Source organism: Bacteroides sp. RTP21281st1_H5_RTP21281_210402 (genome assembly GCF_040918965.1).
Classification (GTDB): Bacteria; Bacteroidota; Bacteroidia; order Bacteroidales; family Bacteroidaceae; genus Bacteroides; species Bacteroides congonensis.
The window spans coordinates 230685-288355 of the sequence record NZ_JBCOWR010000008.1; the positions used below are offsets into that span (position 1 = coordinate 230685).

The following is a 57671-nucleotide window of genomic DNA, read 5'->3' on the forward strand; positions in this document are numbered from 1 at the left end:
AGATGGACGGTTTCGGTTCCAACAGTGGTGTTATCATTCTGGCTGCTACCAACCGTGTAGACGTGTTGGACAAGGCGTTGCTTCGTGCCGGACGTTTTGACCGTCAGATACATGTAGACCTGCCCGACCTGAACGAACGTAAAGAAGTATTCGGCGTACATTTGCGCCCGATTAAGATAGATGATACAGTGGACGTAGATTTGCTGGCACGCCAGACTCCGGGATTCTCCGGTGCGGATATTGCCAATGTCTGCAATGAAGCGGCATTGATTGCAGCCCGCCATGGTAAGAAGTTCGTAGGCAAACAGGATTTCTTGGATGCTGTCGACCGTATCATCGGTGGTCTGGAAAAGAAAACCAAAATTACAACGGAAGCCGAAAGACGTTCTATTGCCCTGCATGAAGCGGGTCACGCTTCTATCTCCTGGTTGTTGGAATATGCCAATCCGCTGATTAAGGTAACGATTGTTCCTCGCGGACGCGCGTTGGGCGCTGCCTGGTATTTGCCGGAAGAGCGTCAGATTACGACTAAGGAACAGATGCTTGACGAAATGTGTGCAACCCTTGGCGGACGCGCGGCTGAAGATTTATTCATGGGTCGTATCTCAACAGGGGCCATGAACGACTTGGAGAGAGTGACAAAACAGGCATATGGCATGATTGCTTATCTAGGTATGAGCGACAAGTTGCCGAACCTGTGTTATTATAATAATGAAGAATATTCTTTCAACCGTCCATATAGCGAAAAGACCGCCGAACTCATTGACGAAGAAGTCAAGAAAATGGTGAACGAGCAGTATGAACGTGCCAAGCAAATTCTGTCCGAACATAAAGAAGGACACAACAAACTGACACAGTTACTGATTGACAAAGAAGTTATCTTTGCGGAAGACGTTGAACGTATCTTCGGAAAACGTCCATGGGCGTCCCGTTCGGAAGAAATCATGGCTGCGAAAGAAAGCCAGGATGCTGCGAAAGCTGAAAGGGAACTAGCTGAAAAGCTGAAAGGAGAAGAAAAAGAAATCAAAGAAGAGGAAGCTGAAAATACCGCAGAGGAAAAAGCTGCCGCTACGGGAACGAAAGTAACCGCGCAAGGAACGAAAGTGACTGTAGAGAGAAATACGTCTACGGGAGCAGAAACGAATGAGGAAAAATAAGCTGTCCAAATCCAACTAATTAAACACGCTGATTTTGATTAACAATTTTATAAAACGAGCTATTACGGGTGTACTCTTCGTTGCCATCCTGGTGGGGTGCATCCTTTACAACCCATTAAGTTTTGGCATCCTGTTCACTATCATCAGTGCGCTGACTATATATGAGTTTGGCCAGTTGGTTAATATGCGGGCTGAAGGAGTCAATATTAACAAGATGATTACGATGTTGGGCGGAGCCTATTTATTCCTTGCAATAATGGGATTCTGCACAAATGAAGGACAGGAAGGTTCGAAGATTTTCATTCCGTATGTACTTCTACTCCTCTATATGATGATTAGTGAATTGTACCTGAAGAAAGAGAATCCGATACTCAACTGGGCTTATTCCATGTTCAGCCAATTGTATATCGGTCTGCCTTTTGCCATGTTGAATATATTGGCATTCAATTATGACCCGACATACAGCAGTGTTTCTTACAATCCGATTTTACCGTTATCCATCTTCATTTTCCTTTGGTTGAATGACACAGGTGCATATTGCATCGGCTCACTTATCGGCAAACACAGACTGTTTGAACGTATTTCACCAAAGAAATCCTGGGAAGGCTCTATCGGCGGCGGAGTGGTAGCTATCGGAGTTTCTTTTGTACTGGCTCACTATTTCCCGTTCATGTCCATGTGGGAATGGGCAGGACTGGCATTGGTGGTTGTCGTATTCGGTACATGGGGTGACCTGACGGAATCATTGCTCAAACGCCAGTTGCACGTTAAGGATTCGGGAACAATTCTTCCGGGACATGGCGGAATGCTCGATCGGTTTGACAGTGCTTTGATGGCTATTCCAGCGGCAGTTGCTTATATATACGCATTGACGTGGTTTTAATCCGGACTTCTTTTAGAAGAATAGAATTGCAATAAAATAATAAAGGTCGGGAACTTCTTTGGAAGTATCCCGACCTTTTTCACACACAGCAAATCATAGTTAGAGGTTATCGGATTGAAGAAGTAGAATGTACATCCTTCGCTTTTTCCGGTACACCTACCGGATGATCCAAGTCAAGTACAATCACTCTGCCTTCTCCATTATCTTTTGAGTTTATTGTAACCTTAAAACCTTTTGGTGCCACCCAGGAATCTTTTGGTGTCGGATAGAATTTCTCCAAATTATAAGAAACTCGTCCCCATCCCCAATAACCGGTCTTGTCATCATACGTATTATAACGCAGTTCCAAGTGTACATAACCGTCTTCCGCCACTTTTAGAGGTGTCGGTTCTTCCGCACCAATCAGGTTTTGTACAAGGCTGATACGATGTTTTTCAGAACGGGGAATATCCTGACGGAAGATTACGTTCAGGAACTTTCCACCCAACCACATATCGCCTTGATAAATCAAGATAGGGTCATTCCCGAATTCTTCGGACTCTTCTTCAGTTTTCATTTCTTCCACTTCTTTAGTCAACACATCCTGAATCCCTTCCATCTTCACCTGGACTCCACCTTCCACATCATACAGAGGATTGAAGAAGGCAACTACACGTTCACCATCTACCGGCTTGTACCAGGGAATAGAAGTACTGACCGGATCAATCGTTCCCCAACGGTCACCTTTCAAATAATAACCACCGCCACCGGTTGCATGAACTGTCGCCCAGTCCCAACTGAAATCTCCTATCGAATAACCGTCATCATCACATGACTGTAACATCGGCACTAATGCCAGCAATAAAATACCTAAAAGCCACTTAATTTTTCTCATATTGTTTTTCCTTTCTTTTTTAACCTTCTGTACTATAAATAAAAAAGCCGTGCAAATATTGCATCGGCTTTACGTTTATTCAGAAAAAGAAAGTTATTTTTTCAACAGGGCTAGCATTTCACGCGCTGCATGACGGGGAGCACCGGCAGGGCCTAACCGTTCTGCCATATACTCATATTCTTTAAGCATCTGTTTTCTATACTTTTCATTTTCAAGTATATTCTTCAATTCCTGCTGTATATTCTTTATGGTCATCGTGTCCGCCACCAACTCTTTCACCACTTCACGGTCGGCAATCAGATTGACCAATGAAATAAATCTCACCGTCAGAATATGACGCCGCAAGAATGAAATGACTTTCCCGATAGGAGTATGATAACAAACGACCTGGGGAACGCGGAACAAAGCCGTCTCAAGAGTAGCTGTACCCGAAGTGACCAAAGCCGCATCCGCATGCTGCAAAAGCCGATATGTCTGATCGAAGATTATTTTCACTTTCGCATCGCCCATGTATCGCTTGTAGTATTCGGGAGCAATAGCAGGAGCTCCTGCCAAAACAAGTTGATAATCAGGAAAAGCGGATGCCGCCTTCAACATATCCGGCAGATTATCCTTAATCTCCTGTTTCCGGCTTCCCGCCAAAAGGGCAATTATCGGCTTATTCTCCAATTGGTTCTCCGCTATAAATGTTTCAAAGTCTTTCGGATGTGCTTCCTGATACGCAGTAACTTCATCTACCGTAGGATTGCCTACATAATGAATGGGGTACTGGTGTTTTCCTTCGAAAAATTCCACTTCGAAAGGAAGGATAGAGAAAAGCTCGTCCACATCACGCTTTATATTCTTGATACGGTACTCTTTCCATGCCCATATCTTCGGAGAAATATAATAGTAAACCGGAATCTGCGTCCTGGCATGCACGAATTTGGCAATATCGAGGTTGAACCCCGGATAGTCCACCAAGATTACTACATCAGGATTCCAAGAAACGATATCTTCCTTGCAACGTTTCATGTTCGCAAAAATGGTGCGCAGATGAAGCAATACAGGAATAAAACCCATATAAGCCAATTCCTTATAATGCTTTACCATTGTTCCGCCGACAGCAGCCATCAGGTCGCCCCCGAAAAAACGGAAATCAGCCTGCGGGTCTTCCGCTTTCAGGGCAGACATCAGATGGGATGCGTGCAAGTCGCCGGATGCTTCGCCGACAATCAGATAATACTTCATATTTAATAGATTACAGATAATGAAGAATAAAGAATGAGGAAAAGAATGTCATTCATTCCCCATTATCATTTGTCCGTTATCCATTTGTTCAATTCGTCGATAAAGTCATATGCCGTCACATCAACGGTAGTCGGAGTGATAGCCACATAGCCATTTGCCAGTGCCCAGTGGTCGTTCTTCTCGTTTTCGGGTTCATGGTCGGTAAATTCACCCGCCAACCAGAAATAATTCGGGTCGGTCAGACGGGGACAAGCAGTCCATTCGTTGCTCCAATGCCCTTTTGCTTGTTCACAGACCTTTATTCCTTTTATATCAGTTGTATCCGGGAAGTTCACATTAAGACAAGTCAGAGCGGGAAGTCCTTTTTCCAGTACCATCGAGGCAATACTGCGGATGTAAGGGCCGGCAGCGTCAAAATCGGCATCCTGCTCATGGTTGCACAAAGAGAAACCTATGGAAGGAATCCCATTCAGACACCCTTCAATCACCACTCCCATTGTACCGGAATAATGCACATTTGAAGCCGAATTATCTCCGTGGTTGATACCGCCGACTACCAGATCCGGCATTCTGTCGAGTACTGTATTTCGTGCCAGTTTGATACAGTCGGTCGGTGTACCCGTGCATTTATAGACCGTCAATCCTACTTCTTTCTTGACCAGTTGATAATGAACGGGCTGCGTCACCGTCAGCGCACAACCGCTGCCCGAACGTGGGGAATCAGGTGCCATTACTACAATTTCCCCCAAAGGGCGAAGAAACTTCACCAGTTCATTAATACCTTTAGCCATCACGCCATCGTCATTCGATACGAGTATCAACGGCTTTTCATTTTCCATATATTCAATCCTTTCCTTTTTAATATCCGCACAAAAGTAGCAAAAAGAAGCCGTACTGCCAAACCCTCTACTCATCAGATGAAAAGTATCTTCCCACCCCCACTCTTACCCGTTTACAAATCTTAATCTTCTGCAAGCGAGCAAAAAAAGAAATAAATATCCAATATAAATATGTATATTTGCAGGCTCACAAAGAGAAAAGTAGATGAGCAACCTGTCTTGGTTTTGTGGCTGTTTCGTCCGACAGTTATTAACAAAACAGGTGACTTATCAACAGAAATTGCAAAGTTTCTCTTTTTTCGTAGGCGCTCTAAGGATTTATCACTTATTTCGCTGCCAATAAATTTAGAGAATATGGGAAAAATTATTGCTTTGGCCAATCAAAAAGGCGGTGTAGGAAAGACTACGACTACGATTAACCTCGCAGCCTCACTTGCTACACTCGAAAAGAAGGTACTCGTGATAGATGCCGACCCGCAAGCGAATGCCTCTTCCGGACTGGGAGTAGACATCAAGCAGTCGGAATGCACTATCTATGAATGCATTATTGACAGAGCCAACGTACAGGACGCTATCCTCGACACTGAAATTGATTCTTTAAAAGTAATCTCTTCGCACATCAATCTTGTAGGAGCAGAGATTGAAATGCTGAACCTCCCAAACCGCGAAAAGATTCTGAAAGAAGTGCTCACACCCTTGAAGAAAGAATATGACTATATCCTGATAGACTGTTCGCCTTCATTAGGACTTATTACGATTAATGCCCTGACAGCGGCGGACTCGGTGATTATCCCCGTGCAAGCCGAATATTTCGCTCTCGAGGGTATCAGCAAACTGCTGAACACCATCAAAATCATCAAATCAAAACTGAATCCGGCTCTTGAAATCGAAGGTTTCCTGCTCACGATGTACGACTCACGTCTGCGCCAGGCGAACCAGATATACGATGAAGTGAAACGCCACTTCCAGGAACTGGTGTTCAACACCGTTGTCCAACGGAATGTCAAACTGAGCGAGGCTCCCAGCTACGGTATCCCGACCATCCTTTACGATGCGGACTCTACCGGCGCCAAGAACCACCTGGCTCTTGCTAAAGAGATTATCAACCGGAATAAATAAAAGAAGAAGATATGGCAACACCAAAAAGAAATGCATTAGGACGCGGACTCGACGCCTTGCTCTCGATGGATGACGTGAAAACCGAAGGTTCTTCTTCCATTAATGAAATAGAGTTGGCAAAGATTGCCGTCAATCCCAACCAGCCGCGCCGTGAGTTTGACGAAACGGCTTTGCAGGAACTGGCTGACTCGATTGCCGAAATCGGCATTATCCAACCTATTACTTTGCGTAAAGTCTCGGACGATGAATATCAGATTATCGCCGGAGAACGCCGTTACCGTGCTTCGCAAAAAGCGGGACTGAAAACAATCCCTGCTTACATCCGCACCGCCGACGACGAGAACATGATGGAAATGGCGCTGATTGAAAACATACAGCGTGAAGACCTGAATGCCGTAGAAATCGCACTTGCCTACCAGCATCTGCTCGACCAGTACGAACTGACACAGGAACGCTTGAGCGAACGTATCGGCAAAAACCGTACGACAATCGCCAACTACCTGCGCCTGCTGAAACTGCCGGCTCCCATACAGATGGCATTGCAAAACAAACAGTTGGACATGGGGCATGCACGTGCGCTCATTTCACTGGGCGACCCCAAACTACAAGTTAAAATATTCGAAGAGATACAAGAGCACGGATATTCTGTCCGTAAAGTAGAAGAAATTGTTAAATCATTAAGCGAAGGAGAAGCTGTGAAAAGCGGTACGCGGAAAATAACTCCGAAACGTGCCAAACTTCCGGAAGAGTTCAACTTATTGAAACAACAACTCTCGGGCTTTTTCAACACCAAGGTACAACTCACTTGCTCTGAAAAGGGGAAAGGAAAGATCAGTATTCCGTTCGGCAACGAAGAGGAACTGGAGCGTATCATGGAAATCTTCGATACGTTAAAGAAGTAAATGACTAGAATAAGTAAGAAATATCAGTTACCCGTCATCGCCCTGCTTCTCTGTTTTCTACAGGTGGCAGGGATTGATGTGTATGCACAATCCACTGTCACTCCGGTGCAGAAAGACACAACTATCATGCAGCGGGAAGCACCGAAAGCCCGTGCCAGAAGGCATCGTGAACCGGCGGCGCAGGACTCGCTGAAGAAAGATTCCATCCGGATTATACCGTCCAAGGAACTTCCTTCCATCGATAGCCTGTCGGCTGCCAGGATACAGATAGCGGACAGCCTGGACGCAGTGAACAAGAAGGAGTTGAAAAAGATAGAGCAACCCGCATCCATCGTTGTCAAGACAGACACAGTTCCGCCCACACAGGATATTAACAAGAAGATATTTGTCCCGAATCCGACCAAAGCGACCTGGCTGGCAGTCGTATTCCCCGGCGGCGGACAGATTTACAACCGTAAATACTGGAAGCTACCTATTATATATGGCGGATTTGCCGGCTGTGCGTATGCACTGAGCTGGAACGGCAAGATGTACAAGGACTACTCGCAAGCCTATCTGGACATCATGGACAGCAATCCGAACACCAAAAGTTACGAGGATTTGCTGCCACCCAACGCTACTTACAACGAGGAGCAGTTGAAAAATACATTAAAACGAAGAAAAGATATGTTCCGGCGTTACCGGGATCTTAGTATATTTGCATTTATCGGAGTTTATCTTATCTCTATCATCGACGCGTATGTGGATGCAGAGTTGTCCAACTTCGATATAACTCCCGACCTGAGTATGAAAGTAGAACCGGCTGTTATCGACAATAACAATCAGTTCCGCTCGAGTAGCCTGAAGAACAAGTCGGTTGGCTTGCAATGCGTATTACGATTTTAAAAAACACAATTTAGATTGATCTTATTATTGAAGCATGAAGAAATTAGTAAACTATTGTTCGATTATTTTCCTTTTACTGGTAGCAACGTCTCAAGTAAAGGCGCAAAGTGTAGATGTAGTGATTCGTGAAAATGGAACTGAACGCAAGGAAAGCATCGACTTGCCTATAAGTATGACATACCCTCTCGACAGTCTGCTGAATGACTGGAAAGCTAAAAACTATATTGATTTAGGTAAAGATTGCAGCACGGCGGAAATCAATCCCTTGTTCAGCGACTCTGTGTACATCGACCGTTTGTCACGCATCCCGGCTGTCATGGAGATGCCTTACAATGATATTGTACGCAAATTCATCGATATGTACGCAGGACGTTTGCGCAATCAGGTTTCGTTCATGCTGAGTGCCTGCAACTTCTATATGCCTATTTTTGAAGAAGCGCTGGATGCATACGGGCTTCCGTTGGAGCTGAGATACCTTCCGATTATCGAGTCTGCACTGAATCCTTCGGCCGTATCCCGTGCCGGAGCTTCCGGTTTATGGCAGTTTATGATAAATACAGGAAAAATCTACGGTCTGGAATCCAACAGCCTGGTAGACGACCGCCGCGACCCGATTAAAGCGACTTGGGCTGCTGCCCGTTACCTCAAAGAGATGTATGCCATTTACGGTGACTGGAATCTTGTGATTGCCGCTTACAACTGCGGCCCCGGTACTATCAACAAAGCCATCCGCCGTGCCAATGGTGAAACAGATTATTGGAAAATCTACAATTATCTGCCTAAAGAAACACGTGGATATGTACCTGCCTTTATCGCAGCCAACTACGTAATGACTTACTACTGCGACCATAACATCTGCCCGATGGAAACAAACATTCCGGCAAGTACGGATACAGTGCAAGTCAACAAGAACCTGCACTTCGAACAGATTGCCGACCTTTGCAATGTTCCGTTGGATCAAGTCAAGAGCTTGAATCCGCAATATAAGAAGTCAATGATTCCGGGTGACAGCAAGCCTTACACACTCCGCTTGCCTATCGAAGCCATCAGCACTTTCATCGACAGACAGGATACGATTTATGCGCATCGTGCCGACGAGTTGTTCCGTAACCGTAAGACTGTGGCTGTGAAAGACATTACGCCTGCAACACGCAAAGCGACAACAGCCGTTGCCGGTAAAGGCAAACCGACCTATCACACGATAAAAAGTGGTGACACTTTGTCATCTATTGCAGGAAGATATGGTGTTAAAGTTAAGGATATACAGCGGTGGAACGGACTGTCCAGTACAAAGATTGCCGCAGGAAAACGATTGAAAATATACAAATAAACGGTTTCCCGCTTGCACGGTTCGGAAATTTGCTTATTTTTGCAAAACCAAGCAAGTGAAAGGATAACAATTATGGATAATCTGCCCCCAAAAGAAATAGCTGACGAAGAGATGATCAATCAGGCGTTCCACGAACTACTGAATGATTATCTCAGCACAAAACATCGCAAGAAAGTCGAAATCATAACGAAGGCTTTCAACTTCGCCAATCAAGCGCATAAAGGTATCAAACGCCGTTCCGGCGAACCTTATATTATGCACCCGATTGCTGTCGCAAGTATCGTATGCAATGAAATTGGTCTTGGTTCGACCTCTATTTGTGCGGCTTTACTGCATGATGTAGTGGAAGATACTGATTATACGGTAGAAGACATCGAGAATATCTTTGGCCCGAAGATTGCCCAAATTGTAGACGGACTGACTAAAATATCCGGTGGTATCTTCGGTGACCGTGCCTCGGCACAGGCGGAGAACTTCAAGAAGTTACTGCTCACGATGTCCAACGACATCCGTGTAATCCTTATCAAGATAGCCGACCGACTGCACAACATGCGCACCCTTGGTTCCATGTTGCCCAACAAGCAATACAAGATTGCAGGAGAAACGCTTTATATCTATGCTCCATTGGCCAACCGCCTGGGTCTCTACAAGATCAAGACTGAACTCGAGAACCTGAGTTTCAAATATGAACATCCAGAAGAATATGCGGAAATAGAAGAAAAACTGAATGCCACAGCCGCCGAGCGCGACAAGGTTTTCAATGACTTCACAGCTCCTATCCGTACCCAGCTCGATAAAATGGGATTGAAATACCGGATACTTGCCCGCGTAAAATCAATCTATTCCATTTGGAACAAGATGCAGACCAAGCATGTTCCTTTCGAAGAAATCTTTGACTTGCTGGCTGTCCGAATCATCTTCGAACCACGTAACGAGGAAGAAGAGCTCAACGATTGTTTCGATATCTACGTTTCTATCTCCAAGATATACAAGCCACATCCCGACCGTCTGCGCGACTGGGTGAGCCACCCGAAAGCAAATGGTTATCAGGCGTTGCACGTCACTCTGATGGGTAACAACGGACAATGGATTGAAGTCCAAATCCGTAGCGAACGGATGAACGATGTTGCCGAACAAGGTTTTGCCGCCCACTGGAAATACAAAGAAGGCGGTGGTAGCGAAGACGAAGGCGAACTGGAAAAATGGCTGAAAACAATCAAGGAAATATTGGATGACCCGCAACCGGATGCCATCGACTTCCTGGATACCATCAAGCTGAATTTATTTGCATCCGAAATATTTGTATTCACACCGAAAGGGGAATTGAAAACTATGCCGCAGAACTCTACGGCACTCGACTTTGCTTTTTCCCTGCACACGGATATCGGCAGCCATTGTATTGGTGCCAAGGTGAATCATAAATTAGTGCCGCTAAGCCATAAGCTACAAAGTGGCGACCAAGTGGAAATATTAACCTCGAAATCGCAACGCGTGCAACCGCAATGGGAAGTATTCGCTACCACTGCCCGTGCCCGTGCCAAGATAGCGGCGATTCTCCGCAAAGAACGGAAGGCTAATCAGAAAATCGGAGAAGAGATACTTAGTGAGTTCCTGAAGAAGGAAGAAATCCGTCCGGATGATTCCGTTATTGAAAAGCTACGCAAGCTGCACAACGCCAAGAACGAAGAAGAATTGCTGGCTGCTATCGGCAGTAAAACTATCATCTTGGGAGAAGCGGACAAGAATGAACTGAAAGAAAAACAAACCAGTAACTGGAAGAAATACCTTACGTTCTCTTTCGGCAACAGCAAAGAGAAACAACAGGAAGAGAAAGAGCCGCAGGAAAAAGAAAAAATCAACCCGAAGCAAGTACTCAAGTTGACGGAAGAAAGCCTGCAAAAGAAATATATCATGGCAGAATGCTGTCATCCGATTCCGGGTGATGACGTGCTAGGTTACGTGGATGAAAACGACCGGATTATTATTCACAAACGCCAATGTCCCGTCGCTGCCAAACTGAAGAGCAGTTATGGCAACCGTATATTGGCTACGGAATGGGATACGCACAAAGAGCTTTCTTTCCTCGTATATATATATATAAAAGGTATAGACAGCATGGGACTTCTGAACGAAGTGACCCAAGTCATTTCAAGGCAACTCAATGTAAATATCCGCAAGTTGACCATCGAAACCGAGGATGGTATCTTTGAAGGAAAAATACAGTTATGGGTGCACGATGTGGAAGACGTGAAAACAATCTGCAATAATCTGAAGAAGATTCAGAATATCAAGCAGGTGAGTCGCGTGGAAGAATAAAGAGTTGAATATATACAATAAATGGCGGACAAATCATGCATAATATTGCATAATTGTCCGCCATTTATTATTCTAACAATTATAATATATTCACACTGACCGGAATAGAAAAGCCATTGGAAAATCGGACAAAAAAGACTCCCCGATAACCTTTCCCTTCTTCGGCTTTTGTATTAAAAGATATAGTAAAAGAAGAGTTTGAAACTACCTTACCCTGTTGAGCCACATCAAAAGTAAACCAATCCATATCTTTATTTTTAGTCAACGTATAACTCATGCCTGTTGGCAAATTTCCGACTTTTATATTAATCTCCCCTGTATCCTGGCATGACATTGTCAACAAGTATTTGTCAGCCTGCACATCTATAGGACGTTGCGGTATCAAAGAGGAAGCCCCATAAGACAATGCCCCCAAATCAACATCTTTTCCTTTATTTTCCGAAATATTCATTTGCATCTGCCCTTTTCCGATAGCAGGACTCTCCGGCAAAAGAGTAAAAACACCTGTCTCCGGACTGACAAATAGCGGATCTCCATATACAGCATTTTGTTCACAATCCATACTTTTCAAACGGGCTTCCCCTTTTTTATCTTTCTTGTTCGCATCAAAAAACAGGTCGTAATCAAAATGATTGTTGGTATGTGAATGAGATTCATAAATACCACATCCCCTGGCTTTAGGATTATTCTCTTTGCGATTGAAGAAAATATTATTCCTGCTATACCCCTGAAACATCCCCCTATCCACATCACTACCATACCCTACACTTGATATGCAATTTCCGGAAATATGAAAAGTATTGTTGATAAAGTAGTGTAAACCATGTGAATGCATCGTTCCTCCTCCATTTTTTATACCATAACTATACTCCCTGTTACTATCTCCCAAATTAAAGATTACATTCCTTATCAAATAAGAAGGTCCCCTCTTGTTCGGAGCCGTACTGATTCCAACCCGAGCCTGCTCAATTCTATTATTATAAAGTCGGACATTGCACTGCCCACCGTCCATTTCCAAGCCGTCATCTTGTGAAAAAGCCAGATAGTTTCCATAGACATCAGCATCCACATTCATTCCACCATCTATTTTTCCATTATTAAACCCACCCAGTAAATCATGCAAACGATAGTGATCTGCCCCCACTACATCATTATAACGGATTACTAAACCTCCCCTGCTTCTCATATATATTCCCTGCGGGCCTTGTGGATGCCAAAAACGATAAGGTATCCCTTTAGCTCTCCCAACCTCACGAACTCCATGCCAGGCATTAGAATGACCTTTAGGATCATGAATATAACATCGTTCTATTACGATATTTTTGGGTCCGGGTACTTTTCCTACCGTTCCCAAATATATACCGGCATCATTACGGATAACTACTCCTTCATCATCAATAAAACAAGCATTATCCCTTTTATATTTAGATGCAGGATAATTTATAGAATCTTCCAAATGTACCTGATCAACAGCAATACGCCCCCAAGCAGAGATATCAGCACCTATAATCCTGACATCCTCACAATTTTCACGAATTGCCACAGCATCTATCCGCCCACCTTTTACTACAAAGTTTTCTAAGATCAAATATTTGCAATCATCTATTTCCAATGCCTGGCGACAAGTAGAAGGAGCCTCAACAGCAACATCCCCTATTATCTTAATCCAGCCATTTGCGCGCCCTTTTATGCCTTTCAGCACTACTCCCGTACCAGCCTTGAATTCTTTCATCTCGCTTAACTTCAACATCTCCTTTACAGGTGGACAACTGCTCCAAGTAACAAATTTATCCTTCTTTATAGTAGTCCATTTATTTTTACGCATTTTCTCCAACCGAATCTCATACTCTGTATTCTCTTCCAAATTCATGATGGAGCCTCTCAATTGAAAACGTTGGGTATCATAATAAGGAGCAAAAGCTTCTTTCCACTGCAATTCATCTTTGGCCTTATACAAAAGCCGGAAAGTAGCGGATGTGTTCCATGCTTTATCAAATGCAACATCAAAGACCGAATCACAGTAATAACTGCAATTCTCAAATGTCGGAACCAACTGCATTTTCTTTTGTGCCGATATACTTATCCAACAGCATATCGACATCAGAACCACCAAGGAAATACGATGTAAATAACTCATAACTATCTTCTTTAATCACCTATCTTTTCAACACAAGATCTGCATCATGCAATTCCATCCCAGCCAAAATAAAAGGGGCGACACCTTTCGGATCATTCTCAACAATTTTCTCCGTCACGTAATAATGATAATCCCCTTCCCTATAAGGTTTCCCACCTAATCCACAACCTCCACATATCTGAGTCATTATCCAACCATTTGCTTTATCTGGTTTCATCAAGCAAGAGACCAGACTATCAAAAGCTTCATGAGCCACATCCAAATAGGAAATATCCAAATATCCTTTTCGAGCTCCCTTAGCAAAGCTGTATATAAACATGGAAGAGCCCGATGCTTCCAAGTAATTACCTTCCCTTCCACCACAATCAAGTACCTGAAACCAAAGTTTACTATCCGGATCCTGTACACTTAACAAAGCAGAGGCCACCTTACCATAAATAGATATTAATAAATTGCGTCCGGAATGATTCTCCGGCAAATAATCAAGCACATCCGCAATTGCCATCATATACCATCCAGTAGCCCGACTCCAAAAATGACGGGACTGTCCAGTCTCCGGGTTCGCCCAACGCTGAGTTTTACTCTCATCCCAAGCATGATAAAGCAGACCGGTCCGAGCATCCAATGTTCTATCGTAAATCAGTGTTATTTGCCGGACAGCTTCATCAAACCATTGAGGCTGTTCAAACATCTTTGCATATTCTGCCATAAAAGGTGATGCCATAAAGATGCCATCCAACCACATTTGATGAGGATATATCTTTTTATGCCAATATCCACCTTCTTTGGTACGCGGATGTGTCTCAAGCTGTTTTATTTCCTGATACAAAGCCCTTATATAACAAGAGTCACCAGTTCTTTCATAAAGTGAAAACAATGGAACAGCCGGCCGTATCTTATCCAAGTTGTACTCCTCCAACTTATAATAACGGATATTTCCCAGACTATCTACATAATAATCAAAAAAGTCTTTCATATACTTCCCATAAGCCGGATTACTGGTGTATTTTTCCAATTTACCTATAGCTTCGGCCAAAAGAGCATAATCATACTGCCAGGAAGCTCTTTTATCAAGGTGATCCATATGATGAACAATTGAATCATAGCGAGCCATCATGGCATCCGCCATTTCTATAGAATACTCCAATGGAACTTTTACAACCGGAGCAGTAGAGCATCCTGTCAGAACAGTCGAACCGACCAATGCCATAGAACAAATTATATTTTTTATTTCCATCTTATTTATTCCATTATAGTTATTGGTATAGAAAAGCCATTATCCAGACGGAACAAAATCATCCCGTTCTTCTTGTATTTTACATCTCCTGTAACTTTTAAAGTCAACGTTATAATATCACCGGATTTTATTTCACCGGTTGACGGAGATACATTCAACCATGGTTTCATATCTTCACTCATACGAACGAGAAAGCCGCATGGCTCTATGTTACCAATCTTCACTGTTATCGTTTCAGTCTTTTTCTCCGATAATCTCATTAAATATCTATCAGCCGTCATATCAACAGGACGACGAGGAAAAAGCCTTTCCGGATTTCCGTACTCAAACGCTCCCATATCGGGGGCTTTACCTCTATATCCATCCGTAAAATTAAATATTTTACTCCCTTTATCAATCCCTTTATCACCTTTTTTAAGAGTTAATAGCCCACGTTCCAAATCAACAAATTCAGGCGCTCCATATATAGCATGTCTTTCACTGCCATTCACTGCTACAATCTTACCTTTTTGTTGCGGTTCATACATATTTCCTAAAAAGTCATAGTCAAAATCACATAAAGGGTTGAGATGCGGATCATAGATATTATATCCCTTACGAACCGGATTATTGACCTCTATCAATGAGTAAATAATATTATTACGTAAATAGGCATTAAATAGTTCCCGATTAACATCTTTCCCATATCCGACACCTGCCATCCCACCACCGGCATGAATAATGGTGTTATTAATCAAATATTGCATGCCTTGAGTAAATGTATCTCCACCTCCATTTTTAATGGCGTTGCCGACAAACCCCATTGAATTTCCCTGATTCCAGATTACATTATTAAAAATATAAGAAGGACCTTTACGATTCGGAGCCGTACTTATCCCACAATAGGTCTGCTCCATGCGGTTATCAAAAATACGTATATTGCATTGTCCACCATCCAGTTCAATAGCATCATCCTGTCCGAATGCCATCACATTACCATATACATCTGCATCTTTAGCCAACCCTCCTATCTCACTCCGGTTCTCCCAACCTTCGACAGGGTCATTATAGCGATGAGTCTGACTACCGATAAAGTCATTGTATCGAAGCACCAATCCTCCTCCTGCCTGCATGACATACACAGCATTGGGTCCCTGAGGATGTGTAAACGTATATTTCCGTCCCTTGAACTCTCCCAATTCAATCACCCCATTCCACGGATTTGTATAGCCGACCGGATCATGGATATAACAACGTTCTATCACAACGTTTTTCGAACGATAAACAGTAATTCCCCCATCATTATTTATCATCTTACCATCCCTGTCCAAATAATGTCCGTCTTTATTCTGCCGGACCGACTTACGTCCCCACTGCGTCACCTCACAATTTACAAAACGAACGTTTTCCACGCGTTCATTCGTTTTGATGCCATGGCGGAAACCACCACTGACCAATAAATTCTCGAATATCAGATATTGGCAATCATTCAAATTAAGGGCAGCTTCTTTGGTATCCCCCCCACGCACCGGAACATCACCTACTATCTTTATCCAACCGTCAGCAGTTCCTTTTAATCCCGTAATGGAAAGTGTTCCATCCGCATCCGTCTTAAACTGACTGATGGGTATCGTTTTCTTAACCACAGGAGTAGAAGTCCAAGTTGTAAAAGTTTTATTCAATGTCTGTGTTTTCCTTCCTTTCCCCGACAATTGAATCTTAATGTCATAGGACGTGTTTTCCAAAAGCCGTACCAAACTTCCCCGGCATTCCTGCAAACTGTCATCATAATAAGGAGCAAAAGCTTCATTCCAATCCAACGCCCCACTCTTCCTATAACTTACCTTACACTCCGTATCCCGGCCACAAGGTACGTAATAACTACAAGATTCAAATGTGGGTTCAACCACACAGTCCAGTCTATCTTCTCCCCGTTCAATGCGGCATAGCTTTGTCATTTCAGCTTGCAATGTTACCGATAGACATAATAAAAGGAGTAACGTACAACCTGTTTGTAAAATATACTGTTTCATCATCTATTATTTAATTCTGAAAGCATTACTTTCAAAAAATATACTTAGAAATAAAATCGTAAGTATCAAAAAAGACACTCTCTTTCAAATCACATTTCTTTGAACTGATGTCATGGCCATACCCCGGATATAGTTTCAAGACAACCGCTTTACTTCCGGCATCTTGCAAAGCCTGTGCAAAACGTTCACTCTGTTCATGTTCCACAACAAAATCTCCTGTTCCATGCATCAATAATGCTGCCGGTTGATGCTTTTCAGGAATACGGTAGATTGCTGATGCCTTGCGTAACACTTCAGGAGCCAGATTCTTGAAATATCTCCGACGCTCTGCCTTAGCCTTAGTGATCGCCGGAGCAGCCTGTAAATCAAAAACTCCTGCATAACATACTACCAACCGCGTTCCCGGAATAGTCATCCCTGAGATTGCAGAAAGATGACCACCTGCCGAACCACCACAAAAGCCGAAACGTTCCGGATCAATATTTAGTTCCTTTGCATGTTCTTGTATAAAACGTACAGCATCACGGACATCTTCCAAAGCATTCAATATACTGCTTTCTTTCTCTCTAGAAAGAGAATAACTGATACGGACTCCTGCCACCCCGCCATTTACAGCCGTATACTGCGATATATCCCTACTTGATGACAAAGACCCATGTGACCACCCACCTCCATGTATATAAACCATAAAAGGAGCAGGCCTGTCACTTACCGCCATATCGACCTCAAGTTTCAATTCATAACCCGGATAACGTTTATACACATAGGAACGCGTTTTACAGGTATTATATTGAGCTGGCTGCAACCGGTCAGGAATATACGTATAAGGAACAAACATATCCGGAAAAGCAGCCAGATCAATTACTTTAGCAATCTTTGCACTATCTGCCAGATAATAACCTCCGGCAGTATTCGGTTTTAATACCATCGAATATTTATTAGTGATAACCTGAGAGTACAGAAAAGCACTATTCAGTATTAATCCGGCAAGCAGAAAGTTCAGCCTCATCATTTCAAATTCCGGATCAGTTCTTTCAAATTCAACTCACGCATTCCCTCAAGCACTAACGATGCCATCTTCATGGCTCCCTCCTCGGAGAAATGCGTATCATCACTCTTTCCATCCGGAACAATCGGATTTGTGCCTGCCGGAACATAATTAAACCATTTCTTCGATTTTTCGTCTCCTTGCTCTGCAATAGCAGTAGCACTCTTGGCCTGCAAATCTATCAGAAGAACATTTTCTGTCCGGGCTACTTCTTTTACAATATCCGGATATACTCCATGAGAATCACTGAAAACACCTTTTTTAAATTTACGACGGCTAACTGGAGTCACCAATACCGGAGTAGCTCCTTTACTCTTCACCTCATTCACGAACTTCGTCAGATACTTTCTATAGTCCTCGGGAGACGTATATCGGTCCGGCTTCTTCTGACTGGCATCATTATGCCCGAACTGGATAAAAATATAAGAACCTTCATCTGCTTTAGCCATCAACTTATCCCAACGACCTTCTTCTATGAATGTCCGGGAACTACGTCCACCTTTAGCAAAATTGAGAATTTCCACTTTCTCATTAAAGAAGCGAGGTAATACTTGTCCCCAGCCCCAATCTGTATTCTTCTCATGATTTACATCCTGCATAGTCGAATCACCGGCAAGAAGAACTTTGACTTTCTTTCCGCCTTGTTCACCACTATACAAATAACCGTGCCCTAACAAGAGAAAAACCTGTAAAAGCAACAAAAACTTAAATGATACATCTTTCATAACAATAAGTATTTTATCCTATCAAAACTGTTTATTTATTCATATTAGAAATTACCGGTAAGCCTTACAGCCTCTTTTCCGGCTCCCCTCTCAAACACCACTGATTTCTTATACACCGACAAATCATTGTTGTAAAGTAGGATACGGCTATTATCCGTCCCCTCAACCTGCAACAAGATATCATTATGCCCTATCGGGAGATTACCGCTAACCTGTATATTCCTGCATTGATTCAGAATTATAAGAGGAGCCTCTTCAGCCGGATTCCCGAATGTAAAACGGTGCAAGCTCATATCGGCTACATTTTCACAATAAAGGGCACTTCGCGGATCTTTATTCTGAACTTCAAAAAACATATTCTGCATCCTAAGTCCTTCCACATTACGAACAAAAAGTCCATAAGCCGGCACATCAGCAAAAATCAAGGTTTCAGGATACTCTTTATTACGGTCACCGATATTCCGGCGAAAAGCATCTTCTTTGGATCCCCCACCTTCACAAATAATGTGAATATTCTCCAGGCTCACATTTTGTACCGGATGACCTATCAAACCTGAAATAGAACTGGTCACAAGACCATGCATTCTTGCAGTCATATTTGAAATGCTCACATTCCGCAGTGTTCCTGCCGGTTGAGAGGGACCGCCATCGTAATAATTACGTCCCCGATCCGCCAAACGGATGAAAATAGGAGTCATGAATCCATTAGAGACAATATTATCTATATGTATTCCGTCAACCAAAGCTCCATCGACCGTTTCTAAAGCAATGGCTCCCAAAGTGCGCTCATTCCGAGGATAAATGGTAGAATAGTCCGACCGCCACAAAGAACAGTTACTGACCGTAAAATTCAAAAACGCCCCATTCGTTTCTGTCCCCCATTTCAAAGCATTACAGTTAGAAGCAATCACACAATTTGCCACTACCACATTTTCACATTTACCGGTAGCATTCGTCGTTTTAAAGCATATAGCATCATCATCCGTATCAAAATTGCTATTCACTATACGCACGTTTTTGCAATTGTCGATGTCGATACCGTCATTATTATAGTTACCATGATTAAAAACAGTAATACCGTCCACCAAGAGATTACTACAATTCTGATAATGTTGCATCCAAGCCGGTGAGTTCCGCAAAGTAACACCACTTATCTTTATCTGGTCACAACTAATGACACGAATAACATAAGGACGCCTGAGTATCGACTTAAGTTCATCCTTTTCATCCGCTTTAAAACTAGAATGAGTCCCTTGTCCGTCAATAATTCCCTCGCCGATTATTGATATATTCTTCACTCCTTCTGCATAAATAAGACTGGAACGCGTATATCTATTAATATGGGAGATATAATGAGAAGGTGTAGGCGGATAATCTTCCAGACGCGTGCTAGCCAACAAGACAGCTCCCCGTTCAAGATATAATGTAACATTATCCTTCAATACTAATGTTCCCGACAGATACGTTCCGGTAGAGAGACGAACCTCCCCTCCCCGTTCAGCCGCTTTATCAATAGCCTTTTGAATCGCAGCGGTATCCAATGTTTTTCCATCACCTTTCGCACCAAAGGACAAAACATCCACAGCCCCCATTGATAAAGAAGCTACGCATGAGAAATATCCCGCTATCAATATTTTAATTATTTTCATATAGCCAATTATAATCAAAGGTTCTTAATGTCCATAACTTTTCAAGAAATGCATATTAGGCAAGACTTCCGAATAAGGCGAGAACAATGGGGTCAATAGCATATTCCCCGCTTTTCCTACCAGCATTAGATTAAATTTGCCTTTTATGTTTTTTACTTTATCAGCTTTATTGTTTACAACAGGCTGCGAAAGCTTCGTCCCATAGGAGGAGACAATAGCATTATCTGTGATATAAATAGCATCCCCTATCTTCTCGACAGCCAAATCCGAAGAGGAACCTATATACCCAATCCCCTTATTTTCATTATCCAATAGAACTGCCGCATCCACCAAACCACGATTACCCATAAAATGCATATCATCTTTATGTAAAGCCCAAGTATCCCTTTCATTATAAGCAGTTTTACCGGGAGTGGAAGTATAAGGTCCGTTCCCCAACCAACGAAATGTCTCTATTGAGGGATGTAGGGCAAACGTAGGACCACATTCCCACAAAGTACCTGTTGTATGATACGGAACAAGATCATAGTCAACTGTCATTACTCCATTCTTAGTTACAGAAAAAATCACATCTCCTTCGATATATTCACCTGCCTTGTCAACCCTGGACCACCGGCAATGTAACCGGGCAGACACCTTCCCTTTTTCTTCCATACAGTCGAACTTCTTCACTTCCGGCGTCAAAAGATATGGCTCCCAACCAAATGTCTTTTTACGCATCAGAAAGTTCACAATATTAATGCTCGGTTTACGTCCTACTCTCAGGTACAAATAAGTATCCATCACTTTTCGCTTATCGGTATCCTGAATAGTGAGCTTACCGTTCTTGTCAACCGCAAACAGATAATCTTCTCCCTGAACAGAAAGCATCGCAGATGATTTCTGTATTCTAAAACGTTTCTGCTCCGGAAGATGCCCCACTAGCTTCAGATAATCAGGCCTCTGATTATCAACTAAAAGAGGAATTGATTTCTCGTACACAGGTGCTCCTCTATTATCCGTCACCTCCAAATAAAGCATGCAATCATTATTTTCAATATCAGCAGGCAATATACACTGCAATGAGATCTTTTCTTGCTGTCCGGCCAGAGCAGACAGTTGGACTGAACCATTACCCAATTCCTTTGACAGATTACGTATCTGCCAGTTACAACGATAACCAACAAGAGAAATAAAATTAAACCTGTTCTCTACCGTCAGTTCAATAATCTGTTTACCTTCATGAATACCAAATTCCTTATCCAATACTACTATCGGAGAATAAATTTTACGCAATTGCCAATAATCTTCCTGAGGATACCCGTCAGCATAAACAATTCCATCCGTTCCTTTATCATTATAACTATCAAGATATCGCAGAGAATCAAGCCATACTCCCATAGGTACCGAGTCACACATAAAATCATTCTTCGTCCGATTACGTAATAACGCCTGATCACTCCAACACCACACCGCACCTCCGGCAATATTCTTTCTACTTAGAATTGTATCGAACTGACTTTCCAAAGCATCAAAAGCCAATCCTAAAGCATGACTATACTCGGTGGTAATTACCGGCTTCTGTTTTAAATCTGCAATTCGAGCCACAGTCTGAGCCGACTGGTAATGAAACGCATAAATGTCAAGATTATCACTCAAGCGTTCCCTGTTCTCCAGAAAATAGTTTCCTGCCATCGGAAGGGCACGCGGACGTGTCGGATCTTTCTGTTTTACATATTGTACAACTTTTTCCACTACCTCCGTATAGGGATTCTCATTCCCAATTGTCCACATTATAATGGAAGGATGATTCTTATCTCTGGTCAATGTAGCTTCCGCCCTTGTACAAAGTTCCGTTGTATATTCCTCTTTATATAAGTTAGAATCACCATAACCAAATGGAACCTCACAACAAACATAAAATCCCATTTCATCACACATCTTATGAAATTCAGGATGGAACGGATAATGCGCCGTGCGGATAAAGTTGACGTTTGCAGCTTTCATCATTTGTAACTGCTTTAAGCGGTCTGCAGTAGTCAATGCCCGTCCGTGAACCGGATCGATCTCATTATGACACGTTCCACGCAAAAGCACCGGAGTATTATTCACCAGCAAAATACCATCTTTTACCAAGACTTCGCGCACACCTACATTCTCACTTATTTGTTGTACAACCGAATTCCGACTGTCCATGATCCTTACTTCCATCCGATAAAGATAAGGTGTCTCCGCAGTCCACAAATGAGGATTCTGCAATCTCCAGTCAAACTGCAGCAACTGACCATTTTCTTTTAACACTATCGGTTGTGACGAAGAAAATAAGTGCCGCCCGGTCTTATCATAAAACAACACTTGTGCACGATACTGTTCACTATCGTCCAATGTTTTAAAAGCAGCCACATCAACATTAAAAGTCAGGGCAGCCCGTTCATTACCCTCCAGCTTGCTCACAAACGTAACATCTTTCAGGTGTAGATTCGGAACAGAAAACAATTCGACATCTCTAAAAATTCCTGCAAGTGCCCAACAGTCATTTAAGTCAAACCGCCAACCTTTTGTCCGGGTGCTCACTTTAACAGCAAGCACATTCGGACGATCAAAATGTAAGAATGATGTAATATCAAACTGACATGGATTAAAAGAGCTTCCCCATCTCCCGGCATAATGTCCATTCACATACACTTCATAGCCGAACTGTACACCATCAAAACGAAGAATTACATGTCTGTTCTTCCACACCGGATTCGCTTTAAACGTTGTTCGATACAGCCCCCATGATTCTACAATATCTGCACCATATTGCGGAGTTTTAAAGCCTTCGGTTTCCCAATTGGATGGAACTGTTATGTAATCCCACGTCGAGTCATCAAAATTGGATTCGACAAAACCCGACAAAGATGATGGAATATCCTTATTCTCAATATATTTGAACTTCCACTTTCCATTCAAAGTTTGGAGTTCCATCTTATTCCGCACCTGATAGACCGATTGCTTGGGTATTTCCAATTCCTGAGCAATACTCAGTACCGGAAATATCAACAAAAGAAACAGAGCAAAGTACTGGTTCATTAAATTTAGCTTATACATATTACTTAATTAGGTTATATCAAATATGATTAATACCATCTCGGATCTCCGATATTACTGATTCCCGCATCCGGTGAAATTCTATAGTTATATCCATCTCTGTCAGGGAAAATGCTATCAGCAGTTCCACCGAGATCCAGCAAAGCTTTAACTGTAGAATCCCCGGATAATTTACCTTTAGAAGTAGTAAGCATATATGAATTATCAACAACAAGAGTCGCCCCCTGAACAAATTTATTTGATATTTTCTGTGTATACATTTCTCCGAACACACAATCATATATTTCCGGTTTTAGAGCTCCTCCTTTAAAATCCAGGAATGGTTTTGTCATACCATTATTATCACCAGTCCAACTACCTTCAATCATAGGTTGCATATTTCCTATTTCATCAAAAGTACAATTTTCGATGACAACAGTGGGAGTACTATAATTATCGATTGCACCAGTAACACGAGCCTCTATTAATCCTCTCATCAGATGATGGAATGTGCTGTTACGAATTACATATTTACGGCAAAGAACATTCCCTTTCACAGTCGTGCTGATGAAAGATGCATGGTCAGAATTATTACGCCCCAAATCAAATGCTTGTGTGTTATCAACTTCAAGTGATTCGATTCTAATCTTTTGCGAAGGAGCGGCATCAACAAAATCTATAAATGAGTTTACATAATTCCGTATTACACAATCTTTCACCAACAGATTAGCCATAGTAAGTTCTGACACATTTTTCATATCTGCACTTATCAACTGAGTAGCCGGTTTATCTGTAATGATTTCATTTTCTCCATCCCAAACCATTCCGGAAAATTCGATACGTTGCAAAGTCACATTCTCAATAGAAGTAGCGGCTTCATCTCCAGTCAACAAAATACCTTTAGCATAAAGTACCGGACGTTCTACTCCCGGTTCGCCTGCCAATACCAGACTTTTATCAATATAGATATACTCATCACTATAATCATACACCGCTTCACCGGTAAACATAATAGTCGTACCAGCCGGTGCTTCATCAATAAGCGCCTGTAGAGAAGCTGCATTGGAAGCATCTATCGTAATTGTCCCTTCCGGTTTGACAGGCATGGTGAACCGCATGATCCCAAGCGATTCTTCTCCGGCATACATCGTTACCTTGTAACTTTCTCCTTCGCTCAATCCGGTAATAAATACGCTACGGGAAGCAAGGTCTTCTTCTGTGAGCAGTTGTTCTCTTACCTCGGAAGTTCCCGAGGTATGTTCAATCGTTATTTTATCAGCCTCAACTGATTCACGCCATTCCAATTCCGCGGTTCTGAAAGAAAGCTTCTCTTCTGCTACCGGCAGGAAAATAGAATAAGCAATCCCCGTAGTAACCTCTGCATAAATATATTTGGAATTTAAAGTTTCGTCTTCCATCGTTCCACACAACCGAAGATAATAGAGATGCTCTTCTTGTAGCTTGGTCAGTTCTGCCGTACGGATCTGTCCATCCGTTTCAACTACCACATCAATTGTTGCAAAGTCCTCATTGGAAGAGACTTCCAGTTTATACCCATGAGCGCCTTCCGTACCGACCCAAGTAGCAACAAAGCCATCATAAACAGCCTCTGCCGTCAACTTCTTTGGTTTGAAAAGACGAGGAGCAGCCAACTCTTCTTCCTCATTACAACCTGTCATGACAAACGGCAATGCCATCAAACAAGTTACCAGCAACATCAAATATATAAAACCATTCTTCTTCATCTTGCTTCACTAATTAATGTCCGTAATAATTCTTCAAAGTTCCCCGGCTATCCGTCACCACATCCTTATGTAACGGAAGAATGTATACCATCGGAGTAGCATTGATAAAATCGTCTTTATAACTCTTCACAAAAGTAGTGTTCACTACTCCGTTGCCATCTGTAGTAGCACTCGCCCATGCTTTCTTAGTATATCCGGCAGGTGCACTTGCTACAGAATTATCGAAATTCAGAATATCCAGCGTACCATCATTATTGGTCTTTACATAAACAGATTGAGGATAGGCACTGTTATTTTTCATCTCTACCAGTTTGGCTTTCATACCCTGTATCTTTTTCTGAAGAAGATTCCAACGAATCAAATCATACTTCCTGATACTCTCACCACCAAACTCCCAAGCACGTTCATCAACCAAAGCGTCGAAGAAAGCGTCATGATCAGTCAAAGCATCCACATAATCATCCACCTTCCGTGCATGGTCTTCCGCTTTAAATGCCCGGCGACGCACCTCTTTCAAAGCCTCCCGCGCATCATCCGTCGGTCCATCGTGAAGTTCATTCTCCGTTTCTGCCAACATCAGAAGTACATCCGCATAACGTATCACAGGCCAGTTAATGCCCGAACTATACTGTACATTCGGCCCTTGAGGGGTTTTCATCCACATTCGAGACCACTTGCCGATGTAAATTGATCTCCATTCGGTAAAAACTTGTTCTATATACCCCTTTTCATCGTTCCAAGCCCATTTGTAAGGAGCGCAAGTCACGTCCCGACGAGTATCTTTATAATCAAACGAAGCATGATAAGGCAAAGTCGCATAATACCAGCCATCCGATTTTCCATAAGCAATATGAGAACTTCCCTCTATCTTATGGCCAATAACGACGCCTACACTTCCACTATAAGTCGTAGCATATGGAATCTCAAACAACATATCTTCGTTGGAAGGGTAAACCTCTTCACACTGGTTCTTAAACACTTGTAGGAAATCCGTATTTGCCAACGTATGCTTCCTGGAGTCGCGAAGCTTGCGGCAATAGGTATTCGCTATCTGATAATAATCCAAATAATTATCTACACGGGTAATTTGTCCGGGAGAGGACGGATCATTATAATCCGGCACCAACATGTATCCTCCCAAAGTCAGCGCCATACGGGCTATCAGTCCTTGCACCGCTCCACGATTCATCCTCTCCACGCTCTGAGTAATTTCGGAAGCATACTGCATGCCGGGCTCCACAGCAATAAGGTCTTCAATCAATGTTTCGAGAATTTCCGTACGTGGTGTCACCTCCAGATAAAAATTATCATCCGGCATTGTCGGCGTCAGTTTGAAAGGTACATCTCCCCAAGCTCGTACCAGATCAAGGTAGAGCATAGCACGAAGTCCTTTGGCTTCTCCATAAAGCTGTCGTAAGTTGGATGGAACGCCTGCCGGATTCTGCGCTAAAAGCAGTCCGTTCTCAATACCGGCAATACATTCGTTTGCCGCATTGATAGCCCGATAGATGTAATCCCAACTGACTAGCTCTTCATTATTGTCTGTAGTAGAATAATCCCAGATTCCACGTCTTGTATTATCTGTTGTCGCATTGCAAGTGCCGAACTCAATATCTGTATTAAAGGCAAATACCAAAGGAATAGTGCGACCATATAATTTTTCTTCAGAGATTTGGGCATAAATATTCAGAATAGCCCGATAAATATCTCCCTCGTTCTGGTAGATATCCTGTTCCGTCAACTGAGAACCGGATCTCGTATCTAAGAAATCACTGCATGAGAAAGCAGTAATTCCCACAAACAATAAAATGATATATGTTTTAATCGTTTTCATACTTTCAGGGTTTAAAATGTAAGATTAGCTCCAAGGGTAAAAGTTCTCGCTTTAGGGTAAGAAGAGAAATCAACTCCGGGAGTCAACGGAGTAGCCAGTCGGGTACTTACCTCCGGGTCGAAACCGGAATATTTGGTCCAAACAAAGACATTATTCACTGTGCAATAGATGCGGCATCTGCTTATTAAAGCCGGTTTCGTCCATCGTGATGGCAAAGTATAACCAATAGTAACATTGTTCAGACGCAGGAAAGAACCATCTTCAATAGCCCATGAATGCAATACAGGTATTTTCATCGCGGGACTCCAAATTTTTGCATGAGCATTCAGCGCACGAAGTTGTTCCATATCGGTAACTTTATTGCCCGCGTCATCATAATATCTGAAGCGGTTGGCACTGCTCATATCAGACAACATATTATAATAATCCTTTTTCCATTGCGTAGTGAATTGTATTTTATTGGCATTATAAACATCATTGCCGTATACCCAGTTAAAGAACAAAGAGACATCCAAATTCTTATATACTGCTGAAAGATTCAATCCACCGGTATGTTTCGGATTGGTATTACCGATTATCTGGCGGTCATTCGGAGTTATTATATAAGTATCCTTATTATTGGGGTCTACCGGAGTCGTCTTTTTCAGTTTCAAAGAACCCGGAGACGGAACACCCGGAGCCTGGTTGACTGTATTATGCGCCTGAGTGATACTTTGTGAATTGGCAACCCCTTCTTTTAAGCACCATTGTCCACCATCATTTATATAGAAATCATCTATCTGATAGAATCCATCCGTCACATAACCATATATCAGACCGGTAGGCTGTCCCACACGTAAAATAAAGTCATCACTTTCACGAAGCCCCTCGGCCCAGTCACTACGATAAAAAGTCTCATTGACACCTGCCAATTTATCAACCTTATTTCTATTAAGAGAAAAGTTCAAAGTAGCCGTCAAAGAAAAATCTCTCTTACGAATTAACTGTCCGGTAATAGAAAACTCAAATCCCCGGTTAGAAGTCTGCCCGATATTTTTCAGTTGGTCATTATATCCCGACGAGGCAGGTACAACAGATTTAAGCAACAAGTCCTTCGTTGTATTCCAATAAACATCGATGGTACCGGACAAACGATTGTTGAAGAATGAATAATCGATACCAAAGTTCCTTGTAACCGTTGTCTCCCATTTCAACGTCGGATTAATCAAAGTGGAAGAGGTATTTTCGTAATACAGATTCGGGACATTGCCGATTCCCGCCACCGGAGAAGTAATGGCACCCACATACGTACGCCGCCACATATCATTGTCGATACGGTTATTTCCCGCTTCACCATAGCTAAGACGTATCTTCATATCATCAATTTGCTCCACATCTTTCAGGAACGGTTCTCCGGAAATACGCCAGGCAAAGGCAGCAGACGGGAATACTCCCCACTGATTGCCCGGAGCGAACTTCGTAGATCCGTCCGCTCTCATGGTTGCCGTAAACAGATATCGGTCTTTCAACGTATAGTTTGCCCGTCCGAAGAAGGATGCCAAACGGGTATCCGCTCCATTGTTGGTTATCGTATATTCGGTAGAACCGGACTGCATTCTATCAAATGCCATTTGTGGCGTAAAGTCTGCGGGAAACATTCTGGAAGAGCTTATAATCGAACGGTCTTGCTCTGACATTGCTTCGAATCCGACAACAGCACTTAAAGAATGTATCTTCTTCAAATTACGCAACTTGAAACTCAATGTATGCGCCGTACGCCAGCGCGGCCTCTCCTGACTTTGAATTTCCGCCATCGGTTTTCCCGCATTCTTTCGTCCGTTGTATGTAATCGGACCGTAGTAACGTTCAGTTTTCCGGTCACTAGTCTGGATTCCGAACTCGCTTTTCCAGGTAAACATTTTATTAATGTTCCAGGAAACAGCCGTATTCACATTCAGTTCCTCTCTTACCTGCTTCTTATAATCCTGATTAATGAGAAGAACCGGATCATAAAGTTCACTCAACGCTTCAATATCATCATCCGCTGCCTCGTCGATATTGATATCGCCACGAGTATCGCGTCCGGTAACCGGACGGAAACTGACAGCGTTCTTAATCTGTGTGGAAGAAGTTGCAGACGTACCGGCTCCCATCGTTGTAGCGTTACTATAATAAGCAGAGAGGTCGAACTTCAATGCGCGGCTAATCTGATGGTTCAACTTAAAGTTTGCATTAAATCGTTCAAAAGAAGAGTTCAACAAAATGGCATCTTCATTCAGATAAGTAAAACTGGCTGTAAACTTTGTTTTATCCGACCCCCCACTAATACTAATATTGTGTGACTGTCCCCAGGCATCCCGTCCATACATTTCATCCTGCGTATCTCTCGCCCTGATATTTTTATAAATATCAAAGTCATCCACATCGCCATAAATATTCAGGAAGTTACTAATATCATTTCCATATTTGAGACTCAATAGTTCATGCTGCAATGTGACAAATTCGTATGAATCCAACACATCATATTTCTTTGCCACCTTTTTATATTGCGCATAACCGTTATAGCTGATAGATGTTTTTCCCGCCTGAGCAGACTTGGTCGTAATGATAACCACACCATTCGCACCTCTCGCTCCGTAAATAGCAGTAGAAGCTGCATCCTTCAGAATATCAATTGACTCGATATCATTGGGAGATATGTCCGAAATCCGATCCATCGGAAATCCGTCAACAATATACAGCGGACTATTATCTTGCGTAATAGAGCCACCACCACGAACTCTTATCTGAACTTCCGCATCGGGTGCTCCATCCGTCGTTGTGATATTAACTCCTGCCATACGTCCGGTAAGAGCGGAGACCGTATTCGATATCGGAATGTTCGCAATGGATTTCCCCGACAAAGTAGCGACCGAACCTGTCAAATCCTTTCTTGCAACAGTCCCGTAACCAATTACCACCACTTCTTCCATATCAATAGCGGCTTCTTTCATCACAACTTTATAAACAAGATTCTTACGATTGAAAGGAATCTCCACAGTCTCCATTCCGAGAAAAGAAAATACTAAAGTCTCTCCTCCTTTAGGCACTTTCAGACTAAAAGTACCATTTGCAGTCGTCAGTGTTCCACTCGCCGTACCTTTTACAGTAACAGTGGCCCCTACAACCGGTTCACCATACGAATCAATCACACTTCCGGTAATATCCCGCTGAGCGAAAGCCACCATCGGCAGACATAATACAGCGACTAAAATCAGATAGTGTCTGAACATCTTTTTTTCTTGCCTTGTTTTCATTGCATATTAATTTATTATAGGTTAATTTTCATCTTTCACATACATACTGCTATATTTCTTCGGAGTTACTCCAAACTGTTTCTTGAACGCTACACTAAAATATTTCACATCAGGAAAACCTGTAAGATAAGCCACCTCACTCACATAATAACGTTGTTCCCTTAATAACGCCGCAGCCTTTTTCAACCGGATAATCTTAATAAAATCATTCGGTGAAAGCCCGGTCAGCGCTTTCAACTTATTGTAAACAGATGTGCGGCTCATGCCTAATTCCGAACAAAACACATTAATTGAAAACGTAGTATCCGACAGATACTGCCCAATAATCTGTTCCGACTTTTGCATAAACTCATTATCCATGTTATTGGTATATCTCACCATATCTTCTTCGCCTGTACTGGCTGCAAAGGTTTCTTGCAGATGCAACCTATTCTTCAATATACTTTCAATTTTCACTTTCAATATACCAATATCAAACGGTTTCAGGATATAGTCTTCAGCACCGGCTTCATATCCGGCTATAATATTCGACTTCTCATCCAATGCTGTAATAAGAATAACAGGGATGTGGCAATAAGACATATCGGATTTCATCTGCCTGCACAATTCATCTCCACGCATCAACGGCATCATTACATCCGAAAGGACAATCTGAGGGGAATGCTCTTTCAACAATTCCATAGCCTCTACACCATTATGCGCAATAAAAATATGATATTGTGACGAAAGACTAGCTGACAGATATTCACACATTTCGACATTATCTTCTACCAACAACAATTCAGGCAATACATCCGCAGCCGCTTCCTCATTTTCCACATCAATGCCATCATACGTCTCACTTACTTTGTCATCTATCACTTCTTCCGAAAGGAAATGCCGGTTCCCATTTTTAAATCTCAGAATAAAGGTACTTCCTTTCCCTTCCTCACTTTTAAGGCTGATTTTACCCTGCATCAGAGAAACCAGACTACGGGTAATAAGTAACCCCAAACCACTTCCCGTTTCTGAAGTATTGATCGCATTATCAGCCCGGTAATACCGCTTAAAAAGATGTTTCTGAGCCTTAACCGGTATTCCTATCCCATTATCGGCAACAGTAAATCCCCATGAAGCCTCATCCACATAAGAATTGACACATATAGAGCTTCCATTCGGACTATATTTTATTGCATTAGACATCAGATTATCAAATATCGTATCCATTTTTGCCGTATCAAACCATACTTCCACTTTTCCGCTTGTCCCCTCAAAAGACAACAAGATATTTTTTTGGTTCGCAAGGGGCTTGAAGTTCTCCGTCTTACGTTTTAACCACATATTCAGTTCACATCGGGTTACCGTCAATTTCAATGCATTAGACTCGGCACGCTGCAGGTCAATCAATTGATTTATCAATGAGTTCAACTTCTCTACATTTCTCAAGGCTAAATCAAGAAAGTGCCGTCCTTGAGAACTCAAACCCTGCTCCTGTTCCAATTCGTTTAATGGTGCCTTGATCAAAGTTATCGGTGTACGGATATTATGTGCCGTGTCAATAAAAAAACGGGTACGTTCGCGTGAAGACCTTTCCGCCATTCTGTTAGTAAAATAACGATAAAGCATATAAGCTATATATAAAGACAGTAACACATAAAGAATATAAGCATAAATGCTACTCCAAAATGGCGGCTGCACAATTATGTTAATAGAACGTATTTCACTGACAGATGAATCATTTTCATTAAATACACGAACTTGCAAAGTATAATCCCCCGGTTCTATATTACTATATGCCGCAACAGACAAAGTGGAAGGAAGGCTCCATTCCCTGTCAAATCCTTCCAATTTCCAGCTAAACATCCATTTATCAGGATTACTGAAATTTATATTTACGAACGAAACTGAAAACGTATTTTGATCATAGTTCAAAACAACCTTCTCCGTCTCATCAATAGTATCCTGCAAGGGAGATCCTTTCATTCCCGGATAAACCACCTGATTAAACAGTGAGAACTGATCAAAATAAAGTTTCGGCTGCGACACTTTTGTAATTGCCGTCTCCGGAGAGAATTCAACAGCACCGACAGGAGAACCGAAAACCAAATTACCATTTGTCCGTCTGGTATATGCGCCTGTATTAAAATCTTCACTTAAAAAACCATCTGCCATACCGAATTTATAGGTCTGCCTTGTTTGAGGATCCATCCGGATAAGTCCCATATGTGTACTGATCCAAAGTTGCGAGAAGCGGTCTGCCAATATACCACAGATAGTATAATTTTCAAAGCCTTCTATATTGACTATACGATTGGCCAATATATCGTAATAGCTAAGCCCTCCCTCTGTCCCCAGCCATAACTTTCCGTTATGATCCAGGTACATCGTATTAATATAAGGATTATTCAAACTGCCTTCCACCTGTGAAGCGGCAGTTATCTTCTCTACTTTATTATTACTTCTGTTTATCTGATAAAGTCCGGAACGCGTACCGGCAAGCAGGGTCTGCGCATCCTTCTCTATAAATGTATTGACAAATTGCAAATTAATCCGGGTATAAGAATCCGTTCGGGGAGTATAGCGCAACAGATCACCTTTGAACTGCGATATCCATATGTCGTTGTCTTTGTCCGCATAAATAGCAGTAATATCATTTGTCACCATCTTTTTACCGGTAGACTCCACTGTAAGATGCCGCATACTTCCCGTACGCTTGTTAAGAGAATATACACCGGCAGAAAATCCTGCTGCCCAAACATTTCCATTACCGTCTTCACACAAAGACATTATACTGTTATCTTGAGTAAAAAAATGTTTCCACTTGCCAACAGAAGCAATAAACACACTTACTCCCTTATTATTAGCATACCACATATCCCCGTCTTTATCTTCAAGCAGGGCATTAACATAACTATGTGCCAATGAATTAGGATTCATTTTCTCGTGTAGCGTCATAGTCACATCAAACGTGTGCGGATTATACACACAAATACCTCTGTTATAAGTTCCAATCCATATTTTCCCGTCCTTATCACAATAAATATCGTAGACATTCTTACTGATCAAGTCATTCGTCTGGTCTTCACTTTCAGTCATCGTTGCCATAATCTGACGTGTATTCTTGTCTATAAACATGATTCCTCCACCATCAGTCCCAACAATAATATTATCATGATCGTCTGCCGTGATAGAACGGATGGCATAATGATTATTTCCAAGAGAAACCGGTATAAACTTCCGGTCTTCCAACTGATAGACAAACAATTCACCGGTAAAATTCCCAAGCCATATTTCCTTATTTGAAACGTCGTAATAAGAAGTACGAATCTGAGAAACAACATTTTCTTGTCCGAATACATTCTGTAAACTCACCTTGAAAGGTTGATTCACAACTTTCAAAAGATAAAACTCCTGCCCGGTAAACAACGCATACCGACCGGCTTCCAGCTCATTTATTTCATAAACAGTATTCCCTTCTAAATCTGTGATCGCAGATAACTTCTTTTCTTGCGGAAAATAACAATAAAGTCCTTGAGACGAACAAATCCAAATACAATTACGAGTATCTACATAGATTTTAAAGATAAACGGTTCATCCGTCTGTAAAAGTGAGTCGAGTCTCAGCTGTAGATTGTAACTATCTGTATTTTTATCATAATAATACAAATTACCATGACTACTAAATCCCCATATATCACCGTCAGGCGAAGTAGCCAGACCAAAAATACGTGAATCCTTGGTCTGAGGCAAAGTATAATGACGGATATTCTTCCCATCGTATCTATCAAATCCTGCCCGTGTTGCAAACCACATAAAATGAGATTTGTCTTTCACTATCTGGAAAACTCTCCGGTTGCTCAGTCCATTATCGCAATTAATAGTCTGCATATACTGAGCATGCAACGGAGTAAAAATAGATAGAAATAATATGTATATAAATGAGTATTTCATAGCCCTTTTATTTGAATAGAAACAAATGATTCATATCACAAATATAGGAGTAGAAACGAATCTGGCATATTTTCAGAAGAGCTTTTTCGGGCATTTGACAGGTAACAAACCATTTATGATAAAGAACACACTTTTTGTTCGGAACAGAGACATGAATCATCGCATAATCAACTGTAAAATAGCCTGTATGAGGGTATAAAGAAAAAAGCTGTTGCAACACGATTACGTATCACAACAGCCCTATATTTTTTACTTAATAAAGTAGATATTGGCAAAAAAGACTATTTGTTCATCTTCCGTCCAATTCCCGTTTGATAGCCAGAAGTTCGTCTTTTATCGCTTTCAGTTTATTCACAATCTCATAGTTACGAATCGTAGCCTCCTTATTATCTTTCAGACGTTGTCGGGCACCGGGCAGTGTCATTCCTTTTTCTTTCACCAAGTGATAAATAAGCCCGATTGTCTCCACATCTTCCTTACGATACTGACGTATCCCTCTCCCTATCGTCCTAGGAGAAATTTGCGGAAACTCCTTTTCCCAAAAACGAAGTAAGGATGGATTGACCCCAAACATATCGGCCACCTCTCCTATCGAATAATATAGTTTCAGTTCTTTATCCGTATTTAGCATAACCAAACTCCTTTTCTAAAAAGATTAATCGAATACCTTACCATGATTGGCTGCCAACTGAATCATCTTCTCGTAATCATCCGCACTCAAATCCATGAAATAGTAATTTACCGGATTCACGACCTTACCTTTCACGTGCACTTCATAATGGAGATGCGGCCCCGTACTCTTTCCCGTACTACCTACCTTTCCGATAATCTCACCACGCACCACTTTCTTTCCGACCTTTGTATTGAATCCCTGCAAGTGCGCATAACGTGTCATATAACCGAAACCATGGTCGATTTCAATCGTGTTGCCATATCCGGTTTCCCATCCTACTTTGACCACTGTCCCGTTTCCGGTAGCATAAACGTCCGTCCCCGGATGAGCGGAGAAGTCCATCCCCGCATGGAATTTCGTCGTACCGTAAATCGGGTCGATACGTGTACCATAACCGGATGCTGTCTGACGAAGGTCTTTATTTGAAATAGGCTGTATAGCAGGCATACATTTCAACATTTCATCGTGATTTTTGCACATATCTATCACATCGTCGAAAGATTTGGACTGGATATACAAACGCTTGGAAAGTACGTCCAACTTCTGAGTGGTATTCACAACCAGTTTCGAGTTCGCCAAATCCATCAATTCCTCGTAACGGTTCGTGCCACCGTAACCCGCCTGGCGGATAGCCGGAGAAACCGGGTCTGCCTGAAGGATAACCCGATAGAGGTTGTCATCACGTTGCTGAATATCCTGAAGCACTCCTATAGCATCGTCCAACCGACGTGAAAGCACATTATACTGTGCCAGCAGGCGGCTGTTCTCGATTCTTAATTCCTTCTCCGACGGAGAGCCGAAGATAAGGAGCAGTATGATGAAACACCCCGCTCCCAACCCCATACCATAGAAAAGCCGGCGCAAATAACTCAGTGCACGCTGCCGCACGGTAGGGTAAATCCGGTCATAAGTCTGGGTCTGTGGATTATAGATGTAGTATACTTTGCGCATCTTTTTGGAAATATTTCGCTTGTTAATACGGCAAAAGTAATAAAAACACGCTATCTTTGCACAGTTTTTTGAGAATATTAACCTCAACGATAGATATATAGAAGATATGTTGACTGCAAAAGAAATCAGAGATTCATTCAAGAATTTCTTCGAGTCGAAAGGACACCACATCGTTCCGTCGGCTCCCATGGTGATAAAAGACGACCCTACCCTGATGTTTACCAACGCGGGTATGAACCAGTTTAAAGATATTATTTTGGGTAACCACCCGGCGAAATACCAAAGAGTCGCGGACTCTCAGAAATGTTTGCGCGTAAGCGGAAAGCACAATGACCTGGAAGAAGTAGGACACGACACATACCACCACACCATGTTCGAGATGCTCGGCAACTGGTCATTCGGTGACTACTTCAAGAAAGAAGCCATCAACTGGGCTTGGGAATATCTGGTAGACGTATTGAAACTGAATCCGGAACATCTTTACGCCACCGTATTCGAAGGAAGCCCCGAAGAAGGACTGAGCCGTGACGACGAAGCCGCTTCTTACTGGGAACAATTCCTGCCGAAAGACCATATCATCAATGGTAACAAACACGACAACTTTTGGGAAATGGGTGATACAGGCCCTTGCGGACCTTGTTCCGAAATCCACATCGACCTTCGTCCGGCAGAAGAACGTGCCAAAATCTCTGGTCGCGACCTCGTAAACCATGACCATCCGCAGGTGATTGAAATCTGGAACCTTGTATTCATGCAATACAACCGTAAGGCAGACGGCTCTCTCGAACCGCTTCCTGCCAAAGTGATCGACACCGGTATGGGATTCGAACGTCTTTGTATGGCTTTGCAAGGCAAGACTTCCAACTACGATACAGACGTGTTCCAGCCGATGCTGAAAGCTATCGCAGCCATGTCAAACACGGAATACGGAAAAGACAAGCAGCAGGACATCGCCATGCGCGTGATTGCCGACCATATCCGTACGATTGCTTTCTCTATCACAGACGGTCAGTTGCCGTCCAACGCCAAAGCGGGTTATGTAATCCGTCGTATCCTTCGCCGTGCCGTTCGTTACGGATATACGTTCCTCGGACAGAAACAGGCGTTCATGTACAAACTGCTGCCCGTGCTTATCGACAACATGGGAGACGCTTATCCTGAACTGATTGCACAAAAGACACTGATTGAAAATGTAATCAAGGAAGAAGAAGAATCATTCCTGCGCACACTGGAGACAGGTATCCGCTTGCTCGACAAGACCATGGAAGATACGAAAGCGGCAGGAAAGACAGAAATCAGCGGTAAAGACGCCTTTACCTTATATGATACATTCGGTTTCCCGCTCGACCTGACAGAATTGATTCTCCGCGAAAACGGAATGACTGTCAACATCGAGGAGTTCAACGAAGAAATGCAGCAGCAGAAACAGCGTGCCCGCAATGCTGCCGCCATCGAAACAGGTGACTGGATTACGCTGAAAGAAGGAACAACCGAATTCGTCGGTTATGACTATACAGAATACGAGGCTTCCATCCTTCGCTATCGTCAAATCAAGCAGAAGAACCAGACATTGTATCAGATTGTGCTTGACTACACTCCGTTCTATGCGGAAAGTGGTGGTCAGGTAGGTGATACCGGTGTATTGGTAAGCGAGTTCGAGACGATTGAAGTAGTGGACACCAAGAAAGAAAACAACCTTCCGATACATATTACCAAAAAGTTGCCCGAACATCCGGAAGCTCCGATGATGGCTTGTGTAGACACCGACAAACGTGCTGCCTGTGCAGCCAACCACTCGGCAACCCACTTGCTGGATGCTGCCTTGCGTGAAGTCCTGGGTGAACATATCGAGCAGAAAGGTTCATTAGTGACACCGGATTCATTGCGTTTCGACTTCTCCCACTTCCAGAAAGTGACTGACGAAGAGCTCCGCAAAGTAGAACATATCGTTAACGCAAGAATCCGCGCTAATATTCCTCTGAAAGAATATCGCAATATTCCTATCGAGGAAGCCAAGGAACTGGGCGCTATCGCTCTTTTCGGTGAAAAGTATGGCGACAAAGTACGTGTTATCCAGTTCGGTTCTTCTATCGAATTCTGCGGTGGTACGCATGTGGCTGCAACCGGAAATATCGGTATGGTGAAAATCATGTCAGAAAGTTCAGTCGCTGCCGGTGTCCGCCGTATCGAAGCATATACCGGAGCACGCGTAGAGGAATTGTTGGACACTATCCAAGATACACTTAGTGACTTGAAAGCTCTCTTCAACAATGCTCCTGACTTGGGTATTGCTATCCGCAAATATATTGACGAAAACGCAGGACTGAAGAAACAGGTGGAAGACTTCATGAAAGAAAAGGAAGCTGCCCTGAAAGAAAGACTGTTGAAGAACATACAGGAAGTTCACGGTGTCAAAGTCATCAAGTTCTGTTCTCCGCTACCGGCAGAAGTAGTGAAGAACATCGCTTTCCAACTTCGTGGCGAGATTACAGAAAACCTGTTCTTCGTAGCAGGAAGCACAGACAACGGCAAGCCGATGCTGACAGTGATGCTGAGCGACAACTTAGTTGCAACCGGTTTGAAAGCAGGCAATCTGGTGAAAGAAGCTGCCAAACTGATTCAAGGTGGCGGTGGCGGTCAGCCTCACTTCGCTACTGCCGGCGGTAAGAATGCCGACGGATTGAATGCGGCAGTCGAAAAGGTACTGGAACTCGCAGGAATCTAAGAGTTAATAAATTAAAAGAAAAAGCGTGTCTCAAGGTAGAAACTACTTTAAGACACGCTTTTTTCATGTCCAATCCGCCAGTATGTCACATTTTTTTCTACCTTTGCAAACAGATTAATTATTTTTCTTATCCTTCAAATAACTAAAATAAGTAATCACTAATACCTGAAGAATGATGAGAACATCTATTTATCTATGCCTGCTGTTAACCTGCATGCTAATTTCTTGTACCCCTACACAAGAAAAACACGAAACAGATTACACGTCTTATGTAAATCCATTTATCGGAACAGACTTCACCGGAAACACCTATCCGGGTGCCCAAGCCCCTTTCGGCATGGTACAACTCAGCCCTGACAACGGGCTTCCCGGTTGGGATCGTATCTCCGGCTATTTCTATCCGGACAGCACAATTGCCGGATTCAGCCATACGCACCTCTCCGGCACAGGAGCAGGAGATTTATACGACATCTCCTTTATGCCTGTCACCCTGCCTTATAAAGAAGCGGAAGCTCCGCTGGGCATCCACTCCAAATTCTCCCATGAGGATGAATGCGCATCTGCCGGTTATTATCAGGTACGTCTGACAGATTACAATATCAACGTCGAACTGACCGCAACCGAACGGTGCGGTATCCAACGCTACACTTTCCCGGAAGCGCAAGCCGCCATCTTCCTGAACCTGAAGAAAGCCATGAACTGGGATTTTACCAATGATTCCTATATCGAGGCAATTGACTCCGTCACCATTCAAGGCTACCGTTTTTCCGACGGATGGGCACGCGAGCAGCATATCTACTTCCGCACCCGCTTCTCCAAGCCTTTCGAGAAAATGGAACTGGATACTACTGCCATCATCAAAGACAACAAGCGCATCGGCACAGCCGTCATCGCCCGCTTCGACTTCAACACCCAAGAAGGGGAGCAAATACTCGTAAACACAGCTATTTCCGGTACAAGCATGGAAGGCGCAGCCAAGAACCTGCAAGCTGAAGTGCCCGAAAACGACTTCGACAAATACCTTGCCGAAACAAAAGCAAACTGGAACCGGCAACTCGGAAAGATTGAAATAAAAGGCGACAACGAGGACGACAAAGTCAACTTCTATACCGCTCTCTATCATTCCATGATTGCTCCTACCATTTACAACGACGTAGACGGAGCTTATTACGGCCCCGACAAGAAAGTGCATCAGGCTGACGGCTGGGTAAATTATAGTACTTTCTCCCTGTGGGATACGTATCGTGCCGCCCATCCGCTCTTCACCTACACCGAGCCGGAACGTGTCAACGACATGGTGAAATCCTTCATCGCCTTCTACGAACAGAACGGACGCCTGCCCGTATGGAATTTTTACGGAAGTGAAACGGATATGATGATCGGTTACCATGCCGTTCCTGTCATTGTAGACGCTTATCTAAAAGGAATCGGTGACTTTGACGCAAAAAAGGCGCTGAACGCTTGTGTAGCAACCGCCAATCTGGATAATTATCGCGGCATCGGGCTTTACAAGGAACTGGGATATATCCCTTACAACGTGACAGACCACTACAACGCTGAAAACTGGTCATTATCCAAAACGCTGGAATATGCCTTTGACGATTACTGCATTGCCGAAATGGCCAAAAAGATGGGTAAGCAAGACATTGCAGACGCATTCTACAAACGTTCCCAAAACTATAAGAACGTCTATAACCCCGCAACATCTTTCATGCAACCACGGGATGACAAAGGTAACTTTATTAAAGATTTCAAGGCGGATGACTATACACCGCATATTTGTGAAAGCAACGGATGGCAGTATTTCTGGTCGGTGCAGCATGATGTTGACGGGCTGATAGACCTTACAGGGGGTAAAAACAGATTTGCCGAAAAGCTGGACAGCATGTTCACTTATCATCCGGCAGCAGACGCAGAACTTCCGCTTTTCAGTACGGGAATGATCGGTCAATACGCGCACGGCAACGAACCGAGCCATCACGTCATCTACCTGTACAACTCGATAGGATTCAATGACCGGACTCAATATTACGTGGCAAAAGTAATGAACGAACTTTACAGGAACGAACCTGCCGGCCTTTGCGGAAACGAAGACTGCGGACAAATGTCTGCATGGTACGTATTCAGCGCGATGGGATTCTATCCGGTCAATCCGGTCAGCGGAGAGTACGAAATAGGTACTCCCCTATTCCCCGAAATGCAGTTGCATCTTGCCAATGGCAAGACTTTCACCATACTTGCGCCTGATGTAAATAAGAAGAATATCTATATACAATCAATCAAAGTAAATGGTCAGCCATACGACAAGACGTACATCACCCATGAACAAATCATGAGTGGAGCCACCGTGGAATTTGAAATGGGCGACACCCCAAAAACAATCGGAGTCATATTTGAGGAGCAAAAACCTTGAGTGTACCTGAACTAATATCTATCGAGAGAATGAATGAAAACTTCGATGTAACCTACAAAGCATTATTTCGCAAGTACTACCCCAGCCTCATCTTCTATGCCACCCGCCTGGTAGGAGAAGAAGAAGCGGAAGACGTGGTGCAGGATGTATTTGTGGAACTATGGAGACGGAAAGACAATATAGAGATAGGCGACCAGATTCAGGCCTTTCTCTATCGTGCCGTCTACACCCGCGCCCTCAATGTCTTGAAACATCGCAACGTGGAAGACGGCTACTGTGCCGCCATGGAAGAAATCAACCAAAGGCGTGCAGAGTTTTACCAACCGGACAACAACGAGGTTATCCGGCGGATTGAAGACAGAGAGCTCCGCAAGGAAATCTACGACGCAATCAATGAATTGCCGGACAAATGCAAAGAAGTATTCAAGCTAAGCTATCTGCACGAAATGAAAAACAAGGAGATAGCCGATGCCCTCGGTGTTTCACTCCGTACGGTAGAAGCTCATATGTACAAGGCCCTGAAGTACTTGCGTAGTCGTCTCGACCCGCTTTGGATAATTCTTTTCTTATTTTTATGGGGAGATTGATAAGTGTTTTTGTATTCTGAATTGTATTATTAATATGAAGGAGAAGAAAATGAGTAATCTGAGTGAAGATATAATCAACAAATATCTGACAGGACAGTGTTCCGAAGAAGAACTCATCGAAGTCAATACTTGGATGAAGGAATCGGAAGAAAATGCCCGTCAGTTATTCCGCATGGAAGAAATTTATCATTTGGGTAAGTTCGACCAATATGCCGACGGCCGACGGATGAACCGTGCGGAAAAACGGCTTTACAGGAAGCTGGACGAAGAGAAAGGAAAACAGAACAAGATACGGCGTATGCATCGCTGGATGAGGTACGCGGCTGCCGTTGTCGTGCTATTGGCTATAGGTGGCGGAACCGGATACTGGTTCTATCAGAATGGAACCGGACAGGAGATGATGGTTGCCGTCGCCAACGAAGGCATCGTGAAAGAAGTTGTCCTTCCGGACGGCACCAAAGTCTGGCTGAACAATTCGGCTACTTTAAAATATCCGCGTGAGTTTTCCGAAAAAGAACGCAATGTGCATCTGGAAGGAGAAGCTTACTTTGAAGTAACGAAAAACCGCCACAAGCCGTTCACCGTGCAAAGTGACGCCATGCGCGTACGCGTATTGGGAACGACGTTCAACTTCAAATGTGACAAACGCTGCCGGATAGCCGAAGCGACATTGATTGAAGGCGAAATCGAAGTAAAAGGCAACAAGGAAGAAGGACAAATCATCCTTGCTCCCGGACAACGTGCGGAGTTGAACAAGAACAACGGACGATTGACCGTGAAGCAAGTGGATGCCAAAATGGACGCCGTATGGCATAACAACCTGATTCCTTTCCAAAAAGCAGATATATTCACTATCACCAAAGCTTTGGAACGTTTTTATGACGTGAAGATTATCCTGTCTCCCGACATCCGGCCGGACAAGACTTACTCCGGCGTACTGAAACGGAAGTCGGACATCGAATCCGTGTTGAAATCATTGCAGAACTCCATACCTATTGATTATAAAATTGTCGGAAGCAACATCTTTATTTCTCCCAAATAAGAAATAAAAGGCAATCCGATGAAACTAAAAGCTATTGATACCATGAAATTGAAAACATTCCTGATAGTAGGATGTTTAGGAGGATTATTCACACTCAGCTCCTGCACAGCCCCCACTAATGTAAAAGACTACAGTGCTTATGTCAACCCCTTCATCGGAACCGGTGGACACGGGCACACTTTTCCCGGAGCAGTAGTGCCCCACGGCATGATTCAGCCCAGTCCCGACACACGGATTGACGGATGGGATGCCTGTTCAGGTTATTATTATGCAGACTCCACCATCAACGGTTTCTCCCATACACACGTCAGCGGCACAGGTTGTTGCGACTACGGGGATGTGCTGCTCATGCCCACCGTCGGCAAACAGCTATATCTGACGACCGACCCCCAAAGTCAGACACTGGCTTATGCTTCTTCTTTCTCTCACGAGAATGAGACGGCAGAGCCGGGGTATTATTCAGTTTTTCTGGACACTTATCAGGTAAAAGCTGAAATATCGGCTACGAAACGTGGGGCTATCCACCGTTATACTTTCCCCGAAAGTACCGAATCAGGCTTTATCATTGATTTGGATTACAGTCTGCAACGACAGACCAACTCGGAGATGGAAATCGAAGTGATCAGCGACACGGAAATCTGCGGACATAAGAAAACGACTTATTGGGCTTTCGACCAATATATCAATTTCTACGCCAAATTCTCCAAGCCGTTCTCTTATACATTGATTACGGACTCCATTACCATGGACGATGGCAAACGGCTTCCTGTCTGCAAAGCGCTATTACATTTCGACACGAAGAAAGATGAACAAGTATTGGTCAAAGTAGGTGTTTCCGCTGTCGACATAGCGGGTGCACGCAAGAATGTCGAATCGGAAATCTCCGGATGGGATTTTGATAAGGTACGTAAAGACGCACGCACTGCATGGAACCAATATCTGTCGAAAATAGATATTACGACTTCCGACAAGGAAGATAAAACCATCTTCTACTCCGCTCTCTATCACACGGGAATCAGTCCGAACCTGTTCACCGACGCGGACGGACGTTATTTGGGAATGGATCTCGAAGTGCATCAGGGAGACACTGTCAATCCTGTATATACGGTATTCTCATTGTGGGACACCTTCCGTGCATTGCATCCGTTAATGACGATTATCGATCCCGAACTGAACAATCAGTTTATCAATTCACTGATAAAGAAACATCAGGAAGGCGGAATATATCCGATGTGGGATTTGGCTTCCAACTATACCGGTACTATGATCGGCTATCATGCCGTCCCCGTCATAGTGGATGCTTATATGAAAGGATACCGCAACTTCGACGCTAAAGAAGCCTACAAAGGCTGTCTGCGTGCAGCCGAATATGATACTACCGGCATCAAATGCCCGGACTTGGTACTGCCCCACCTCATGCCGAAAGCGAAATATTACAAGAACGCCATCGGCTATATCCCTTGCGACCGTGAAAATGAATCGGTCGCCAAAGCTCTTGAGTATGCATACGACGACTGGTGCATCTCTATCTTCGCGGAAGCAATGAACGATTTTGAATCCAAGGCCAAATATGAACGTTTTGCCAAAGCATATGAATTCTACTTCGACAAGTCAACCCGCTTCATGCGTGGACTTGACTCGAAAGGTGAATGGCGTACGCCGTTCAATCCGCGTGCATCGACTCACCGCAGTGATGATTACTGTGAAGGAACGGCTTGGCAATGGACTTGGTTTGTACCTCACGATGTAGAAGGACTGGTCAATCTGATGGGTGGCGAAGACGCATTCGTCCAGAAACTCGATTCTTTGTTTGCAGCCGACTCATCGCTTGAAGGTGAAACGACCTCATCGGATATCAGCGGACTTATCGGTCAATACGCGCACGGCAACGAGCCGAGCCATCACGTGATTCATCTGTACAACTACGTAAACCGCCCGTGGAGAACTCAGGAACTGGTGGACAGTGTTTACCGCAGCCAGTATGCCAACAGTGTGGACGGGCTGTCGGGCAATGAAGACTGCGGTCAGATGTCTGCATGGTACGTTCTTAACTCTATGGGATTCTATCAGGTATGCCCGGGCAAACCGGTATATTCCATCGGTCGCCCTGCTTTCGATAAAGCGGTAGTCAACCTGCCCGGTGGAAAGAAATTCAGCATTATCGTAAAGAACAATACGAAAAAGAATAAATACATCGAAAGCATAATGCTGAACGGCAAAGTGCTGGATACTCCGTTCTTCAACCATCAGGACATCGTGAATGGAGGAACGATAGAAATCAAAATGACTAACAAGCCTAACAATCAAAACACATAACGCCATGAAAAGACTATTAGTAATAGCTTGTGTACTTGGATGCACGCTCTTTGCCAAAGCCAAAGACTGGACACAGTATGTCAACCCGCTGATGGGTTCCCAGTCTACTTTCGAGTTATCAACAGGTAATACGTATCCGGCCATCGCCCGTCCCTGGGGAATGAACTTCTGGACTCCGCAGACGGGAAAAATGGGAGACGGATGGCAATACACCTATACCGCCAATAAGATTCACGGCTTCAAGCAGACCCATCAACCCAGTCCGTGGATTAACGATTACGGGCAATTTTCTATCATGCCGATAGTAGGCAACCCTGTGTTTGACGAGGAAAAACGTGCCAGTTGGTTTGCTCATAAAGGCGAGACTGCCACTCCTTACTACTATAAAGTATATCTTGCAGAGCATGATGTAGTGACAGAAATGGTTCCGACAGAACGTGCCGTCCTTTTCCGTTTCACTTTCCCCGAAAACGTTCATTCTTATGTCGTGGTGGATGCTTTCGACAAAGGTTCATATGTCAAAGTGATTCCCGAAGAAAATAAGATTATCGGTTATACCACCCGCAATAGTGGCGGAGTTCCCGAAAACTTCAAGAACTACTTCATCATTGAATTTGACAAGCCCTTCACTTACAAAGCTACGGTAGCCAACGGCAACCTGCAAGAGAACGTTGCCGAACAGACTACCGACCATGCCGGAGCCATTATCGGTTTCCAGACACGCAAAGGCGAACAGGTACATGCCCGAATCGCTTCTTCTTTCATCAGCTTTGAACAAGCGGCTGTCAATATGAAAGAACTGGGTAAAGACAATATCGAGCAACTGGCTAAGAAGGGGAAAGAAGCCTGGAATCAGGTATTAGGAAAGATAGAAGTAGAAGGTGGCAATCTCGACCAATACCGTACATTCTATTCCTGTCTGTATCGTTCGTTGCTTTTCCCACGCAAGTTCTACGAACTGGACGCTGCCGGACAACCGGTTCATTACAGCCCGTACAACGGTCAGGTTCTGCCGGGATATATGTACACCGATACAGGTTTCTGGGATACTTTCCGTTGCCTGTTCCCGTTGTTGAACCTGATGTACCCGTCGGTCAACAAGGAAATGCAGGAAGGACTTATCAATACATATAAAGAAAGCGGATTCTTCCCTGAATGGGCAAGTCCGGGACACAGAGGTTGCATGGTCGGCAATAACTCCGCTTCTATCCTGGTAGACGCTTATATGAAAGGCGTGAAAGTGGACGATGTAAAGACTTTGTATGAAGGATTGATTCACGGCACGGAGAATGTACACCCCGAAGTCTCTTCAACAGGACGCTTGGGACATGAATATTATAACAAACTGGGCTATGTTCCCTATGATGTAAAAATCAACGAGAACGCCGCCCGTACATTGGAATATGCATACAACGACTGGTGCATCTACAAACTCGCCAAAGAACTGAAACGTCCGAAAAAGGAAATCAACCTCTTTGCCAAACGTGCCATGAACTACAAGAATCTTTTCGACAAAGAATCCAAACTGATGCGCGGCCGCAACGAGGACGGTACTTTCCAGTCACCATTCTCTCCGTTGAAATGGGGGGACGCTTTCACGGAAGGAAACAGCTGGCACTACACCTGGTCTGTATTCCACGACCCTCAGGGACTTATCGACCTGATGGGTGGGAAAGACATGTTTATCACAATGATGGACTCCGTATTTGCCGTACCACCAGTTTTTGACGACAGCTACTACGGACAGGTGATTCACGAAATCCGTGAAATGACTGTCATGAACATGGGTAACTATGCACATGGCAACCAGCCTATCCAACACATGATTTACTTGTATGACTATGCCGGTCAGCCTTGGAAAGCCCAATACTGGCTGCGTCAGGTTATGGACAGAATGTACACTCCGGGGCCGGACGGTTATTGCGGCGACGAAGACAACGGACAGACTTCCGCCTGGTATGTATTTTCGGCACTGGGATTCTACCCTGTCTGCCCGGGAACGGATGAGTATATCGTAGGCGCCCCATTATTCAAGAAAGCAACTCTTCATTTTGAGAACGGCAACAGTTTAGTGATTGATGCTCCGAACAACAGCAAAAAGAACTTCTATGTCAACTCGTTGAATGTCAACGGAACTGATTACACCAAGAATTATCTTCGCCACGAAGACTTATTCAAAGGTGGCACTATCAAGGTAGATATGGGTAACCGACCGAATAAGGACAGAGGAACGAAAGAAGAGGATATGCCTTATTCTTTTTCCAAAGAGCAATAATCCTTTCTCAATAAATACATAGCTAAAACATTGCCGGAATCCATCTCATTTCTCGCTGAGGTGGTTTCCGGCAATTTCAGTCTACCTCCTGTTTATTGCGGACATCATCTGCATAAAAATTCCTCAATTATCTTCTGTGACAGAATATTCTTCGTATCTTTGTTTTAGTTTCTATTATAAAAGCAGAGATTATGAGCAAACTTTATCCTATCGGTATCCAGAACTTTGAGAAAATTCGTAAAGAAGGTTATGTATACGTTGATAAAACAGCAATGATTTATCAATTAGTAAAGACCGGAAATTATTACTTCCTCAGCCGCCCCCGTCGCTTTGGTAAAAGTTTGCTGATTTCCACCCTCGAAGCTTACTTTCAAGGGAAAAAGGAACTCTTTACCGGACTGGCAATGGAGAAACTGGAAAAAGACTGGATTACCTATCCCATCCTGCATTTAGATTTAAACACCGAAAACTACAGCATCCCCCAAAACCTGGAACTGAAGTTAGAACGTGCCCTATCCGCTTGGGAACAGCTCTATGGAAGCGACCCCGCCGAAAAATCATTAGCGTCACGATTTGAAGGAATCATTCAACGGGCATACAAAAAGACGGGCCAACGTGTAGTTATCCTCGTTGACGAATATGACAAGCCCATGCTTCAGGCTATCGGCGACGAGGCGTTGCAAACGGCTTACCGCAATACGCTGAAAGGTTTCTACGGAGCACTGAAAAGCAAAGACGGCTGCATCCGTTTCGGGATATTGACGGGAGTGACCAAATTCAGCAAGGTCAGCGTATTCAGCGATCTGAACAATCTGGACGACATATCAATGTGGAACGAATATATCGAAATCTGCGGCATCAGTGATCGGGAACTGGAGATAAACTTCAAGGATGACCTGCACGAACTGGCGGATGCAAACGGAATGACCTACGAAGCTACCCGCGAGAAAGTAAAACAATATTATGACGGTTATCACTTCACGCACAACTCCATCGGCATGTACAACCCTTTCAGCCTGCTCCATACATTCAAGCGGAAAGAGTTCGGCAGCTATTGGTTTGCTACGGGTACGCCCACGTATCTCGCCACCCTGCTGCAAAATCACAACTACGACCTTACCCATATCACTCACGAAGAAACATCGGTCGATGTATTGGACGGAATAGACAGTGCGGATACCGATCCCATCCCAGTAATTTATCAAAGCGGTTATCTGACCATAAAGGGTTACGATGCCCGTTTCGGGACTTACCGTCTTGGTTTTCCGAACCGTGAAGTAGAGGAAGGGTTCGTCAGGTTCCTTCTCCCATTCTACGCGAATGTAAGGACAAGCAGGTCTGCATTCGAAATAGGAAAGTTCGTGAAAGAAATAGAGCAGGGAGACTACGACAGTTTCTTCCGCCGTTTGCAAAGTTTCTTTGCCGATACTCCTTATGAAACGATTACCGGTCACACCGACAATAAAGAACGTGAACTGGAGCTGCACTATCAGAATGTACTCTTCATCGTCTTCAAACTGATGGGATTCTACACAAAAGTGGAATATCACACAAACGAAGGACGTATCGACCTCGTATTGCAAACAGACCAATATATCTACATTATGGAATTCAAGCTGAACGGCACTGCGGAAGAGGCTCTGCAACAAATTAAAGAAAAACATTATGCCCTCCCATTCGAAACTGATTCTCGAAAGTTACTTCGGATAGGAGTAAACTTCTCCAGCAAAACAAGAAATATTGAGAAGTGGCTGGCGGAAGATTAACATATTTGATTAAACAACCTATAATCATGGAAGAAAAAATAGACTTCGAAAAAGTCCCTTACCAGTATCCGATGTGTCTCAACCGACAATGCCTCAAAGCAAGCACCTGCCTGAGACAAATCACCGAACAAAGCGTACCGGAAAATATCAAACATTGGATTATCGTCAGTCCCAAACATTTGGCAAGCATAGAAGGGAATTGCCCTTACTATCGTTCCAACAAAAAAATACAATATGCCAAAGGATTCATCGGAATGCTGGAGAATCTTCCCTACAAACAGATGCAAACCGTCATCCTACATCTAATGAGCTACTTCGGCCGTAGAACCTATTACCGCTCACGCAAAGGCGAACGCCTTCTCTCCCTTTCCGAACAACAACACGTATTGAATATCCTCAAGAACTGCGGCGTCTCCACCCCGCAACAGTTTGATGCATACGTCGAAGACTACGACTGGTAACCGTATCTCCTGATTGACATAACCGTCACATCCTGGCGACACAACTGTTACATCCGAAGGAAACGATTGTCACATCCTATCGACACAAGTGTCACATAGGGATGAAACGACTGTGCCAACGGCTTGGCACAGTAATGACACTGCGGAGGCACAGTTGTGCCAAGCCGTTGGCACAAACGTTAGTCAAGGCAATAGTGCGTTATCTAAGCCGCGTTGAGGAAACTAAGCTGACACTTGCTTCTAAAAGAGGAAGAAGAGGTGACAGCAAAAATACTGTCACCGTGCTATCACACGTTGCTGTCACATCATTACTAATTCACAATCAAACATTTAAATACAAACTTGTGACAGATGACAGCAAATTTTCACTTTTCAATTTCCTAGTAGCCTGGGCTGAGAGGTTATATCTCCATCCATTTCCAAACAGAAATATAATTAATTGTTAATGTAGTTGCCCTAATATCCTCATACCACCATCTTTTTTTCACTATAAATTGTTTATATTTGCCACAATAATCTATAAAAATATGTCCATACATCCTATTACTAGAGGAATTTAAGGAATTGAAGTTGAAAGAGACTGTGAATTTCGAACTCATGAACGAGATTTTCATCTCTCATCATTCCACAGCAATAGAAGGTTCTTCACTCACCGAAGAAGAAAGTCGATTGTTAATTGTAGATGGTATCACCGCCAAGGGAAAGCCGTTGTATGATCATAATATGGTGAAGGATCATTTCGAAGCTTTGCGTTTTATAGTGGAGGAAGCCAAGAAGAGACGTGAAATTACTCCTGTTTTTATACAGGAAATTTCTGCCCACGTAATGCATACAACAGGAAGTATAATTCATGCCAGCGCAGGAGATTATGACTCTTCTAAAGGAAACTGGCGCAAATCTTCCGTACATGTAGGTGACCGTTACTTCGTAAACCATCAAAAAGTAGAACGTGAAGTACCCCGTCTATGTGAAATACTAAATCAACGTATCAAACAAGTTCAAGCACCCGACGCTATTTATCAATTAGCTTTTGACGCCCATTTTTATCTGGTCAGTATTCATCCGTTTGCTGATGGAAACGGAAGAACTTCACGTTTATTGATGAACTATATCCTCTCTTATCATCAACTTCCTTTAGCCACTATCTTCAAAGAGGACAAACTGGAATATTATCAGGCATTGGAAGCTTCCCGCCCCAAAGATGATGAAGAACCGGACTTGGGTCCTATCCGCAATTTTATGTTTGCCCAACAAATGATGTATCTTTCAATAGAGATTAAGAAATACAAGCAGGCGGAGAAAAGGGGGATGAGGTTTGTATTCTAAGCAAAGTTTTTTTCTGAAAAAATCTCACTCTTAAAGAAGTGAGTCCGATATAAATTCAACAAATTCAGTTAAAACTATATCAAACTCACGTTAACTAAAATAATTAGGAAAAGAGGAGAGATTATAACTTCCCCTAAAAAAGACATGTACATAATGCATGGGTGGAAGGAAAAAACAAGAAGATATAAATAATATTCTAAAAAAGAGAGAAGACGGGGGAGTTAAACGAAAAAATTAAGAGAAAAGCTCACGTAAAGTAAAACTTTTCTCTTGATTTATTAGAAAGAGGAACATTTACTGAATGTGAATATCCCCTTTTTAGGTTACACATTCACGCTATTTTATTTTTAAGGATTAGTAGTATCACAGAAATATCCCCGATACAATGTGCCATCTTTTGTAAATGAATATACACCCCATATATGTGCGCCATCATTCTTAATGATTTCTAAATTAATGGCCTGGTTTTCATAAGTTACAAAATCCCACCCGACATAGTTATAACATGAAAGAGAAGCATCTGTCTTTTTCCCTTCAGTTTTGTCGCCGGTAAAAGTAAGCAGGAAATTATAGTAATAATAATCCCATCCATAAGTAATTTTTTCATTCTCCTGTGTATTTCGGAAATTCACCGACCAGTCCGGATTGACTTGGTTCTTTTCATCCAAATAATAACGACGCGAACTATCGGACAGTATTTTCTCCAACTCTACGTCGGTATAGGGATTGGTTGTTGGAATGATACGGACTATTAAAGTCGCCGTTAAATCCAGATTATCTGTAACTGTTACCGTTGCCGTAGTCTCAGTCTCCGCATCATCCGGTTGCCCTGTTACAGTAATTGTCCCCGCTTGCGTAATGGAAACTGAAATCTTGTCATTGTCGGATACTGCTCTGTAACCACCATTTCCTTTGGTGATTTCTACGGTTATAGTAACCGGCCTTCCAACAGGAGATTTAGCCTCCACTTCAGTCTTATCCAATTCGAGAACATCGGTAAGATATACCGATACAGGCTGTTTTACGTAATAACTATTTTTATCGGAAACAATGATGTAAGTTTTGCCCATACCGACGCCTTCTATCATAATCTTTTCATTTATGATTTCTACTTTCGCTATATTTTCATTAGCAGAAAAAGCGTTGTAATCTCCTCCTCCTTGCAAGACCTTGAGTTCCGCCTTATTTTCTTCGCCGATTTTAACCATGAGAACCTCCTCGCCAATCACTAACTCCGGAGATGCGGGAAGTGATACTTCCGGCTCGTTGTCACTGCTGCATCCTACAAAACAGAGTATCATAGCTACCGGAAATAAGATTTTGTTTATCATCTTCATATCTATCTTAATTTTAATGTTCCATACTTCTATTATTCCCAGTCTTTGGGATACTTCACTCCATCAAACACAAGTTCGTCATCAAAGAACACTTCTGCAATATCTTGCATGGAAGGAAGTTGTTGATATTCAAAATTACTCCGATAAGGGTCCATAGCAAAGATCATGTGAGTTTTATATCCGTTATTAACCATCCATTGTAAGTGCGTCTTGCTGGCAATGAATCTCCCGGTATATTCTTGCGAGTACACTCCCATATTACTTTTCGGTAAACCGGGAAAGGAAGCCCCCAAATCGCTGCTTACGCCATAGTCACGTACCGCATAAGTCACGTATTCGCCAGACTGTATCGTACGCCCGTCCACTTCAATCGCCGGCAGACTGTAAATAGTACTATATGCATATACTATGATGTCTTTTTCGGGCTGAAGTTTATGTACCTCATACGCTAAGCGTGAACAGGCCGAAGCGACCGGTCTGACGAACCCGGGAACTGTCAAATGCAAGTTATAATCACCGTAATCAGCATACTCTTCATCCAAGAAAATGCCGTCTAGATTATATGCATCACACATTGCCTTGATTTCCAATGCAAACTCCTTGCAAGTTTCTGGTGCAAGATTACATAATCCGGAGCCGTCGTGGTCGGGCATTATTCCCATAATTATTTTCATTCCACGGTCTTTAAGAGGTTTCAGATAATGGTCGTAGCCATCGAGCAATGCTTGCACATTGTTATTGTATTTCATCATGACTGCGCCCTTTTCCCGGTCGTACTTCATATTACCGGAAAACATAATGAGGAAATCCGTAAGCAGTTTGCCGCTTTTCTTCAATGTAAAGCTGAGATTGTTCAACGGATTCGTATCATTCACTTCCATGCAACTGAGAATTTTCACACCGCTTTCTTTATTGCAATCGGGGATACCGGTGCGATCTGTAATGAAAATGAGACGGGTATTTTCTTCCTGCGCCAAATTCATGTCACCCGAAGTTATACTTATTCTCAACGGAACAACGTATCGGCTATCGGCATCAAGTGTTCCATCGGATGTGAAAGACATCAACAGTGGAGACGACTTTTGTTTTCCAGCCTCTACCTTCATTGTCGGCTCTTGGGGCAGTATAGTCTGTTCTTTGGGAAACAGTGCATATGAGGACGAATTTCTCGCATTGTATTCTTCGAGCACACTTTCATCATATGCGACAGATACCATGCAATCCGAAGATGACTTTTTCGTCAGATTGAGATACAGTGCCAGTTCACCGGAGGAGTGAAACTCTACTTCGGATTTAAGATGTTTACCTTGACTATCGGTCAAATAACCTAACAGTTCATCGGTCGACTCATATTGGCTTTCGTTGACATCGGCTATTACGACTTCTTCTGTGCAAGAAGAAAGCAGCGAACACCCTGATATCATTATTGCAGCAGTTGTGCAATACATCTTGATTTTATTTATACGTTTCATTGTTTTCATTTTTAAGGCTATGGATTATTTTTTTTTGTTTGGTAACTCAACCGCTTTCCACGTCAGTTCGTTATTGGCTATGAGATTATTCCCATTTGCATGATCAGTGATATTTCCTCCTTGTCCGTCATCAAATTTCCAGTAAGCAACCAATCCATCAGATGCCGGATCTACGTAATAGAAATGGTCTTTTTCGCGAATCTCTTCCGGCGTCAGGATACGGTTCCATACGCGGCACTCGCTTATATCGCCATCCAAATAACGTGGAGTGTCATATGAATAGCCAATCCAGAAGCCACGTTTATTATCATTCTCTTCTTCTCTTGGATAAGAGACGCCCCAGTTGACCGTTACGCGGGGCCTTTGGTTTCCCACACCTTTCGATTCTCCATCTACAAACATTTCCGCCTGTCCCGTAACACCGTTGTAAGTAACAGCAACGTGTACCCACTTTCCGGTCTCTATCGTCCAGTTAGGATTGGTCGTGTTTCCAGCGCTCGTTGCAATCTGAAGCTGATTTCCCGGCAATCCCTGGTCACTAAAGCGAAGCAGAAACTTACCTTCCACCCCCATCAAGGTACTGATTTTGTCGTATAATTCATTGGCACGTATCAATGCTTCTACGGTGATGGTACGCAAGTTGTTCAAGACGGAGGCATTGGTAAAGGAGGGCTGTAGCCTTCTTTCTTTGATGTCGGCTACAACGTTAATCAAAGCTGCTCCTTTAAATACATAATAACTAGTGCGCGTACTTTCAAGAAGTAGCCAATTAGATTCTGCCACAGTGATAGGCAGCACATAAATGAGATTGTTGTCCAAAGAGGTCAACTCCTTGAAACGTATGGTAACATCCGTAGAAGTAATGCTTCCCGCATAGATGACAGCTGTTGGTTCGGTCAGTTCATAACATATTTCAGGCAATGCAATAGCCTCATTATAATAGGTGCTGTTATATTGTTCCACCAGTGTAGGATCGGCTTTATACGTAATATGTATTTCCGTTTCTTCAGGCCGTGGAATGGTTGCCTGGAAAGTTCGACTCATTTCATTCATTCCGGGCTTTAATAAATATGTATCCACTTTCTTTGTCGCATTTCCTGCAATGACCTTACTGCCGAAGTTTTCACAGTCTTCCTGACAGGCTGTCAAGCCAAACGACAGAGACAATATAAGAAAACTAAAAAACGAACTATAATTTTTCATATTAAGACCTCCTTTTATTTTATCGGCGGATTAAGTGAAGAAATCACTTTCCGAGTGTATTTATAATTTTTATCTGTGTAGAAATAATCGTTGGAAACATTGTAAATGCCCACACCCGCTACTTGTTTTCCACTTTGCGGAAGCGCAGCCCATTCGGCCACTTTATCAATAGCCAAGTCAGCACCCAAATATCCTGTCGTTTTATCCGAGGAATTCAATGAAGGAGTCGAGACTATAATTCCCACACGATTTTCGGGCACTTCCTGACCTGTTGCCAAAGAATATTCATAAGTAAGCATATCTCTATTGGTGGCCTCCGTACCCAATGCGAAAATAATATCGTACTCTTTCAGATACGTTTTTGCATACAGGTTCTGAGGTTTTCCTTTAAAGGCTATTATTTTATCAGAGTTTCTCAAATGCCAGTCGTTGATAATGCCCATAAAAAATGTCTCATTCTGAATGTACTCATTCTTCTCTTCCTCAGTCATATGAGTGCTCACCTTGCCTGTATAACTTACACAGATGCCATCATAGTCGTACTTTTGCGACAGTTTGAGAGCAGTTGATAAAGAATCCATTAAAAATGTTTCAAACTCCTGTGCTACGGGTTCGGCCTCCCGAACAACCTCTTGCTGTTTGTTGTAAGCAACTTTTATAGAATCAAAGTTTATATCATAAATAACTTTTGTTCCTTTTTTAGTCTGTATCTCCGACATTTCGTTCCTTTCCCAATCCGCCAAGTTATCGGGACACTCCAATGTAACCGCATCAATGCTGTCAGGCAGGCTTGTTATATGCTGTGCGCGACTAGCAGGATTCTTTTCGCTATTATCAAACCATGCATACACTTTTTTGTGTTCCGTATCAGCTTTATATTGACGTAAGTTCTCCAAGTACTTGGTATATCCTAATTGTAAGGTAATCAAGAGGGTATTATATTATTTTCATTTTTCTCTGAAAAAAAGAGAAATTGGACTAAGTGTTTATTATATTAGCGTTGTTTTATTAGCAAAAGGGAGAAGAAAGTCGACACTCTCCTTTTTAGAGTTTAATAAAAGTATAACCGTTAAATTAAAAGTATGGAAAGCAAACATTCGCTTCGAAAGTCGAATCTATTTCGAGCTTTACTGATTCTTTTGTTCATGGTAGTTCCATTGCAGTGGGCTACAGCCCAGTTGACATTATCAACTCACCGTACAACTTTAGGAAGTGTAATTAAGCAAATTCAGTCCCAATCAAAGTATCAATTCTTTTATAACGACAAGCTATCAACAATAACTGTTGATCCTTTAAATGTAAAAGATGCTCCATTGGAACAAGTACTGAATACGCTTCTTAAGAACAAAGATATTTCCTACAAGATAGAAGATAATATCATCTATCTATCAGAGAAAGAAGTATCAAGTGGTAACCAACAGCAAGTTGGTAAAGAACAAACTGTAACAGGACAAGTTATAGATTCCAAAGGTGAACCACTAATCGGAGTCAGTATTCTAGTAAAAGGAACAACTGATGGAGCTATAACCGATTTAGATGGTAACTATAAGATAGTTACCAAAAGCACTAATCCGGTTATTGTGTATTCATACATTGGATATAAGACACAGGAAATCCCTCTAAAAGGTCAATCCACTGTAAATATAACATTAATGGATGATACACAAGTTATTGATGAAGTAGTTGTCACTGCTTTGGGTATCAAACGAGCGACAAAAGCTCTGAGTTATAATGTTCAGGAAGTAAAAAGTGATGACCTTTTAACTAACAAGGATGCCAACTTCATCAACGCTCTTTCCGGTAAGGTTGCTGGAGTTACAATCAATTCCAGTTCATCAGGTGTAGGTGGTGCCAGCAAAGTGGTGATGCGTGGTGCAAAAAGTATAGAGCAATCCAGTAACGCACTTTATGTAATAGATGGTATTCCAATGTACAATTTGAGCGGAGAAGGCGGACAAGTATTCGATTCAAAGGGATCCACAGAAGCTATTGCTGATATAAATCCGGAAGATATTGAGTCCATGTCCGTATTGACTGGTGCTGCAGCGGCAGCTTTGTATGGTAGTCAGGCAGCTAATGGCGCAATTGTTATTACTACAAAGAAAGGTAAAGAAGGACGTGTCAGTTTGACTGTTACACAAAATACAGAATTTATTCGTCCGTTCAGAATGCCGGAATTTCAAAATCGTTATGGTACAGGCAATCTGTCAACAGGTGCAACAACTGGTGACCTTAGTTGGGGACATCTGTTAAACAACAGCAATTACATGGGATATGATCCGGCAAGTGACTTCCTCAGAACAGGTGTTGTTACTACCGAAAGCGTCGCACTATCAGCTGGTACGGATAAAAATCAGACTTATTTTTCTTCCAGCGTTGTGAATTCCAAAGGTATGGTTCCCAACAATGACTATAATCGCTATAATTTTACATTCCGCAATACGACTTCTTTCTTGAAGGACAAAATGATATTGGATGTAAGTGCCAGTTATATCAAGCAAAATGATAAGAATATGGTTAACCAAGGTACTTATTCAAACCCATTGGTGACTGCTTATTTATTTCCGCGTGGAAACGATTGGGAAGAATATAAAATGTATGAACGCTACGACACGAATCGCAAAATTTATACTCAATATTGGCCCAATGAAATGCTTTCCAGCTATACAGGACAAAACCCGTATTGGATTGCATATCGTAATTTACGTGAGAACGATAAAGAACGTTATATGTTAAGTACCAACCTGAGTTATCAAATTCTTGACTGGTTAAGCGTTTCTGGTCGTGTGCGTGTAGATAATGCAAATACAGATTATACAAAGAAATTATATGCAACCAGCCATAATGTATTGACAGAAGGTTCGAAAAACGGCTTCTTTGGTTTAGCCAGAACTATCGACAAACAGACATACGCAGACGTAATGGTGAACATCAACAAGACATTTAAAG

Annotated in this window: 37 protein-coding genes (2 of these 37 cut by a window edge); 17 read left to right on the forward strand and 20 right to left on the reverse strand. The window is 42.8% G+C overall.

Features of this window, described 5'->3' with window-relative positions:
• Positions 1-1157, forward strand: the 3' portion of a protein-coding gene (ftsH, locus tag AB5443_RS13805; protein ID WP_073347633.1) for an ATP-dependent zinc metalloprotease FtsH. The gene continues 979 nt to the left of window position 1, outside the view; the window shows 1157 of its 2136 coding nt (coding positions 980-2136); the start codon falls outside the window, past its left edge; it ends in the stop codon at positions 1155-1157.
• 34 nt (positions 1158-1191) lie between these two features.
• Positions 1192-2040, forward strand: a complete 849-nt coding sequence (locus tag AB5443_RS13810; protein WP_368114393.1) for a phosphatidate cytidylyltransferase — start codon at positions 1192-1194, stop codon at positions 2038-2040.
• Between the two features lie 106 nt (positions 2041-2146).
• Here the strand turns inward: AB5443_RS13810 and AB5443_RS13815 are convergent, their stop codons facing one another.
• The 3 genes from AB5443_RS13815 to surE all read right to left on the reverse strand — a co-directional run bounded on the left by AB5443_RS13815 (position 2147) and on the right by surE (position 4983).
• Positions 2147-2914: a NigD-like protein gene (locus AB5443_RS13815; protein WP_022136711.1), complete on the reverse strand. Its 768-nt coding sequence runs from the start codon at positions 2912-2914 to the stop codon at positions 2147-2149.
• Between the two features lie 93 nt (positions 2915-3007).
• Complete coding sequence (gene lpxB, locus AB5443_RS13820) at positions 3008-4144, reverse strand: lipid-A-disaccharide synthase (protein ID WP_368114392.1); 1137 nt, start codon at positions 4142-4144, stop codon at positions 3008-3010.
• A gap of 65 nt (positions 4145-4209) precedes the next feature.
• Positions 4210-4983 (reverse strand): 5'/3'-nucleotidase SurE, encoded by a 774-nt coding sequence (gene surE / locus AB5443_RS13825; protein ID WP_368114391.1) that lies wholly within the window; start codon positions 4981-4983, stop codon positions 4210-4212.
• 354 nt (positions 4984-5337) lie between these two features.
• On the opposite strand from surE, the gene AB5443_RS13830 reads away from it, so the two are divergent.
• From AB5443_RS13830 to AB5443_RS13850, 5 genes are all read left to right on the forward strand, one after another.
• The gene (locus AB5443_RS13830) at positions 5338-6102 is read left to right on the forward strand and encodes a ParA family protein (RefSeq protein WP_022138067.1); all 765 of its coding nucleotides are present in this window, start codon (positions 5338-5340) and stop codon (positions 6100-6102) included.
• An 11-nt stretch (positions 6103-6113) separates the two neighbouring features.
• Positions 6114-7004, forward strand: a complete 891-nt coding sequence (locus tag AB5443_RS13835; protein ID WP_022138066.1) for a ParB/RepB/Spo0J family partition protein — start codon at positions 6114-6116, stop codon at positions 7002-7004.
• Positions 7005-7889, forward strand: coding sequence for a DUF5683 domain-containing protein (locus tag AB5443_RS13840; RefSeq protein WP_044654555.1), 885 nt, complete (start codon positions 7005-7007; stop codon positions 7887-7889). It begins immediately after the preceding gene.
• Between the two features lie 34 nt (positions 7890-7923).
• Complete coding sequence (locus AB5443_RS13845) at positions 7924-9219, forward strand: lytic transglycosylase domain-containing protein (protein ID WP_022138064.1); 1296 nt, start codon at positions 7924-7926, stop codon at positions 9217-9219.
• 72 nt (positions 9220-9291) lie between these two features.
• Positions 9292-11535, forward strand: a complete 2244-nt coding sequence (locus AB5443_RS13850) for a bifunctional (p)ppGpp synthetase/guanosine-3',5'-bis(diphosphate) 3'-pyrophosphohydrolase (RefSeq protein WP_277132881.1) — start codon at positions 9292-9294, stop codon at positions 11533-11535.
• Between the two features lie 79 nt (positions 11536-11614).
• Here AB5443_RS13850 and AB5443_RS13855 read toward each other — a convergent pair whose 3' ends face one another.
• From AB5443_RS13855 to AB5443_RS13915, 13 genes are all read right to left on the reverse strand, one after another.
• Positions 11615-13672, reverse strand: a complete 2058-nt coding sequence (locus AB5443_RS13855; RefSeq protein ID WP_022138062.1) for a hypothetical protein — start codon at positions 13670-13672, stop codon at positions 11615-11617.
• A 19-nt stretch (positions 13673-13691) separates the two neighbouring features.
• A complete protein-coding gene (locus AB5443_RS13860) occupies positions 13692-14909 on the reverse strand; it encodes a glycoside hydrolase family 88 protein (RefSeq protein ID WP_307995306.1) in 1218 nt (405 codons plus the stop codon).
• Positions 14910-14914: 5 nt separating this feature from the next.
• A complete protein-coding gene (locus AB5443_RS13865) occupies positions 14915-16921 on the reverse strand; it encodes a hypothetical protein (protein ID WP_368114390.1) in 2007 nt (668 codons plus the stop codon).
• Positions 16922-16952: 31 nt separating this feature from the next.
• Positions 16953-17930 carry an alpha/beta hydrolase gene (locus AB5443_RS13870; protein ID WP_368114389.1) on the reverse strand — a complete coding sequence of 326 codons (978 nt, stop codon included), beginning with the start codon at positions 17928-17930 and terminating at the stop codon, positions 16953-16955.
• Complete coding sequence (locus AB5443_RS13875; protein ID WP_195405795.1) at positions 17930-18694, reverse strand: rhamnogalacturonan acetylesterase; 765 nt, start codon at positions 18692-18694, stop codon at positions 17930-17932. Before AB5443_RS13875 ends, AB5443_RS13870 begins: the two co-directional genes overlap by 1 nt.
• Before the next feature lie 44 nt (positions 18695-18738).
• Positions 18739-20343 carry a glycoside hydrolase family 28 protein gene (locus tag AB5443_RS13880; RefSeq protein ID WP_022138057.1) on the reverse strand — a complete coding sequence of 535 codons (1605 nt, stop codon included), beginning with the start codon at positions 20341-20343 and terminating at the stop codon, positions 18739-18741.
• A gap of 24 nt (positions 20344-20367) precedes the next feature.
• Positions 20368-23394: a glycoside hydrolase family 2 TIM barrel-domain containing protein gene (locus AB5443_RS13885; protein ID WP_368114388.1), complete on the reverse strand. Its 3027-nt coding sequence runs from the start codon at positions 23392-23394 to the stop codon at positions 20368-20370.
• A 47-nt stretch (positions 23395-23441) separates the two neighbouring features.
• On the reverse strand, positions 23442-25136 hold the full coding sequence (locus AB5443_RS13890) for a hypothetical protein (RefSeq protein WP_368114387.1): 1695 nt from the start codon (positions 25134-25136) through the stop codon (positions 23442-23444).
• Between the two features lie 13 nt (positions 25137-25149).
• Positions 25150-26970, reverse strand: coding sequence for a RagB/SusD family nutrient uptake outer membrane protein (locus AB5443_RS13895; RefSeq protein WP_368114386.1), 1821 nt, complete (start codon positions 26968-26970; stop codon positions 25150-25152).
• A gap of 11 nt (positions 26971-26981) precedes the next feature.
• Entirely contained in the window at positions 26982-30245 is a 3264-nt protein-coding gene (locus AB5443_RS13900; protein ID WP_368114385.1) for a SusC/RagA family TonB-linked outer membrane protein, read from the reverse strand.
• Between the two features lie 21 nt (positions 30246-30266).
• Entirely contained in the window at positions 30267-34175 is a 3909-nt protein-coding gene (locus AB5443_RS13905) for a two-component regulator propeller domain-containing protein (protein WP_368114384.1), read from the reverse strand.
• 289 nt (positions 34176-34464) lie between these two features.
• Positions 34465-34806, reverse strand: a complete 342-nt coding sequence (locus AB5443_RS13910; RefSeq protein WP_022138051.1) for a MerR family transcriptional regulator — start codon at positions 34804-34806, stop codon at positions 34465-34467.
• Positions 34807-34830: 24 nt separating this feature from the next.
• On the reverse strand, positions 34831-35799 hold the full coding sequence (locus tag AB5443_RS13915) for a M23 family metallopeptidase (RefSeq protein ID WP_307995313.1): 969 nt from the start codon (positions 35797-35799) through the stop codon (positions 34831-34833).
• Positions 35800-35905: 106 nt separating this feature from the next.
• Here AB5443_RS13915 and alaS point away from each other — a divergent pair, with 106 nt between their 5' ends.
• The 9 genes from alaS to AB5443_RS13960 all read left to right on the forward strand — a co-directional run bounded on the left by alaS (position 35906) and on the right by AB5443_RS13960 (position 50710).
• Positions 35906-38524 (forward strand): alanine--tRNA ligase, encoded by a 2619-nt coding sequence (gene alaS, locus AB5443_RS13920; protein WP_368114383.1) that lies wholly within the window; start codon positions 35906-35908, stop codon positions 38522-38524.
• 175 nt (positions 38525-38699) lie between these two features.
• Positions 38700-40937, forward strand: a complete 2238-nt coding sequence (locus AB5443_RS13925; protein ID WP_368114382.1) for a GH92 family glycosyl hydrolase — start codon at positions 38700-38702, stop codon at positions 40935-40937.
• 29 nt (positions 40938-40966) lie between these two features.
• On the forward strand, positions 40967-41524 hold the full coding sequence (locus AB5443_RS13930) for an RNA polymerase sigma-70 factor (protein WP_195405787.1): 558 nt from the start codon (positions 40967-40969) through the stop codon (positions 41522-41524).
• Between the two features lie 34 nt (positions 41525-41558).
• A complete protein-coding gene (locus AB5443_RS13935) occupies positions 41559-42566 on the forward strand; it encodes a FecR family protein (protein ID WP_195662652.1) in 1008 nt (335 codons plus the stop codon).
• A gap of 42 nt (positions 42567-42608) precedes the next feature.
• Positions 42609-44882, forward strand: a complete 2274-nt coding sequence (locus tag AB5443_RS13940) for a GH92 family glycosyl hydrolase (protein WP_368114397.1) — start codon at positions 42609-42611, stop codon at positions 44880-44882.
• 4 nt (positions 44883-44886) lie between these two features.
• Positions 44887-47157 carry a GH92 family glycosyl hydrolase gene (locus AB5443_RS13945; protein ID WP_368114381.1) on the forward strand — a complete coding sequence of 757 codons (2271 nt, stop codon included), beginning with the start codon at positions 44887-44889 and terminating at the stop codon, positions 47155-47157.
• Between the two features lie 188 nt (positions 47158-47345).
• Positions 47346-48923, forward strand: a complete 1578-nt coding sequence (locus tag AB5443_RS13950) for an ATP-binding protein (protein WP_368114396.1) — start codon at positions 47346-47348, stop codon at positions 48921-48923.
• Positions 48924-48949: 26 nt separating this feature from the next.
• Positions 48950-49384, forward strand: coding sequence for a DUF6078 family protein (locus AB5443_RS13955; protein WP_073347609.1), 435 nt, complete (start codon positions 48950-48952; stop codon positions 49382-49384).
• A gap of 597 nt (positions 49385-49981) precedes the next feature.
• Complete coding sequence (locus tag AB5443_RS13960) at positions 49982-50710, forward strand: Fic family protein (RefSeq protein WP_368114380.1); 729 nt, start codon at positions 49982-49984, stop codon at positions 50708-50710.
• 347 nt (positions 50711-51057) lie between these two features.
• Here AB5443_RS13960 and AB5443_RS13965 read toward each other — a convergent pair whose 3' ends face one another.
• Genes AB5443_RS13965 through AB5443_RS13980 form a run of 4 tightly spaced genes read right to left on the reverse strand, consistent with a single transcriptional unit; the run spans position 51058 to position 55651 of the window.
• Positions 51058-52047: a hypothetical protein gene (locus AB5443_RS13965; protein WP_307995317.1), complete on the reverse strand. Its 990-nt coding sequence runs from the start codon at positions 52045-52047 to the stop codon at positions 51058-51060.
• A 32-nt stretch (positions 52048-52079) separates the two neighbouring features.
• Positions 52080-53519: a DUF1735 domain-containing protein gene (locus AB5443_RS13970; RefSeq protein WP_229087716.1), complete on the reverse strand. Its 1440-nt coding sequence runs from the start codon at positions 53517-53519 to the stop codon at positions 52080-52082.
• A 24-nt stretch (positions 53520-53543) separates the two neighbouring features.
• Positions 53544-54722, reverse strand: a complete 1179-nt coding sequence (locus AB5443_RS13975) for a DUF1735 and LamG domain-containing protein (protein ID WP_307995318.1) — start codon at positions 54720-54722, stop codon at positions 53544-53546.
• Between the two features lie 14 nt (positions 54723-54736).
• Positions 54737-55651, reverse strand: a complete 915-nt coding sequence (locus tag AB5443_RS13980) for a glycoside hydrolase family 18 (protein ID WP_307995320.1) — start codon at positions 55649-55651, stop codon at positions 54737-54739.
• 153 nt (positions 55652-55804) lie between these two features.
• Here AB5443_RS13980 and AB5443_RS13985 point away from each other — a divergent pair, with 153 nt between their 5' ends.
• Positions 55805-57671: the 5' portion of a TonB-dependent receptor gene (locus AB5443_RS13985; RefSeq protein ID WP_307995322.1), read on the forward strand. The gene runs 1487 nt beyond the window's last position; the window shows 1867 of its 3354 coding nt (coding positions 1-1867); the start codon lies at positions 55805-55807; its stop codon lies off the right edge, out of view.

Coding starts and splice junctions, on each gene's coding strand:
- lpxB (WP_368114392.1), bottom strand. CDS start 4,144: ATGAAGTATTATCTGATTGTCGGCGAAGCATCCGGCGACTTGCACGCA.
- AB5443_RS13830 (WP_022138067.1), top strand. CDS start 5,338: ATGGGAAAAATTATTGCTTTGGCCAATCAAAAAGGCGGTGTAGGAAAG.
- AB5443_RS13850 (WP_277132881.1), top strand. CDS start 9,292: ATGGATAATCTGCCCCCAAAAGAAATAGCTGACGAAGAGATGATCAAT.
- AB5443_RS13905 (WP_368114384.1), bottom strand. CDS start 34,175: ATGAAATACTCATTTATATACATATTATTTCTATCTATTTTTACTCCG.
- AB5443_RS13975 (WP_307995318.1), bottom strand. CDS start 54,722: ATGAAAAATTATAGTTCGTTTTTTAGTTTTCTTATATTGTCTCTGTCG.
- AB5443_RS13835 (WP_022138066.1), top strand. CDS start 6,114: ATGGCAACACCAAAAAGAAATGCATTAGGACGCGGACTCGACGCCTTG.
- AB5443_RS13845 (WP_022138064.1), top strand. CDS start 7,924: ATGAAGAAATTAGTAAACTATTGTTCGATTATTTTCCTTTTACTGGTA.
- AB5443_RS13860 (WP_307995306.1), bottom strand. CDS start 14,909: ATGGAAATAAAAAATATAATTTGTTCTATGGCATTGGTCGGTTCGACT.
- surE (WP_368114391.1), bottom strand. CDS start 4,983: ATGGAAAATGAAAAGCCGTTGATACTCGTATCGAATGACGATGGCGTG.
- AB5443_RS13870 (WP_368114389.1), bottom strand. CDS start 17,930: ATGAGGCTGAACTTTCTGCTTGCCGGATTAATACTGAATAGTGCTTTT.
- AB5443_RS13840 (WP_044654555.1), top strand. CDS start 7,005: ATGACTAGAATAAGTAAGAAATATCAGTTACCCGTCATCGCCCTGCTT.
- AB5443_RS13965 (WP_307995317.1), bottom strand. CDS start 52,047: ATGAAGATGATAAACAAAATCTTATTTCCGGTAGCTATGATACTCTGT.
- AB5443_RS13900 (WP_368114385.1), bottom strand. CDS start 30,245: ATGAAAACAAGGCAAGAAAAAAAGATGTTCAGACACTATCTGATTTTA.
- AB5443_RS13915 (WP_307995313.1), bottom strand. CDS start 35,799: ATGCGCAAAGTATACTACATCTATAATCCACAGACCCAGACTTATGAC.
- AB5443_RS13875 (WP_195405795.1), bottom strand. CDS start 18,694: ATGAAAGATGTATCATTTAAGTTTTTGTTGCTTTTACAGGTTTTTCTC.
- AB5443_RS13930 (WP_195405787.1), top strand. CDS start 40,967: ATGAATGAAAACTTCGATGTAACCTACAAAGCATTATTTCGCAAGTAC.
- AB5443_RS13855 (WP_022138062.1), bottom strand. CDS start 13,672: ATGAGTTATTTACATCGTATTTCCTTGGTGGTTCTGATGTCGATATGC.
- AB5443_RS13970 (WP_229087716.1), bottom strand. CDS start 53,519: ATGAAACGTATAAATAAAATCAAGATGTATTGCACAACTGCTGCAATA.
- AB5443_RS13945 (WP_368114381.1), top strand. CDS start 44,887: ATGAAAAGACTATTAGTAATAGCTTGTGTACTTGGATGCACGCTCTTT.
- AB5443_RS13880 (WP_022138057.1), bottom strand. CDS start 20,343: ATGAAAATAATTAAAATATTGATAGCGGGATATTTCTCATGCGTAGCT.
- AB5443_RS13895 (WP_368114386.1), bottom strand. CDS start 26,970: ATGAAAACGATTAAAACATATATCATTTTATTGTTTGTGGGAATTACT.
- AB5443_RS13815 (WP_022136711.1), bottom strand. CDS start 2,914: ATGAGAAAAATTAAGTGGCTTTTAGGTATTTTATTGCTGGCATTAGTG.
- AB5443_RS13910 (WP_022138051.1), bottom strand. CDS start 34,806: ATGCTAAATACGGATAAAGAACTGAAACTATATTATTCGATAGGAGAG.
- AB5443_RS13955 (WP_073347609.1), top strand. CDS start 48,950: ATGGAAGAAAAAATAGACTTCGAAAAAGTCCCTTACCAGTATCCGATG.
- AB5443_RS13885 (WP_368114388.1), bottom strand. CDS start 23,394: ATGAACCAGTACTTTGCTCTGTTTCTTTTGTTGATATTTCCGGTACTG.
- AB5443_RS13890 (WP_368114387.1), bottom strand. CDS start 25,136: ATGAAGAAGAATGGTTTTATATATTTGATGTTGCTGGTAACTTGTTTG.
- alaS (WP_368114383.1), top strand. CDS start 35,906: ATGTTGACTGCAAAAGAAATCAGAGATTCATTCAAGAATTTCTTCGAG.
- AB5443_RS13960 (WP_368114380.1), top strand. CDS start 49,982: ATGAACGAGATTTTCATCTCTCATCATTCCACAGCAATAGAAGGTTCT.
- AB5443_RS13940 (WP_368114397.1), top strand. CDS start 42,609: ATGAAATTGAAAACATTCCTGATAGTAGGATGTTTAGGAGGATTATTC.
- AB5443_RS13865 (WP_368114390.1), bottom strand. CDS start 16,921: ATGAAACAGTATATTTTACAAACAGGTTGTACGTTACTCCTTTTATTA.
- AB5443_RS13925 (WP_368114382.1), top strand. CDS start 38,700: ATGAGAACATCTATTTATCTATGCCTGCTGTTAACCTGCATGCTAATT.
- AB5443_RS13935 (WP_195662652.1), top strand. CDS start 41,559: ATGAAGGAGAAGAAAATGAGTAATCTGAGTGAAGATATAATCAACAAA.